The sequence below is a fragment of the Aurantimonas marianensis genome, from assembly GCF_024195285.1.
Lineage (GTDB): Bacteria > Pseudomonadota > Alphaproteobacteria > Rhizobiales > Rhizobiaceae > Aurantimonas > Aurantimonas marianensis.
The window spans coordinates 57,672-112,889 of the sequence record NZ_JALHBS010000007.1 but is presented as its reverse complement, the minus strand read 5'-3'; the positions used below and the strand labels follow the sequence as shown (position 1 = coordinate 112,889).

Genomic DNA, 55,218 nt, shown 5'->3' with positions numbered 1-55,218 from the left:
TCCACGCCCTCAACGCGGCCATCAGATCGTCACCGGGGGCGAGGCTTTGATGAAAACCTTCGGCCGCGGTCTCGATCGCCGCGAAATAGTTCGGCCGTGTTTCGAAGACCTCGCGCACCTCGTCGATCGGCAACCGCGCCCCGGAAAGCCGCGTCTCGCGGCCCTCGCGCGCCAACAGCTCGGACAGATCGGTGAGCCGTCCCTGCTGCTCGCGATAGGCCCGATGCAGCTTGACGATTCCGGCGGCGGCATTGGGCGCCGCATCGGCGATTTCGAGGAGTTCCTGTTCGCCCGGCAATTCCCCCGCCAGCAACGGATCCGAGAAGACCTCCTTCAGCTCGTTGACCGAACCTCGCGATTCACCGCTTTGAAGGTCGCTCAGATCGATGTCGTAGGATCCCGACAGGCGCAGGATCAGCTGCACTGTCAGCGGCCGCTGGTTGCGTTCGATGAGATTGAGATAGGAGGGCGAAATGCCGAGCCCTTCGGCCATCGCCGTCTGGGTCAAGCCGAGCCCGTTGCGAATGCGCCGGATGCGCGGCCCGGCGAAGATCTTGTTCTCGGCCATCAGCGCCAACCGCCGAGGGGGGTCGGCGAGGCGGCGAGGCACGCCGCAATGTCAGCCGAACGGCGCCAGGGTCCGGGCCACCGCTGACCGCTCAGTGGCCGGCGGGAAGGCTCCCGCCGTTCAAACGCCGTAGGCAGGCCGGACCGGGCCCTCGCATGTAGTAACGCTCGGGATGGTAGGACGGCCGCACCAGACCCCGCAGCACCTGCACGTAACGCGTCAACACAGAAATCCCGCTCATCTTTCGCTCCACCGGCAAGCCCGCTCTCTCCTTGGGCGTAAGGGCAGGTTTGCAGAGAAAGTTTGAGATACATCGAAGACCTTGGCTAAAATTGTCACGATCGCCGGATCGGTGGCATTTAAGCGCCAGCGTTGCACGCGAACCACAGCCGGATCACACCTGACGGCACAGGCATCGGCTCGATTCATCGATATTACAATTTTTACAACTTTACAAGTCTGCGCTGTGAAAGCCTCGACAAGTCGACCAGAATTGCGTCTCCTTCCGGAATAGATCGATGGACAGGGTCTTTGTGCGGTGCAATTTCAATTGTCAGGCGCTGTCAAGAATCTGTCACAGATTCCTCGCGACAGTGATCGACAACAGAGGAATACCGCGATGACTGATTTTTACAATCTGGTCCCCTCCGCACCGGAAGGCCGCTTCGACAACATCACGCGCGACTATAGCGTGGCGGACGTGCAGCGTCTGCGCGGGTCGGTGCAGATCAAGTACACGCTCGCCGAGAATGGCGCCAATCGGCTGTGGCAGCTGATCCATTCGGAGGATTTCGTCAATTCGCTCGGGGCGATGACCGGCAACCAGGCGATGCAGCAGGTGCGCGCCGGCCTCAAGGCGATCTATCTCTCGGGCTGGCAGGTCGCCGCCGATGCCAACACCGCCTCCTCGATGTATCCCGATCAGTCGCTCTATCCGGCCAACGCCGCGCCGGAGCTTTGCCGGCGCATCAACCGCACATTGCAGCGCGCCGACCAGATCGAGCATGCCGAGGGCGAGATGTCGGTCGACACCTGGTTCGCGCCGATCGTCGCCGATGCGGAGGCTGGCTTCGGCGGCCCTCTCAACGCGTTCGAGATCATGAAGGCCTTCATCGAGGCGGGCGCCGCCGGCGTCCACTACGAGGACCAGCTCGCATCCGAGAAAAAGTGCGGCCATCTCGGCGGCAAGGTGCTGATCCCGACCAAGGCGCATATCCGCACCCTCTCGGCCGCGCGCCTCGCCGCCGACGTCATGGGCGTGCCCTCGCTGGTCATCGCCCGCACCGACGCCGAGGCCGCCAAGCTTCTGACCTCCGACATCGACGAGCGCGACCGGATGTTCGTCGATTACGACGCCGGACGGACGGCCGAGGGCTTTTACCGGGTCAAGAACGGGCTCGAGCCCTGCATCGCCCGCGCCATCGCCTATGCGGACTATTCCGACCTGATCTGGTGCGAGACCTCCAAGCCCGATCTCGACCAGGCGCGGCGCTTCGCCGAAGCGGTGAAGAAGGAGCATCCGAACCAGATGCTCGCCTATAACTGCTCGCCCTCCTTCAACTGGAAGAAGCATCTCGACGACGCCACGATCGCCAGGTTTCAGCGCGAGCTCGGCGCGATGGGCTACAAGTTCCAGTTCATCACGCTGGCCGGCTTCCATCAGTTGAACCACGGCATGTTCGAGCTCGCCCGCGGCTACAAGGACCGGCAGATGGCGGCCTATTCACAGCTGCAGGAAGCCGAGTTCGCATCGGAAGCGGACGGCTATACCGCCACCAAGCACCAGCGCGAGGTCGGCACAGGCTATTTCGACGCCGTGTCGATGGCGATCAGCGGCGGCCTGTCCTCGACCACCGCCATGGGCGAATCCACCGAGAGCGACCAGTTCAAGCCGCAAGCGCCGGTCCGCGAAGCCGCGGAATAAACGCCAGGCGGGCCGGATCGCCGTCGGCGACCACCGGCCCGCTCCCCTCCCAAGTTTGGATCATCGAAGGCTGGTCCGCCTGATCGGCAACCAGCGAAATTTTGGAGAAGAACGATGAGCGCAGTCGCAAACGACCAGGAACGCCCGCGCACCCGCGTCAAGGAACGCGCCGAGGAGCAGTCGTCGGCCATGGACGACGCCCAGCAGACCGCGATCCGGATGCTGGCCAACGATCTGCACCGGCTCAATCAGTCGGTCATGAAGGCGGTGGAATCCGGTGTGTCGGTCGAGTTGGTCCGCTCCGCCCGCCATCATTCCGGCAACGGCAATTGGGGCGATCTCCTGATCCCCGTGGTGGTCAAGACCGAGGGCTGAGCTTTCCCCAAGAGCGATAGGACGGGCGCCCTCATGCGTGCCCGTCCTGCTCCGCGCGATCGTCCGATCGCCATCCCTTCCCCCGCCTGCGCCGCAAGGCTATGCTGAACATCCCAGCCGCATGGCGCCGAAGGACTGCATGGCCGACACCTCCAGCACAAAACCACCGCGTAGCGGCGTTCCCGCGCGAGTCGCCCGCCACAAGGCCAAAGCCAAGGCCGGCGGCAACGAACCCAGCCCGATCAAGGGCGCCAAGATGACGGTCAAGCGCGACCTCGGTCCGCTGCACCTGTCGGCCGACGAACACCCCGCTTTTCTGGACTCCAAGCGCGGGGTTGCGTCGATGTCCGAGGCCGGCGACTGGCTTCGCTCCCGCGGCATCGACGATCTGGAATGCATCACGCCGGATCTCGCGGGCGTCGCGCGCGGCAAGATGATGCCGGCGAAGAAGTTCGTCGCCAACACCTCGCTGGCCCTGCCCTCGGCCCTGTTCATGCACACCATCTCCGGTGAATATCCGGAAGAGAGTGGCGACTTTCGCTATTCGCCCAATGACGGCGACCTGAAGCTGGTGCCGGATCTCTCGACGCTGTCGCTGGTTCCCTGGGAGAGCGACCCGACCGCCCAGGTGATCTGCGATCTCGTCGACCAGAGCGGCGCGGCCGTCGCCTACACGCCGCGCAACGTCCTGAAACGCGTGATGGCGCTCTACGAGGCGCGCGGCTGGAAGCCGGTGGTAGCACCCGAAATCGAATTCTATCTGGTCTCCAAGAACGTCGATCCCGACTATCCGCTGGTGCCCCCGATCGGCCGATCCGGCCGGCAGATCCAGAGCGGACAGTCCTATTCCATCGCCGGCGTCAACGAATTCGACGAGCTCATCGACGACATCTACGACTTCTCCGACGCGCAAGGGCTGGAGATCGACACGCTGATCCACGAGGAGGGCGCCGCCCAGCTCGAGATCAATCTGCGCCATGGCGACCCGCTGGAACTTGCCGATCAGGTTTTCATGTTCAAGCGCACCATCCGCGAGGCGGCGCTTGGCCAGGACATCTACGCCACCTTCATGGCCAAGCCGATCCAGGGCCAGCCGGGTTCGGCCATGCACATCCACCAGTCGGTGATCGATCGCGCGAGCGGCCGCAATGCGTTCTCCAACGCGGACGGCTCGGCCTCGGAGCTGTTCTTTTCCTTTATCGGCGGCATGCAGCAATACGTGCCCTGCGCGCTGATCATGATGGCGCCCTATGTCAATTCCTACCGGCGCCTGACCTACGGCATGAGCGCGCCGACCAACAATGCCTGGGGCTACGACAACCGCACGACGGCCTTCCGCGTTCCGACCTCCGATCCGGCCGGGCGGCGGGTGGAGAACCGGCTGCCCTCCTCCGATGCCAATCCCTATCTCGCCATCGCGGCCTCGCTTGCCTGTGGCTATCTCGGCATGGTGAACGGCCTTCGGCCCGACGAGCCGACGGACCGCACGGTGAACGAGGGCGGCGGCATCTCGCTGCCGCGTGGCCTGCTCGAAGCCGTCGCCGCCTTCGAGGCGGAGGAGGCGTTCCACGAGGTGTTCAGCCGCGAATTCGTCGGCACCTATGCCGGCATCAAGCGCGGCGAGCACGAGACCTTCATGCAGGTCATCAGCCCCTGGGAACGCGAGTTCCTGCTGCTTCAAGTCTGACCGTGGGCGCCTACCAGTCCCCCATCGCGCCGGGCCGCTCCTGGTACGAGGACAGCGTCGAACGGCCGAGCTATCCGGCCTTGGGCGAAAGCCTGTCGGTCGACGTCGTGGTCGTCGGTGGCGGCTTCACGGGCCTGTCGGCGGCGGTGCATCTGGCGCGCGCCGGCGTCCGCGTCGCGCTCTTGGAGGCGCATCGCTTCGGCGACGGGGCATCGGGCCGCAATGGCGGCCAGCTGGGCACCGGCCAGCGGCTGGCGCCATCGGAAATCGAGGCCGCCTACGGCTTCGCGCGGTCGAAGGCATTGTTCGACCTTGCCGAGGCGGCGAAGGCGCATCTCACCGACTTCGTCGAGACCAACGGCATCGACGTCGACTATCGCCCCGGTCAGCTGTCGGTCGCCCACAAGCGCCGCTATCTCGACGACTATCGCAAAGAGGTCGACGATCTGGCGGCCCGCTACGACTACCCGCATATGCGCTACATGGAGGCCGGGGAGACCGCCGAGCGGCTGGGCTCGGCCCGCTATTTCGGCGGCATCCGCGACACCGGCACCGGCCACATCAACCCGATGAAACTGGTCGTCGGCAGCGCGCGCGTCGCCGCCGAGGCCGGAGCGCTGCTGTTCGAACAGACCGAGGTCGAGCGGCTGGAGCGCCGCGGCGGCAAAATCGTCGCCACGACGGCCGCCGGCACGGTCACCTCCGAGCGGGCGCTGATCGCCACCAACGCCTATGGCACCGGACTGCATCGCGCCATCGATGCCCATGTCATGCCGATCGGCTCGTTCATCGGAGCGACCGAACCGCTCGCCGACCCCGACGCCATTCTGCCGGGCGGCGAGGCCTGCAACGATTCACGCTTCGTCGTGCGCTATTTCCGCAAGAGCCGCGACGGCCGGCTGCTGTTCGGGGGGCGCGAAGCCTATACGTCGGCGACCGGCGACATCGCGCGGCACATCCTCAAGCAGATCGCCGAAGTCTATCCGCATCTGGCCGATGTCCGCCTCACCCATGCCTGGGGCGGCGCCGTCGGCATCACGATGGAGCGGCTGCCCTATGTGCGCACCCTGGAGCCGGCCATCACGACGATCGGCGGCTTTTCCGGCCACGGCGTGATGCTGGCGAATTTCGCCGGCCGGCTCTACGCCGATCGGGTCACGGGCCAGGAGGATCGGCTGGCCGCATTCGAGGCCCTGCGGATACCGGCGTTTCCGGGCGGCAGGCTCGCCCGCGCGCCGCTCCTGTTCCTGGCGATGACCTGGTTTTCCCTGCGCGACAGGATCTGACGCCCCGGGCGGCTTGGAAATCAGGGCTAGGGCGGCGGCACGGCTGGCGAATCCGGGATCGGTTCGTCGCCGCCGGCAGGACAGGTCTCCATCGACGAATGTCGGCGTCTCCGGCGTCCGTTTCTGCTACACTGTGAATCTGCCGAGCCGATGACGGCTTGCGCCTCAATCAGCAGGGAAAAGGTCGATGAAGGAAAGCAAGGGAAAGTCGAAAAAGGTGCAGGCGCCGAAGCCGAACGCCTCCCAGCCCAGTCAGAAGGGAAATGTCGCAACGCCGCCGAAACCGAAGAAGTAGCGGGCGGGGTCGGGCATCAGCCGCGAAAGCCGCCTCAAGCCCGTGCTGCCGCCGCAGCGCGGATGGAGGGGTGAACGCGGCACAATTTTCTCGGCGAGATCGCTGCCGCCCCCGCTTCATGGCTGGCGCCCGCTGGGGCCGGATCATCATCGCGTTTTCGTGAGGGGATGGCCTTTGGTCATTGATCCGCCGACCCGATACCTAGTTGCCTGTCGGTAGAGCCACTCGCGCGGGTGGCGGAAAGACAGCCCAGCGGAGATCTTCGATGCGAAAATTACTGGCGATCCTCATCCTGTCCGTCGCGACGCCGGCGACCGCCCAGACCGGCGGGGTCTCGGTGACGCCGCTGGGCAGCCATGACGGCGAGTTCTGCGCCCTCGATCGGGCGATGGTCTTCGAGGATCCCGACGGCACGCGCATCCTCTACGATGCCGGGCGGACCGTCGCGGGGGCCGAGGATCCTCGTCTTGGCAACATCGACGCGGTTCTGGTCAGCCATGTTCACGGCGACCATCTCGGCGACAAGCGGATCGAGGCGGTCAATTCCGGCGAGTGCGGGTCGCCCGAAATGCCGGTCGTTACGACGCCCAACTCCAACAGCGCCGAGATCGCGGCCGGCAAGAACGCCAAGATCGTCGTCGGCAGCGAGATGGCGCAGTTCTTTTCCAACAAGATCGGCAAGCTCGGCGGCGACGCGAGTTCGGTCCAGCTCGTGCGCTTCGGCGCATCGCGAAAAGTCGGCGGCGTCAGCATCACCACGGTGCCGGCCGTCCATTCGAACGGGCTTTCGGGCGACTTCATCGAGGGTCGGCTGGGCGAGGATCTGAAGGAAGCCGGGCTCAACGCCTATGTCGGCCCGCCGACCGGCTACGTCCTGACGTTCTCCAACGGCCTCAGCGTCTATCTGTCGGGCGACACCGGCGTGACCGCCGAACAGGAGACCGTCGTTCGCCGACAGTATGGCGCCAGGCTCGTGGTCATGAATATCGGCGATGTCTTCACGACCGGCCCGACGGAAGCCGCCTTCGTCATCGACGAACTGGTCAAGCCGGGCTCGGTGATTCCGTCCCACGCCAACGAGCCCGCGACCGAGAACGGCGAGGTCGTCGCCGGAAGCAAGACCGCCGCCTTCATTGAGGCGACGACAACCGCCGCGCATGTGCCGCTCAGCGGCAGGACCATGACTTTCGATGCCGAAGGGACGTGCACCGACGGCTGCTGAGGCTGCCGTCACATGGCGGCCCGGCGGTTCGCCGCCATGCGACCCCGCGCAGCGATCCGGCTTGCCTGACGCCCCGGCGCCATTAGTGTAGGCGCGCCTATGCTCGCCATGCTGGAGTTCGCCATGTGGTCCCGCCTTTCCGCCGCCGCCGTCGCGGTTCTGCTGCTGTCCGCCCCGGCCTTCGCCGACGTGAAGGAGAGAATCGCGGCCCTCGCGCCTTCGGGGCTGGTGCTCGTGCTGGATGCGGACGGCAACGAACTGGTCGCGCAAAATGCCGACGACCCCTTCGTTCCCGCTTCCGTCGCCAAACTCGTCACGGCATGGCTGGCGATGGAGGTCCTGGGCGGGGACTATCGCTTCAAGACCCGCTTCTATCTGGACGACGACCGGGTGCTGTATGTGCGCGGCGGCGGCGACCCGTTCCTGGTCTCCGAGGAACTGGCGCTGCTCGCGCCCGAACTTCTCGCCGAGGCCGGCACGGAGCCCTTTGCCCGGATGGTGATCGACTCCAGCTACTACCCCGCCGATCTTCGCATACCGGGCATCGAGGCCACCGACGAGGCCTATGACGCGCTGAACGCGGCGCTCGCGGTGAATTTCAACACGATCAATGCCGTGCGCAACGGCAAGACCGTCCGCTCCGCCGAGGAGCAGACCCCGATCACCCCGCTGGCGATCGCCCAGTTCCGGGCGCGCGGTCCGAACGGGCGCAGCCGGATCAGCCTGACCCAGGAGGACCCGGGCATAGGCGTCAGATATGCCGGCGAATTGATCGCCGCCTTCATCGAGAAGGCCGGCGGCGGCGTCGAGGGCGAGATTGCGATCGGCTCCGTTCCCGCCGGGCTGGAGCCGGTCTACGTGCACAACCAGTCGCGCGACTTGTCGGAAATTTTGCGGCAGATGCTCATCGGCTCGAACAACTATATCGCCAACCAGATCTTTCTGGAGATCGGCGCCGATCGCAGCGGCGGGCCTGTCAGCCTGGAAAAGTCGCTCGCGGTGACGCGGGAGATCTTCGCCAAACACGATCTCGCCGACGCGATCCAGCTGGTGGAAGGCTCCGGCATCAGCCGCGACAACCGCTTTACGGCGCGCGGCGTTGCCCGGGTTCTCGACGGCTTCGCGCCGCATGCCGAGCTGCTGCGCGGTACAAAAAAGGGCTCGCGCTACAAGACCGGCACCTTCTCAGGCGTCAGCACCTTGGCCGGCTACGCCAAGACCGACGACCATGGCGACGTCCGCTTCGTCATCTCGCTGAAGGGTGGCGGCAAGCTGCGCTTCCGGCTGCTCGAAACCATCGAACGGGGGTTGTAGGGGGAGGCTGTCGTGGAGGCGAAAACGCGTCGGCCGTGACCCGTGGCGGTCTTCGCCGGCGTCGCCAGGTGGCCAAGCCGGTGCTGGTCGCGGCCGGCACCGGCGCGCGGGTGGAGGGAGGGCAGCTTGGAAATAGTTGTTTCGGACCGATACCGTTGAAAAAGTCAGGAACCAGCACGAGCCGGCCCCACGAGAAAACCTTCAACCGAGTAGACCAGACTGCGTAGCGTCGACCGCGGCAAGAACGCGCCGCGCCAGTTCCTCATCCCGTGGCGGGTTATTGCAAAAGACAGGGACGCCCGGAAATTGGGCCGCCCATGCATCATGCTCCGCCGAGGCTGTATACAGGACGACCGGAATGCGCCTACGCCTGAGAACACTGAGGGCGACGTGCGGGAGCATTCCCTGCCCATCGAGACCGACCACGGCGCCATCGCGATCACAGACAAGCAACTCTCGCAAGCACGACGGCAGTGATGAGCATCTCCAAGCGACACCAATGTCGGAAATAACATCCTCCAGGTATGCCGCAACGACAGGATCGCTCTCGATCACCAAAATCTCGAACTCCGATCGCGTGGTCACTCGACCCGGATCCGGTGAGTTCGGCGCCAGGGCAGTATAGGGACGCCCCTCACCCGCCGAACTATTGTCCCAACTCGGCATTTCGAGTCATCGCTTCGGCGGACCGGCAGGTGACCTTCGGGTACACGTCTCCCTTCAAGAGGCGAGAGCGAGCCGCCGAAATCATGCCGTCACGCATGCATCCAGAGACGCCTGTGCTCGGCTCCGGGATCGTGTACCAGTGAACCGCGGTCGTCCGCTGGCACTCGCTGGCGGGTATGGAACTCAAGCAAATCGCGATTGCAGCAAAAAATTCCATTCATGCCTCCAAATCATTTCGCGTCAAAAAGAAAAATGGATATCGGCGAAGTGAAAAATCCGACCGATCGATGCGTAGCGCGGCGAAAATCGAAGCAAGCCGCGAATATATTCGGTATATTCGTGGTTCTCGAAGCAAAAAAGCGGCATCGAATTCCTGTTGACCGCGATATTTTGCTGTCAGATCCAGACGGATCCCGAGATTCCTGAACGGACAGTCTCGTTTATCGGGTTGACGGTGCACATCCCCTAATTGGGGTATGTTCCAACAGTATTATCGAGATAATTTTCGGTCTGCGATCGGTCGGTCGATCGCGCTAGGGCGCATGCAGCAAGGCGACAAGCTGGCTCTGGCGATGCGTGCCTGTCTTGGCGAAGATGGACTTCAAGTGGGTGCGAACCGTATGGACGGAATTGCCCCGCATCTCGGCAATCTCACCAAGCGACGCACCCAAGGCAAACGCCGCTGCAATTTCACCCTCTGCTTGGGTCAACCCGTAGCGGCGTTGTAAATCGAGAGGCGGTGCCCCCTTGGAAACGGCTTGAAGATTGATGCCGAAAACCCGCCGATTGACCGAATCTGTAAGCCCGTTCGCTGCGGAAGCAGGAAATTCCCACAAGATGTAATCATGGCCATCGTCGCCGGGGAGACGCATCGGCTCATCCCCTCTCGCGAAATCGCCCGCGAACATTGCATTCAACACCCTATCCGCGGCCGGATGGCGGGCGCGGATACGGCCCTGCGATACGTAGATGGCTGCTGCCGAATCAAGGGCTTGCCGGCCACTGCCGCTTGCCTCGATGACACGTCCGGCCTGATCGGTCATGATGAGTCCACCAGCGACGTTCTGCAATAATCGCTGCGCCTCAAGCATCTGTTCGGTCATCTCTCGCAAGTGTCGACGAATTGCGAGGGCCCGTTTCAGATGCGGTGCCAAAGCGTTGATGAGGCGCAGTTCCTTGGTCGAGAAAGCCCCCCCTCGCTGCCCCCTGTAGATCAGCAAATCAGTGAGCCGGCCGTCGTTTCTCTCCAAGACAAGTAGCTGACCTTCGGTAATTCCTTGCGGCTGCAGGATCGCCGCGACAGAAGGATCGCGATCCCACTCACCCGGCTCGAAGCCTGAACGCATGTCGAAAGCTCTGGACACGGGACCCGTCAGAAGAGACCGCACACCGGAATTCTCCTCCGCGGTCGCAAACCGCTCGAAATGCGTTTTGACCCGCTCCAGATCGAATCTGCTCGTTTTTAGGAAGTGATCGTCCTGGCGCGCAATCCCATTGTCGTCAATGACGACAGCAGCCTCTAAAAAGACTTCGCTCAACGCATCCGATACGTCTTGCCACCCATCCTCAGGCGCTACTGAAGCTTCATAGATGACGGAGGTGATACGCTCGAATTCATCGAGGAATTTCAAGGAACCCTCCAGACCTTACGCAACCCGGTGCAGGCGATGTGACGCTAGTCCATATTGACAACAAATGGCCTGACTGGGCGCTCCATCATGCGCGCTGCCTCTCCCAAGGGCAAGAATCGGGTCCGACAAGGAAACTTGGCTGACAGTGGCGATGTGCGAGATAGCGCCGTCGAACACGGCTCTTTCGGACCGGTGGTACGATTCGCAACAGAGCCAGATTGCGCCAACCGGAAACCGTCTTTGCGTTGAGATCCTCGTGGCGCCGAGGCGCGCGCCAGCGGTCTCGACTGTCATTTCGCCTACCGCCTCAGCACGAACACCGCCTGCTGGCCGAACAGGTTCCAGAACGCCCAGGGCATCTTCATCCCCATCTTCTGGCCGGTGGCGTCGATCGCCATGGCGACCGCGACCGTCGCGCCGATCTCGTCGGCCAGCGCGACGAAATCCCGGATGGTGCAGAAATGGATGTTCGGCGTGTCGTACCAGGAATGCGTCAGGTTCCGCGTCACCGGCATGCGGCCGTAGAGGCCCAGCGACAGGCGGATCGACCAATGGCCGAAATTCGGGAACGACACGATCGCCCGCTCGCCGATCCTGAGGAGTTCGGTCAGCACCGTCTTCGGATTGCGTGTCGCCTGGATGGTCTGCGACAGGATGACGAAGTCGAAGGCGTCGTCGGGATAATAGACGAGATCGCGGTCGGCATCGCCCTGGATGACCGACAGGCCGCGCCCGACGCACTCGTTGACGCCGGCCTGGCTGAGCTCGACGCCGCGTCCGTCGACCCGCCGGCGCCGTTCCAGCAGCGACAGGAGCGAGCCATCCCCGCAGCCGACGTCGAGCACGCGGCTTCCCGGCGTCACCAGCCCGGCGATCAGCTCCAGATCGATACGGGTCGAGGCATTCGCCGTGACGGTCTCGCTTGTCGGAACGGGCGTATCCAGAACCGCCATCGTCAAAGCCCCCTTGCCCGCGCGGCCGACGAGATGAAGCCGTCGATCGCGGCGAAGAATTCCGGCTCATGGAGGAGGAAGGCGTCGTGGCCCCGGTCGGTCTCGATCTCGACGAAGGAGACCGAAGCGGCGGCGGCGTTGAGCGCATGCACGACGGCGCGGTTCTCCCCGGTCGGAAACAGCCAGTCGGAGGAGAACGAGACGAGACAAAAGCGCGTGGTGGCGTCGCGGAACGCCTCGGCGAGGCTGCCGCCGTAATCCGCCGCGATGTCGAAATAGTCCATCGAGCGGGTCATGTAGAGATAGGAATTGGCGTCGAAGCGGTCGACGAAGGTCATCCCCTGGTGCCTGAGATAGCTCTCGATCTGGAAATCGGCGTCGAAGCCGAAGCCGAGCGTTTCGCGATCCTGCAGATTGCGCCCGAACTTGCGGTGCAACGCCGTCTCCGACAGATAGGTGACGTGTGCCGCCATCCGCGCGACCGCCAGTCCCTTGTGCGGCCGCTTGCCGACGGCGTAGTAGCGCCCGCCATGCCAGTCGGGATCGGCTATCACCGCCTGCCGCCCGACCGCGTGGAAGGCGATATTCTGGGACGAGTGGCGCGCGCCGGTGGCGATCGGCAGGGCGGCGAAGACCTTGTCGGGATAGCTCACCGTCCATTGCAGCACCTGCATGCCGCCCATCGAGCCGCCGATGACGGCGAACAGCGTGTCGATACCGAGTCGTTTCACCAGCATCGCCTGCGCCCGCACCATGTCGGGAATGGTGATCACCGGCAGGTCGAGCCCGTAGGGCTCCCCGGTCGCCGGATCGATCGAGGCGGGGCCGGTGGAGCCCATGCAGCCGCCGATGACATTCGAGCAGATGACGAAATATTTCGACGTGTCGATCGGCTTGCCTTCGCCGATGATCGAGTTCCACCAGCCCGGCTTGCCGGTCACCGGCGACTGGCTGGCGACGTAATGATCGCCGGTCAGAGCATGGCAGACGAGGATGGCGTTTGATTTGTCGGCGTTCAGGGTCCCGTATGTGTTGTAGGCGATCTGGAACGGCGAAAGGTCGCGGCCGGCGTCGAGACGCAGCGGCTCGTCCGCGCCGAAATAGGCGACGGGGCTCGACGGATGGTTCGCCTCGCGACTGCCGGCCGCGTATTCCAGATCTTCGGTCGAGACGTCGACGCTCATGTCCATCCCGCTTGATGATACGCGCCGGCCGGCGCAACGGGTGTCGCGGCGACCGGCGGTGTTCGGGTTCAGGGGGCACAGATACGCATTCACGCCCGCTGCGGCAATCGTCGCGCCGGCCGGCGATCCGGATGCGGCGCTTTGCCAAGCGCGCGCGGGGCCGGTAGAAGCGCTTGGCTAGGCAAAGAGGGAGCCCGAAACGCATGAGCGGAATCGTCACTGCCGATCCATCGCGGCTCGCCGAGCTCAGGGCGAAGATCGACGCCATCGACGAATCCGTGCATCGGCTCCTGATGCAGCGCGCCACCGTCATCGACGAATTGATCGAGGTGAAGGGCACCGCGAGAAACGGCGCCGCCTTCCGCCCCGGTCGTGAGGCCGACATGATGCGCCGGCTGGCCAGGCGCCATGAGGGCCACCTGCCGTTGACCGCGATGGAGCATCTGTGGCGCGAGATCATCTCCACCTTCACCGCTCTCCAGGCCCCGTTCGAGGTCGTCATCGCCGGTGACGGCGACCGTGTCGCCAGCGCCGACACGGCCCGGTTCTATTTCGGCTTTTCCGTTCCCCTGTCGATCGCCGCGTCGAGCCAGGCGGTGGTCGCCTCCATCGAGGCCGGTGGCGACAAGCTCGGCATCCTGCCGATCGGCGCGACCGGCCATCCCTGGTGGCAGGGGCTCGGCTCGGCCCAGATCGTCGCGCGGCTGCCCTTTTTCGACGAACCGGATCGGCCGGCGGCGACGCCCGCGCTGGTCATCGCGCCGCCGCTCGCCGATCCGGTGTCGCCGGAGATCGCCTGTTTTTCGGTGGATGGGCTGACCGCCCTGCCCCAGATCCCGGACGGCCTGACGGTGATCGCCGAGGCTCGCTACTGCACCGATCGCATCAGCGTCCTGGTCGCGACCGAAAAAGATGAGGCGTCGGTGGCCGCGGCGCTCGGTCCCGGCCTCGACATCCGGTCGATCGGGGGCTATGCGGCCCCGTTCCGGTCCCCATCCTGACGCCTGTCGCGCGACCGCGTCGCGATCGGTGCGCCAGCATCGGCGCCCCGCAGTCACCAACGAAAGTATACGGACGATGAGACCCGTTCCGAACAAGGGCGTCCTCGACATCGAGGCCTATGTGCCGGGAAAGAGCAAGGCGCCGGCCGGCGTGACGCTCTATAAGCTCTCCTCCAACGAGACACCGCTCGGTGCCGCGCCGGCGGCGCGCGAGGCGGCGATCGCGGCGCTGGCCCATCCCGAGCTCTATCCCGACGGTCAGGCAACCGAGCTGAAGCGCGCCATCGCCGAGGTGCATGGTCTCAACCCGCGCAACATTCTCTGCGGCAACGGCTCGGACGAGCTGCTCGGGCTCCTGTGCCAGTGCTATCTCGCGCCCGGCGACGAGGCGATTCACACCGAGCACGGCTTTCTGGTCTACCGCATCCAGATTCTGGCGCGCGGCGCGACGCCGGTCGCGGTAAAGGAGACGAACGCCACCGCCGACGTCGACGCGATCCTGGCCGCCGTCACCGAGAAGACCAGGCTGGTCTTCCTGGCCAACCCGAACAACCCGACCGGCACCTACCTGCCGTTCGACGAGGTGCGGCGGCTGCATGCCGGCCTGCCGGGCAATGTCGTCCTCGTCCTCGACGCGGCCTATGCCGAATATGTCCGGCGCAACGATTACGGCGCCGGCATCGAGCTGGTCTCCTCGGCCGAGAACGTCGTGATGACCCGCACCTTCTCCAAGATCTATGGCCTCGCCGCCTTGCGGATCGGCTGGCTGTACGGGCCGGAAGCGATCGTCGACGCGCTCGACCGGGTGCGCGGGCCGTTCAATTTGAACGCCGCGGCGATTGCCGCCGGCGCGGCCGCCATCCGCGACCGCGGCTTCGTCGAACAGGCGGCCGACCACAACGCCCGCTGGCTCGAATGGACCACCGACGCGCTAACCAGCCTCGGCCTGACGGTGACGCCGAGCGTCGGCAATTTCGTCCTCGTCCACTTTCCCGACACGCCGGGCCGCACCGCCGCCGAGGCCGATGATTTCCTCACCGCGCGCGGCTTCATCCTGCGCCGCGTCGGCGGATACGGTTTTCCCAACGCGCTGCGCATGACCATCGGCACCGAGGAAGCCAATCGCAGCGCCGTCGCGGCGCTCGGCGCGTTTCTCGGCAAGGGGGAAGCATGAGCGAGCCGCTGTTCGACCGCGTTGCGCTGATCGGCATCGGCCTGATCGGTTCCTCGCTCGCCCATAACATCCGCGCCCACGGTCTCGCCCGGCATATCGCCATCACCACGCGGCGGGCCGAGACGCTGAAACGGGCCGAGGAACTGAAACTCGGCGACAGCTACCATCTCGACGCGGCCGAGGCGGTGCGCGGCGCCGACCTCGTCATCCTGTGCGTTCCGGTCGGCTCCTGCGGCGCCGTGACCAAGGAGATCGCCGGGGCGCTCGAACCCGGCGCGATCGTCACCGACGTCGGTTCGGTCAAGGGCGCGGTGGTCCAGCAGATGCGCCCGCATCTGCCGGAGACGGTGCATTTCGTGCCGGCCCATCCGATCGCCGGCACCGAGCAGTCCGGCCCCGACGCGGGCTTCCGCGAACTCTTCGAGAACCGCTGGTGCATCCTGACGCCGCCCGACGGCACCGACGCCGAGGCGATCGATCGGCTGAAGCGCTTCTGGGAAGGCTGCGGCTCGACCGTCGAAATCATGACGCCGGACCACCACGACCTGGTGCTCGCCATCGTCAGCCATGTGCCGCATCTGATCGCCTACAACATCGTCGGCACCGCCGCCGATCTGGAGACGGTGACCCAGCAGGAAGTGGTGAAATTCTCCGCCTCCGGCTTTCGCGATTTCACCCGCATCGCCGCCTCCGACCCGACCATGTGGCGGGACGTGTTCCTAAGCAACCGCGAGGCCGTCCTGGAGATGCTGGCGCGGTTTTCCGAGGACCTCGCCTCGCTGCAGCGGGCGATCCGCTGGGGCGACGGCGACACGCTGTTCGAGCTGTTCACCCGCACCCGCGCCATCCGCCGCGGCATCATCGAGGCCGGCCAGGACACCGCCGAGCCGGACTTTGGCCGCGAGCATGGCAGGCACGAGCCGGAGCGGAAATAAAGCGCACGCGCCAGGCCGCGGCCGGGCGCGCCCCGCTTGGCGGCTTCCGGCTCAGCGGTAGACCATTTCGATGCTTTCGAAGGCGCCGCGACGGTGGTCCGCGCGAAACAGGGTATGATCTGTCTTGAGGCGATCGGCCGCCTCTTCCGTGAAGCGCACGATGTCCGCGATGAAGAGCTTGCGCGGATTGGCGGCGGCGACGATGGAGGGTTCCACATCGTAGTCGATCTGACCCAGATCGTCGGACAGCGCATGTGACTGCGCCAGCGCCGCGCCGCACACCCGGGCATATGCCTTCCAGGATTTATAGCTCAGTTCCTCGAGATCGATGTCGTCGCGAAAGGGCGCCCGCTCCCGGCTCATGAAGCTCTCGCCATCGATCTCCACGGCACCGTAGAAGATGTCGCCGTGGGCAAGCTGCACCGTCTGGCCATGCAGAATGCGGTCGGCGTTGTCGCCCGCGTTGAAATCCGACGGTGGCGTCAGCCCGTCCAGGGCCGAGCGACGGGCGCGCTTGAACTCGATGATCAGATCGTCGGTGGCGTCCTTCGACGGGCCTTCGATGAGGACGTAGTAGCGCGGAAGTCCGAGGGACGCCGTGCCCTGACCATGCCGGACACAGACATCCTTGACCTTCAGCTCGCCGGCGCGGTCGGTCGCGTCGATCCCTTTCAGCTTGGCCAGCTGGTTGACGGCTTTCTGAAACTTTGCGACCTCGCTCGAGAGCGGTTGCAATTCGCCATTGGCGCGGAAGCCGCGGCCGGAAGGCTTGAGATAATCGTCCCAGAGCCAGTCGCGCCGCTCTTCCCAGGCTTCTTCGAACAAGCGCCGGATCACCTCGGGCGAATTGTCCATCCGGTAGGCGTCGTTCTTTTCGGTCGCGCGCTCGGCATAACCCTGCATGGCCTCAAGGTAGCCCTTGACGAATTTGCCTACGACCTTGCGTTGTTTCTTGCGCTTCATTCCCGACACTTCCTGGGCAGCGATCCAGAAGCCCACGGCGCCGCGTTTGATGTCCCAGGTGAAGGGCGCGTAGATCGTCTCGTCGAAATCGTTCACGCCGAAGATCGGCGCGCCGTCCTTGTCGGGCATGACCCCAAAGTTTTCGGGATGCACGTCGCCCAGAGCCATGACGGTGGGCATCTGCGCGTCGTCTCCGACCATGTCGCGGTAGAACAGCAGCGCGGTGCCTCGAAAGAATTTGAACAAGTCATCGGCCAGTTCGTCGAACTTCGTCCTTGCGCCGGGAGAACGCTGCTCGATGCGCCCCGCGTGGTCCTCGCGCAGGGTCGAGCGGACGTGTTCGCGCCGACGTTGACCGGTGAGCAGGACCGGCAGCACGACCGGCTCCCCCGCGGCGATACGAGCGGAGAGCTCCCGGAAGCTCTCGACGTCTCCCGCGGCCTTCCATGAGGCCTTGACTTCGGTCTTGGTCGTTTCGGTTTCGGCCGCCTTGGTCTTGCGCGCTTTGGCCATGCGTCCTCTCCCTGTTCCTAGTTCACGAGGTGATCGGAGCGGATCGGGTCGATCCGTTTTTCCTGCACGGGATTTGATTACACTCGGATGAGCGGGACGCGAGCGCGAAACCGGTACCCGCTTCTCTTATCCCGGTGTAGAAAGCGCGCGACAGGCCCAGCCGTTCCCTCGCCGGTCTGGCGCGCCCCGCGCTGCGGGCATGAGACCGCCGAGGGGGCCGGCTTCTCGCGGCGTCCGCCGCCCTCACCGTATCGCCGGCACCTGTCCGAGCGGAATGACGCCGGCCGAAAGGTTGCCATCGCGCAGGGTCAGCGCGACGATGTCGCGGCCGTTCTCCTGACGAGCGACGAAGCCGATCGCCGAAGCCACAGATTGGGCGATAGGGGCGAACTGCGGCATCGCCTCGCCCACAAGGGCCGCGATGCGCTGCGGGTCGGCGACGGCGAGTTCGAAATCGCCCGAGACGAGGCCATCCGCCGCGACCGCGAAGTCGCCCGACAACTCGGCGCTTGCCTCGCCGAAATCAAGCTTCAGCGAGCGCAGAGCCCCCTCCCGCCCGGCAAGCGCCTCTCCAAGCGTATCGCCGTCGATGCGCCCGGCAAGCCAGTCGGCGGCGCCGGTGAGGGTCAGGTCGGCGGCGGCATCGAAGACCGGCAAGGACGGTGCATCGGGGGCGACGACACGCCCGTCCGCGCTGGAAACGGCGATGTCGAGATCGCCGTCGCGGCGGCGCGCATGCGCTTCGAACCGGCCGGCCTCGAACAGCGGCAGGCGGCCGGCGGCGGGCTGGGCCAGCGCGACGACCGGCTGGTCGGCCACCAGCGCGAAACGGTCCATCCCCTCGGTCCAGAAGCTGGCGCTCGCCTGGGTCAGTTGCCAGCGGATGTCGAGCGGCGCCATCTGTTGCGCGTCGACGAGCAGCGGGCTGTCGAGTTCCGCGACGACGCGATTCGGCCGGTAGATCTGCGCCGCGGTTCTGAGCGCCCCGGCCGTCGCCCGCAGGCCTTGCCCGCGCGCATCGCCCGGCATTTCCAGCGTCACGGCGTCGCAGCGCACGCCGAGCCGGAATGGATAGCCGAAGACGCTGCGCCCCGCGCAACCGATCTCCGCGCCTTGCACGCGCGCGCCGGCGATGACCCGCGTGACCTGTGTTTCGAGCTGATCGGCGAGATAATACCAGGCGCCACTGAGCCCGCCGGCGAGAAGCAGCGCCACCCCGATGACCCAGACAAAGGCGCGTCCCGCGCCCGAAGTCTTCCCGCTTGACGCCGCCATGCCATTACCCTTTGTGAGCTCCGGGTCGGGCAAAACCGACGCACGGGGCATTTTGAGGGCAATGGACGATTTTTGGGTGTTTGGCTACGGCTCGCTGATCTGGCGGCCGGGCTTCGACTTCGAGGAGCGGGTCAAGGCGCGGCTGGCCGGCTATCACCGATCGCTGTGCGTGCGCTCCTTCGTGCATCGCGGCACGCCCGAGCGGCCCGGCCTTGTCTTCGGCCTCGACCGGGGCGGCTCCTGCGTCGGCATGGCGTTTCGCGTCAGGGGAGCGGCGCGGGAGGCGGTGGTCGAGTATCTGCGGGCGCGCGAACTCGTCACCCATGTCTATCGCGAGCAGACCCTGCCGGTGCGCCTCACCGACGGGCGCAATACGCGTGCACTGACTTATGTGGTCGATCGCGGCCACAGCCAGTATGCCGGCCGCGTGACCGCCGAGCATGCCGCCACGCTGGTCCGCCGCTCGCATGGCCAGTCCGGTCCGAACGTCGATTACGTCACCAGCGCGCTCGACCACATTCGCGAGATGGGGCTGAGGGACCGCTGGCTGGAGGATGTCGTCGCGAGGCTATAGGCTCGGCGCGCGGTCGGCGTGCCCGGCAGGCCCCGCCGGAAGGTGGCCGTCCCTGGCATGGGCTTCGGCCAGCAGCTCGCGCGACCGTGTCTCGATCGCCTTGCGCAGCCGGTCGAGAAACTCGCCGCGCGGCAGGCCCGGCTCGATAGGCTCGAGAATATCCGCGCGGATCGTCCCCGGGCGGCGGATGAACCGGCGCCGCGGCCAGTAAAGGCCGGAATTCAGCGCCACCGGCACGACGGGCAGTTGCAACGCCTCGTAAAGGCGGAATACCCCTTGGCGGTAGTCGGCCTCCGCGCCCGGCGCGGTCCGCGTGCCTTCCGGAAAGATGACGATCTGGCGGCTCTCCGCCACGGCCTTCTCGGCGCCCTCGATCATCGAGGCCACAGCCCCGCCGCGGCGCGCCCGGTCGACCGGGATCATCGCCATGCGCCTGGCGTACCAGCCGAAGAACGGGATCGCCAGCAGCTCCTTCTTGAGGATGAAGGTCGGCCGGTCGAGATCGGGCAGAAGCGCGAAGACATCCCAGAACGACTGGTGCTTCGCCGCGATGATCGCGGGCGCGAACGGAATGTATCGCTTGCCGGAGATCGATGCGCGGATGCCTGCGACATGTTCGAGCAGCCAGAGGCTGGACCGCGCCCAGTTCTTGACGATTCGCCAGGCCTTGTCCTCCGAGATCACGAAGAAGACCGGCGAGAAGAGCAGTAGTTGGCCGATGAGGTTGAGATAGAACAGGACGTTGAAGATGAGCGAGCGCAGCGTGGTCATCAAATCGATCGCTCCGACGGCATTCGGTGAGGAAGCGCGACGGCAAGGACACCGCCGCGCGTCGCCGGACGCTTTACGCCGCCATCGTCGGAAAATCGAGAGCCGATGCGTCCGAAGACGACGGCTGGTTGCGGCAACGGCCCGTTCCCCGTCAGTTGTCGAGGCGCGCGACTTGAGGGGAGACGCTGTCATCCTGGCCGAGACCGAGCAGGAAGCTGAACCGGGCCGCCACCAGTTTGATATATTCGCTCACCAGGACGCGCGCGCCGAGACCGTTCGGCAACTGGTTGGTGGGCCAGAGATCGTCGCGCTGAACGGCGTAAGGGGTTATCGAGCGCAGCGTGTCGATGCGTTCGAATTCGCGCAGCGAGCGCGGCATGTGATAGTCGCTGGTCACCAGAATGAGGTCCTCGAACCCATGTTCGCGGGCCCATCGGCTGGCTATCTCGGCATTGCCCACGGTGTTCAGCGCGGCACGATCGATGTCGACGCAGCATTCGAACCAGGCCAGATCGGTGCTGGTCATGCGCGCCAGCGTGTCGGCGCTGGTGCCCGGATTGACGCCGCTGATGAGCAGACGCCGACCGCGCCCATCCTTCAGGAGATCGATGGCCTGATCGATGCGGAGCGCACCGCCGGTGAGCACGACAATGCCATCGGCCGAATCGACCAGGTCGGGGCGCGACAGCAGGCTGACCTCCTCGGTAAAGCGTAGAAAGCCGCCGGCGAGATAGCCGAATACCGCCAGGCCGAGCGCCGCGACGGCCAATGTCAGCCATCGCCGACCGAACCAGCCGCGCGTGCGCCGCTGCGTCCGTTCGTCGCCGGATTCCATCTCGGGGGACCAGGCCGCCATTGTCATCCTGTCACTCTCGTCCCCGAATACGGCATAGTACGGGCAAGCCCTTCGTCGTGGCGATCCGCGCAGCCTGTGGCAATATGGTTAACGCCGTCTTACCGCTCCACCGGCGACAGCATGTCGATCGCCGCCAGATGGCGCATTACCGTCATGCGAGACGTAAACGCGGTCAGCCCACCGACGGTTGCAATCAGCACGACGACCCCGAAATAGCCCGCCCAGCCGATCGAAAACGACCCGAACAGCGCGCTGATCTGGTCGGCTTCGGGGGTGGCGCGGTTGCTTGTGGTCCACAAGCCCATGGCCGCGAACAGGACCAGCGCGACGGCGCCGCCGGCCACCGCGCCGACGAGCCCCAGGCGCAGGAAATGCCGCTCGAACTCGCCGGCGATGAAGGACGAACGGGCTCCGACGAAATGCAGGACCTCGATGATCTGGCGATTGCCCGACATCGCGCCGCGTGTGGCGAAGACGACGGTGAGCACGGTGGCGATCAGCACCAGCGTCAGCACCGCGACACCGACGAAGACGGTCGCTCGCGCCATGGTGACGAGACGCGAAACCCAGGCCCGGTGATCGTCGAGTTCGGCTGCCGGAACCGCGGCCCGCAGCCGCGTCGCCAGCGCGAAGAAGTCCGGTGGCTTGCCCTCGTCGATGGTGATGACGACGAGGCGCGGCACCGGCAGATCCTTCAGATCGAGCCCCTCGCCCAGCCACGGCTCCAGCAGCCTGGCGGTGGCCGCGTCATCGAGGATAGTCGCGTCGGCGATGCCTGGCGTCGCCAGCGCCAGGTCGCGAATGACGCCAAGCGTCGCCGCCATGTCGAGACCCTCTTCCGGCTTCACCTGAACCGTGATCTCGCGGGAAATGTCGTTCTGCCATTGGGATGCGGTATCGGAGACGAGCGTGACGGCGCCGACCGTGAGGCTGGCGAGAAACGTCATGATGGCGATCACCGTCATCAGCGCGCGGCCGGCGACATTGGCCGGCGGCACGATCGGCGTCTGCTGATCGCGGTGCGCCCACCCGCCGAGGCGCGCGACGAATTCGCGAAAATCCACCCATCGTTCCGCCAGATCAGTCATAGATATCCAGACGCCCGTCGGCCAGAACCAGACGGCGGGCGGAGACCTGCTCCATCAGGTCGAGGTCGTGCGTGGCGATGACCACCGCCGTCCCGGTTCGGTTGAGTTCCAGAAAAAGCCGCAGCAGCCGGCGGGCGAGCGGCGGATCGACATTGCCGGTCGGCTCGTCGGCCAGCAGGATGTCGGGTTGGTCGATCAGCGCGCGGGCGATCGCGGCGCGCTGTTTCTCGCCGCCCGACAGGACCACCGGCGACGCGTTCAACCGCTCGCCGAGGCCGACCCATTTGATCAGGTCGACGACGTCCTGGCGGTAGGATGCCTCGTCCTTGCCGCGCACGCGCAGCGGCAACGCGACGTTCTCATAGGTGGTGAGGTGCTCCAGTAGCCGGAAATCCTGGAACACGACACCGATCCGCCGCCGGATCGACGGCAGGTCCTTGCGCGCCAGCGTCGAAGCGTCGCGGCCGAGAACCGTGATCAGGCCGCGGGTCGGCTTGAGCGCCAGAAACAGCATGCGCAACAGGCTGGTCTTGCCCGCCCCCGAGGGTCCGGTGAGGAACTGGAAGGATTGCCGCTTGACCTCGAAGGACAGGTCGCGAAGCACCTCCGGCCCCATATCGTATCGCAGCCCGACATTTTCGAACCGAATCACGTCGGAGCGCTCCCATCTCGTCGTTGTCGTCCGCCCAGCATGCGTGCGACTGTGTTGTTTGTTGGTCGCGCAAACGTCAACCCCGCGTCGCGAAAGGCGTGGCTTCACGGTTTGTTAAGCATGATTCCTTACCCGTTCATAAACACGGCTAGACAGAGGATGCGATGACCGAGTTTGGCGGCACATCCCGGATGAAGGCGGGCCGGGCGAAGACTGGCCGGGCGACGGCGGGACCACGAAGCGCGCTTTCCCTTCCGTCTTCCCACACCGGTCCGCTCATCGATGGAACGGCCGAGGTGACGACCCGCCGGACGCTGCGAAAATCCGCCGCCGAGCTCGAGGCCGCGCGGCGCGCGGTGATGCTGGAACCCGAGGACGCCGAGCCAGCGGCCGCGCGCGCGCATTTCGGACAGCGCGCCACGCGCTTATCCGAAAGCGAGACGGGGTTTTCCGGCCAGCGCAACGCCGCGCCCGACCTCTTCTCCCCGGCCTTCGCCCTGTCCCGTCACGCCGCGTCCAGAGCGCCTGACGCGACCGAACGATCGATCCTGACCCGCGCCGGCGCGGCCCGCTTGCGCAACGCCGTCCTGGTCGTCTGCGGCTTTCTGATCGGCCTTCTCGCCGTTCCAGCGCTGCTTTTGTCCACCCCGCGATCGCCGATCGCCGCGCCTTTGAGCAACTCCAGCCTTTCCGGTCTCCTCATCCGCGACGTCGAGGCGAACATCGCGCCGCGCGGCGACGGCGCGGTTCTCTCGGTTGTCGGCACCCTGGCCAACGACACGACGGCGTCGGCGTTGCTTCCCCCGCTGCGCATCGTCCTGACCGGGCCGGGGGGCGACCTTCTCACCAAGCCGCTCAGGGCCGGCGTCGAACGGCTGGCTCCCGGCCAGTCGGTGCGCTTCGTCTCGGCCGTCGCGGTGTCCGCCGGCATCGCGGGCGACGTCAGCGTCCGCTTCGACGACTCCGGAAAGCCCCGCCCATGATCACCGTCAGGGGCAAGCAGATCGCGACCCTGTTCGACCAGGATCTGATCGCCGCGGAAGTGGCGCGTGTAGCAAATGACATTGCCGCGACGCCGTCGACGGACCTTCTGGTCATTTCGGTGCTGAAGGGCTCGTTCGTCTTCGCCGCCGACCTGATCCGGGCGCTGCATCGCGCGGGCCTCGCGCCCGAAGTCGAGTTCATCACGCTGTCCAGCTACGGCGCGGGAACCGAAGGCGGCGAGGTGCGGGTGCTGCGCGATATCGAAAGCGCCGTCGCGGGCCGCACGGTCCTGCTCATCGACGACATCCTGGAATCGGGTCGGACCGTCAAGTTCGCCCGCGACCTGATGCGCTCGCGCGGCGCAAAGGAGGTCAAGATCGCCGTCCTTCTCGACAAGCGGATGCGGCGCAAGGCCGACATCGAGGCCGATTATGTCGGCTTCGACTGCCCCGATCATTTCGTCGTCGGCTACGGCATGGATGTCGGGCACGCCTTTCGGGAGTTGCCCTTCGTCGGCCGCGTCGTCGAATGAGCCTGACGGCGGCGCGAAAACCATTCGTCAGCGATTGCTCTGTACTGGTCAGCTTGACGTCAGCTTCGACGTCTAGTGGCATAAGGTGGTTTTGCGTATGATCAAAGCAGGAGGCTTTGAGTGGCACGAATTCTGATCGCGGAAGACGATCCGAGTGTTCGCTTGCTGGTGTCGCGCGCCCTGGGGCTCGAGGGTCACGAGGTGACCGTCGCCGAGGACGGCGAGCTGGCGCTCGATATCCTGGTCGAACGCGACGGGGATTTCGATTTCGTCCTGTCCGACATCCGCATGCCGGCGATGACCGGAATCGAGCTCGCGCACGAGATCGGGGCCTCCTGGCCCGACCTGCCTGTGCTCTTGATGACCGGCTATGCCGAGCAGATGGAAGCGGCGGAAGATCTGACCGCGATCATCGAGGGCGTCGTCGAAAAGCCGTTTTCCATCGCCGAGATCCGCCGCGAAGTCGGACGCATCCTGGCCGAGCGCGAGGTCGAGAAACAGGCGGACGACACCGGCGACGCGGGCGATTTGCCGATCCGCCGCTGCGCCTGAGAGCGTCGCGCCCGGCCTGAAAGGGCCTTGCCCCGGAGGCTGGGCCTTCCATGGTGCTGAGGCCGACAACGGCACATTCGCCGCCGACCACCACCGGTACGTCTCATTCGGGAAACGTCAACGCGAGAAGATCGCCGCGTAGAGCCTCCTCGTTTCGACCGCCGAGCAGGCGGTCGACATCGTCGTGGGTGGCACGCCAGATCGGCACCGCCTCGACGAGCAGATCGCGGCCAGCCTCGGTCAGCGTGAGGCGGCGGCTGCGCTTATCCTTCGTGTCGGGCAGGATCGTCAAAAGGCCCCGGCGCTCGAGTGGCTTCAGATTGGCCGTCAGCGTCGTGCGATCCATCGCCAGCAAGGCCGCGACGTCACCGATGCGCGGCGGCGCGGGCCGGTTGAGCGAGACCAGCAGCGAATATTGGCCATTGGTCAGACCCACCGGTTTCAACGCCTCGTCGAAGCGACGTCCCATCGCCCGCGCAGCCCGTTGCAGATGCAGACACAGGCAGCGGTCGCGAACCTCGTGGGTCGTGGCCAGGGGAAGATCGTCGCGCATGGCTCTCATATTATGTTGACATCAACGTTTTTGTCCACTTAGTATCGCGGACTACCACAGCAGGGAGCCCGGTTCGTCGATGCACGTCTATATCAATTTGCCGGTCGCCGACCTTGATCGATCGCGCCGGTTTTTCAGCGGCCTCGGTTTCGATTTCAACGATAAATTCAGCGACCACACCGGGCTCGCCATGCGGATCAGCGACACCTGCACCGCGATGCTGCTGACCCACGAAAAATTCGCCACCTTCACGCCGAGGCGGATCGCCGATTCGCGCGAGGTCAGCGAAGTGCTCACCGCGCTGCAACTCGCTAGCCGTGAGGCTGTCGATCGGATGACTGATCAGGCGCTGGCGAGCGGGGGCGAGCCGGTTGGCACCGCCCAGGACCACGGTTTCATGTACGGCCGCGCATTCTCCGATCCCGACGGCCATATCTGGGAGCCGATCTGGATGAACCCGGATGCGATGGGTGGCGGTGAATGATCGGGGAGCCGAAGGTTCGTCGCTGCTTCCGGTTCGAACGGTGAGTAGAGGAGAGACACCATGCCCTATATCGACGGAATGATCGCCGCGGTCCCGACCGCCAACAAGGAGACCTACCGCGAACACAGCACGATGGCGGCTGCGGTGTTCAAGGAACATGGTGCGTTGTCGCTGACCGAGTGCTGGGGCGACGACGTGCCGGAGGGCAAGCTGAACTCCATGCACACAGCGGTCATGCGCAAGCCTGATGAAACGATCGTGTTTTCCTGGATCGTCTGGCCATCGAAAGCGGTACGCGACGCGGGCATGCAGAAGGTCATGGAAGACCCGCGCATGAGTCCGGACACGAACCCGATGCCCTTCGACGGCAAGCGCATGATCTTCGGCGGTTTCGAGGTACTGGTCGAGGCGTAGCGCCCAGACAGGGCACGATGCAGGGATCCCCTACGGCGTCTGGAGCAGCCGCTCCAGATAGTCGCGTTCGAGCTGCGGTGACAGCGCGTCGCCGAGCCGGTTGCGGATGGCGTCGAGGATGCGTCGGGCGCGCTGGGTGTCGATCTCGTCCGGCACGCCGACATCCTGGCCGAAATCCGGTCCCTCGGTCTGGCGCTGGCGGCCGAGCGGATCGCGGCCGGAGCGCTGCTGCTGGCCGCCGAAGCCCTGGCCCATCTGCCCTTGCGCGCCTTGGCTGCCCTGCCCCTGCATGGCTTCCTGCATCTGCCGCATCATGTCCTGCCCGCCGCGGCGCAGCGCCTCCATGGCGCGGCCCTGCTGGCCGACCGCCTCGCCGTCCTCGCCCTTGCCGAGCGCGCCCTCGGCCTTGCCCATCGCCTCGCCCGCCTCGCCGAAGCCCTCGGACGGCTCCATGCCCATTCCCTCCAGCTGCTGCTGCAAGGCTTCCAGCTCCTGCTGGAGCTGGCCCTGCTGTTCCTGTAGCTGCTCCATCATCTCCCGCAGCTGTTCGGCGGTCAGCGGCTCGCCCTGCTGGCCGTCCTGCGGTTGGCCCTGCTGCGGCTCGCCGGGCTGGCGGTCCTGCTGCTGGCGCTGGAACTGCCTGCGGCCGAGATCGAAGGTCTGGTCCATCAGCTGCTGCTGGCGTTGCAGCATCTCGCCGAGCTTGTTCATCTGCTGCTGCATGGCGCTCTGTTCGCCCTGCTGCTGCTGGCCCGGCCGCATCGCCTGGAGGTTGTCCATCATCTGCTGGAGTTCGGAGAGGAGCTGCTGGGCGGCATCCTTGGAGCCCGATTTCGCCAGATCCTCGATCCGGTCCAGCATCCGCTCGAGATCCTGCGGTCGCAGCTCCTGCATGTCGCCCAACTGCAGCTGATCCTGGCTCATCGGCGGCTGGTTGCGCAGCGCTTCCGCCAAGGCCTGCATATATTCCCGCATCGCCTCGCGCAGTTCCTGCATCAGCCGGTCGATCTCGGCGTCCGACGCGCCCTCCTCCAGCGCTTCGGCAAGCTGCTCGCGCGCGTCCCGCAACCGCCGTTCGGCCAGCGACAGATTGCCGTCCTCGATGCCGAGCGCGATCTCCCACAGAAAGTCCACCGACGACAGCAATGCGTCGTCGTTATAGGCGGTGGCGATGCGGGTGCGCGCGGCGCGCAGCGCCAGATAGTCGGCCGGGTTCTCGATGAACTCCTCGCCGCGCAGCGTGACCGCGTCGAGCATCTCGACGACACGCGGCACCGTGTTGGCATCGAGCGCCAGCATGCGCCGCTGCTCGATGACGGCGCGGGCGAGCGGATTGGTGAACCGCCGCTCCGGCAAGGTCAGCGGTATCGTTTCGGAACGGCCGGACTGGCCGGCGTCGTCTGTGGCAACGAGCGTCATCGCCACCTTTGCCCCGGCATAGGGACTTTCCGTGAGATCGGCGCTGGTGCGGCCCTCGGCCGCGCCCTTGCTGCGGCGGGGCAGAGAAAGGTTGATTTCGGGCGCGGCGACCAGTGGCCGCGCATTGGCGGCGACGATCTCGTCGGTAACGACGATCTCCGCGCGTCCCTTGCGCACGCCGTAATCGTCGGTGACGGTATAGGCGAGCTGCAGCGCGCCGTTGCGGGCTTCGCTCGGCTCCTCCTTGAAGGCGATGCCGGGGTCGTCGTCCGGCGTTACCGAAAAATTCCAGCGGCCGAGCGTCGAAAAGGCGGTGGCGAGCGCCGCTTCGCCGCTCTCGGCGAGGGTAAAGGCATATTCGCGCGGGCCGGCCGCGACCTTCGCCGGTTTCGGTGCGGCGTCATCCTGATCCTGCGCCATCGCGGCCGTTTCGTCGGCGCCGACCGGTGCGACGGCGACCGGTGCCGCCCCCTCGCCCGTCGGCGTGAAGACGAGGTCGGCGGCGGCGCCGTCGGACAGCCGGACGGACAGGACGCTGCCTTCGGGAACGCCAATCGGCCCCTCGCCTACGCCCCCGGCATCGGTCAGGAAGATCGGCGCCCGGCCGGTATAGGTCGGCGGCGTCACCCAGGCGTCGACACGGGCGACGGCCACGGCTTGCGCGTCTGCCGGAGCAAATGCGTCGAGAACCCGGCCGCCGCCGGGTCCGAAGGAAAAGGCGAAGGCCGTGACAAGGAGCAGCGCGACAAGCGCGCGCAGGCCAAACGGGTCCAGCCGCTCGGTACGGGTGTTGGGAGAACCGCCGCTGAGATCGCGCAGCCGCTCGGCCATGCGCCGCTGGTGCTCGCGCCAAAGCGCCCGCGCGAAGGGATCGTCCGAGACGGCGTGATCGCCCTGGACGCGCAGCGGCTGGTGAGACAGGCGGCTGACGCTCTCGATCCGGGCGTCGATGTCGCCAGCCGTCGGCGGCCGCACCCCCCGATTGAACCAGAGCGCGGCGATCGCAAGGCCGGTGAGAGCCGCCAGCACCGCGACCCGGCCATAGAACGGCATCGCGGCGAACAGGCCGAACCAGGACAGGATCAGGAAGATTCCGGCGAGACTCGCAAAGGCCAGCACGAGCGGCCATACCCGCTCGACGAGGAGCGCCGTGGCGGCGAACGTCCGCGTCCACGCGATCCGTCCGGCCTTGGTCCAGTCGTCGTGCCGGTCGGTATCGGCCATGGGCCCGCTCTCGCTGTTTCTCCGTGCGTGGAACCTTACCCGATTTTACGGCGAAGGCGAGGCGGGTGACGCAGCTGTGAAGGCGCGCCAAGCGCGATCAGACGCCGCCCTCCGGTTCCAGCCAGGGCGGCAGCCGATCGAGACCGATCAGATCATCGATCGTCTGGCGCGGGCGGACGACATGAAAGGCGTCGTCCCGGACCATCACCTCGGCGACAAGCGGGCGGGAATTGTAGGTGTTGGATTGCACTGCCCCATAGGCCCCGGCGGACGAGACATAGACGAGATCGCCGGCTTCGACGCTCGGCAGGTCGCGATCCTTGGCGAGGAAATCGCCGCTCTCGCAGACCGGCCCGACCACATCGGCGATGATTCGCGGCGCATCCGGCGTCTCGATCACCGTATGGATGTCGTGCCAGGCGTCGTACAGCGTCGGGCGAATCAGATCGTTCATCGCCGCGTCGACAATGACGAAGATCTTGCCTTCCGCCTTCTTCACATAGAGAACCTTCGCAACCAGAATGCCCGCATTGGCGGCGATCAGCCGGCCGGGCTCGAACACCACCTGGCAGTCGAGGTCGCGCACGTGCCGCTTGACGATCTCGGCATAGGCCGGCGGTTCCGGCGGCGGCGCGTTGTCGCGGCGGTAGGGCACGCCGGGGCCGCCGCCGAGGTCGATGTGGTCGATCCTGTGGCCCTTCGCACGCAGCTTGCGCACCAGATCGGCAAGCCGGTCGAACGCTTGATCGAACGGCTCCAGCTCGACGATCTGGCTTCCGATATGCATGTCGATGCCGGAAACGTGAATGCCCGGCAGCGAGCGGGCGCGGTCGTAGACCGCTTCCGCCCGTTCGAAGGCGATGCCGAACTTGTCGGACTTCTTGCCGGTGGAAATCTTCGCGTGGGTGCGCGCGTCGACGTCCGGATTGATGCGAAAAGAGACATTCGCGCTGGCACCGGCCCGTGCGGCGCGGGCCGAGATCGCGTCCAGTTCGGGCTCGGATTCGACGTTGAAGCAGAAGATCCGCGAGGCCAGCGCCAGATCGATCTCCTCGATGGTCTTGCCGACCCCGGAGAACATGATCTTTTCCGGCGGAATCCCGGCCTTGAGCGCGCGCAGCAACTCGCCGCCCGAAACCACGTCCGCCCCCGCCCCGAGCCGGGCCAGCGTCGCCAGCACCGCCTGGTTGGAGTTCGCCTTCATGGCATAGCAGACCAGCGCGTCGATATCGGCGAAGGCACGGGCGAAGACCTCGTAGTGCCGGGTCAATGTCGCGGTCGAATAGCAATAGAACGGCGTGCCGATGTCGCGCGCGATCGCCGCCACACTGACGCCCTCGGCGTGGAGGGCGCCGTCCCGGATTTCGAAATGGTTCATGGCAAGGCTTGTCGGAGCGGAATGACCGGCTCGGTTTCGGATCTAGTGGATTGAATTTGACATTTGATATCCACGTGCGGCGGACTCGAAATCAAATGTCGAATTTGCAGAATCCAGGAGGGTCATAAAGTCGCTAGTGATCCTTCGATTTCGCCATATGCTTGCCAGGACGCTCCAAGCGGGATGCAAAAGTCGAAATCGGACCATTAGTTCAGCAGCGGATCGAGGAAGAACCGCTTGCCGGAAACGCCTTCGTTACGCGCGGCCTCGGCGGCGCTGACCATATTGTCGTTCTGCACGCTCGAGATCCGCGCGGCGCGAATGGCCGTGCCGGTCTCGCCGCTGCCCAGAACGTTTGTCGTGCCGCCTCTGGTCTGTTCCGTCACCACGGAAGGCACCTCGTTGGTATCCGGCGCCACCGGCAGGTTCTTCACGCCGCAACCGCCGAGAACCGACAGCACGGCCACAATCAGCGCCGGCTTGGCCGCAAGGCTCGATCGCTCCGTCATCCCGTCACCCCTCAGCCCGTCGCCTATCGTCGATCCCCGTCAACGCGGTGATAGCGGTTCGCGACGAAGAAATCACCACCCGCCGAAACTATTCGCCCTTGCCGCCGAGTCGATCGCGCCAATAGGCGATCTGGGCGCGGACATTGGCAGGCGCGGTGCCGCCGAAGCTCGTCCGGCTGTTCACCGAGGCATCGACGCCGAGCACGGAATAGACCGCGTCGGTGATCCGCGCCTCGAGCGTTTGCAGAAGATCCAGGGGCAGATCCTCGAGCCCGACGCCCCGCTCTTCGGCGAGCGCTACCGCCCGTCCGGTCACATGATGCGCCTCGCGGAACGGCAGGCCGAGTTCGCGCACCAGCCAGTCGGCGAGATCGGTGGCGGTGGAAAAGCCGTGCCCGGCCGCGCGTCGCATCGCTTGTTCGTCGATCGCCATGTCACGGACCATGCCGGTGGCGGCGGCGAGCGCGAGAGCAAGCGAATCGATGGCATCGAAGACCTGTTCCTTGTCTTCCTGCATGTCCTTGGAGTAGCTGAGCGGCAGCCCCTTCATCACGGTCAGCAGCGAGATCAGCGCCCCATTGATGCGGCCGGGCTTGGCCCGGACCAGCTCGGCGGCATCCGGGTTCTTCTTCTGCGGCATGATCGAGGAACCGGTCGAGAAAGCATCCGACAGCCGCACGAAGCCGAATTGCGGTGTCGACCAGATGACGATCTCCTCGGCCAGACGCGACAGATGCGTGCCGCAGATCGCCGCGACCGAGAGAAATTCCAGCGCGAAATCGCGGTCGGACACCGAATCGAGCGAGTTGCGCGTCGGCTCGCGAAAGCCCAGCGCGGCCGCCGTCTGGTGCCGGTCGATGGCAAAGCCGGTGCCGGCGAGCGCCGCTGCGCCGAGCGGACATTCGTCGAGACGGGTGATCGCGTCGCGGCAGCGCGACAGGTCGCGGGCCGCCATCTCGACATAGGCGAGGCAATGGTGGCCGAAGGTGACCGGCTGTGCCACCTGAAGGTGCGTAAAGCCGGGCATGACCGTGTCGGCATGCGCCTCTGCCTTGTCGAGCAGCGCGTCGATGAAGGCTTCCAGCGCTTCGGCAAGCGCGCCGAACGCCGCCTTTACATGCAGGCGGAAATCAACCGCGACCTGATCGTTGCGCGAACGGGCGGTGTGCAGCCGGCCGGCCGCGGGACCGATCAGTTCGGCCAGCCGCGCCTCGACATTCATGTGGATGTCCTCGCGCTCTCGCGAGAAAGTGAAGCACCCGTCGGCGATCTCGGCCCGGATGTCCTCCAGACCCGCTATGATCTGGCTGGCGTCCTCGGCCGAAATGATGCCTTGATCCGCCAGCATGGCGGCATGGGCTTTTGAACCGGCGATATCCTCGTCATAAAGCCGTCGATCGAAATCGATCGAGGCGTTGATCTCCTCCATGATGGCGTCGGGTCCGGAGGCAAAGCGACCGCCCCACATCGCGTTGCTGGACGTGGGGGCCTTGCTCGAAATGGGGACGTTGCTGGTCTTCTGGCGCATGAATACTCGAAAGGGCTTTTGACAATATGTCCGAGGAAACACGACAGGCTTCAAACGGGCGGCGGCTCGGTCTCATCGCCGCAATCGCGCTGGTCATGGGCGTCGCGGCGGGCGGTGCCGTCCTATACGTGAGCGAGACGGGGTCTGGCAACGAAGTCGCCGCCGCGTCCTGTGCGGCCGACGAGACGGTCTATGCCGCGATCGACGGCGCGGCGCGCGGCGAGGTCGCCGCCGTGCAGGCCCTCGACACGCCCTTCGACATCTCGGCGATGGCGTTTACGGACGGCGACGGCCAGCCGGTAAGCTTGGGGAATTTTTCCGGCAAGACGCTGCTGGTCAATCTGTGGGCGACCTGGTGCGTGCCCTGCCGCGAGGAGATGCCGGCGCTCGACGCGCTGGAGCAGCAGGAGGGCGGCGAGGATTTCGCCGTGATCCCGATCAACATCGACACCGGCGACATCGACAAGCCGAAGAAGTTCTACGCCGAGACCAAGCTGACCGCCCTGCCGCTCTATCGCGACGAAACGATGGGGGTCTTTGACGATCTGAAGGGCCGGGGGCTGGCTTACGGTCTGCCCGTCTCGGTGCTGGTCGGCCCCGATGGCTGCGCCCGCGCCGCGATCAATGGCCCGGCCGAATGGGCGAGCCCCGACGCCCTCCGCCTGATCGAGGCGGTCAAGGAGAGCGGGCGGGCAGCCTGAGGCGGCGACTATGACGCTTGCCGGAAATTTCGCCTTCCCTTACGCTGGTTCTGCAGCGGGCTAAAAGACGATGACGACATTAATCATCACATCGAAAGGCCGAATAACGCTTCCTGAGGATGTCCTGAAACATCTGGGAATCGCTCGGGGCGGGGATATCGAGGCTGAACTTCATCCCGGCGGTCGGATAATCCTGCGTGCTGAACGACCCCGCAGCGCCGGAGAGGCAGAGAATTCATCTGAAAGCGCTGGACAGCTGGCCGGAAGCCTGGATAAAAAATCGGAATTTCCAGTCTAAACCCATCGCAGGAAATTGACCAAAACTGAACGGAAATAAATATAAAATTCGATCGGCCAAAAAGCTCTTTGTTTTTTTTAAACAAAACATGAAAATTAATGATGGACACCCTCTCCCATTACACTTCGGAAACCGGATTAATCGGAATTTTACGTGAAAATTCTCTACGGTCTACCGAATATCTTAGCCTAAATGATACAAGCGAATTTGGATATGCCGCTAATAATATATTGTTGGACGCGATAGAATGGGTCTTTGCGCACATTGGCCCGCAGAGTTTCCGTGAAAATTCTTACACCGCTATTAAGAATGGCTTCTTATCCGAGTATATTTCGTATTTAAAGAAACACTCCGCCGAAACCAGAGGCTATGGGTCCCTGTATATAACCTCTTTCGCCAAAGGCCGGAACGAGGAGGAAAATGATCACGGAATATTATCGCTCTGGGATCGATATACAAAAAATAAAGGCTTCTGCCTTCAATTTTCGCATGATGACGTCGCGCGCCTTATACATTCGGAAGATAGCTTTTATTCATTTGAGAAAATTGGAATAGCTGATATAAGCTATGGAGTCGATAAAAACTCTCAAGATTATAAAGGAATGGTAGAGCAGTCCTTTATTAACTTGCTTAGATTTATATACATCAGAACAAATGATGAAAGATTTTTATTAAGAGATCAAGAAATATCCTATGATGCAACGTTTTTATCAAAATTCCTCGTATACTGCTCGACCCATAAGGACCCTTCTTTTATAGATGAAAGAGAGGCCCGGATATTTAATTTCCCCTTGGGGTTCGCAATACCAAAATTTTGCAGGACAACGTTAGCGAAGCCGATCTCAAATCAAGACGGAAAGAAATATGTTACCCTCGGGGATACAATTCGCCCCGGAATCACTCCCAACAGGGTAATTATTGGTCCACTTTGTGAAACGTCTATTGACGAATTCAGATTTCGCTTTCCTTTTATAAAGCACGTTCTGAAAAGCCAAATACCTATCAGGTAACACTACATGATACCGGTATAAGCGATCCAAGCGGCGCCCCTACCGCGTCGGGACCGGGTGCTCGCCGCGATAGTCGTAGAAGCCGCGGCCGGTCTTGCGGCCGAGCCAGCCGGCTTCGACATATTTCACCAGCAGCGGGCATGGGCGATATTTGGAATCGGCCAGCCCGTCATAAAGCACCTGCATGATCGACAGGCAGGTGTCGAGGCCGATGAAATCGGCGAGCTGCAGCGGTCCCATCGGGTGGTTGGCGCCGAGCCGCATCGCCGTGTCGATGGATTCCACCGAGCCGACGCCCTCATAGAGCGTGTAGATCGCCTCGTTGATCATCGGCAGAAGGATGCGGTTGACGATGAAGGCCGGAAAATCCTCCGAAACGGTGATCGTCTTGTCGAGCGCGGTGACGAACTGCTTGGCGCTCTCGAAAGTAGCATCATCCGTGGCGATGCCGCGCACCAGTTCCACCAGCTTCATCACCGGCACAGGATTCATGAAGTGGATGCCCATGAATCGCTCGGGCCGGTCGGTCGCCGAGGCGAGCCGGGTGATCGAGATCGACGAGGTGTTGCTGGCCAGAATCGCCGTCTTGGACAGATGCGGGCAGATGTCGCGATAGATCTTGCGCTTGACCGTCTCGTCCTCGGTCGCCGCCTCGATGACGAGATCGAGGCCGGCAAGGGCGGCGGGGTCCGTCGCCGTGCGGATCCGGCCAAGCGCCTCGGCCCGCTCGGCCTCGGTGATTTTCTGCGAGGCCAATTGCCGGTCGAGCGCGGCGGCCATGCGCTCCAGACCAGCCGCTGTCCGCTCCTTGGAAACGTCGTGGAGCGTGACGTCGTAGCCCGCGAGCGCGGCGACATGGGCGATGCCGGCGCCCATCTGGCCCGCGCCGACCACCCCGACCTTGCTGATCCTGTCCGCCATCTCGCCTTCAACCGCCTCCCGGAATTTGTTGCACCGCAACCGTAGCGGGCCTCCGCCCCGCCGTCAAAGGCGGCGCGGCGCTGCTCAGAGCTTGTCTTTCAGCTCCGGCAGGATCTGGAAGAGGTCGCCGACAAGACCGTAATCGGCGACCTGGAAGATCGGCGCCTCCTCGTCCTTGTTGATCGCCACGATCACCTTGGAATCCTTCATACCGGCCAGATGCTGAATCGCGCCGGAAATGCCGGCAGCAATGTAGAGGTCGGGCGCCACCACCTTGCCGGTCTGGCCGACCTGCCAGTCGTTCGGGGCATAGCCGGCATCGACCGCCGCGCGGCTGGCGCCGATCGCCGCGCCGAGCTTGTCGGCGACGGGCAGGATGAATTCGTCGAACTTTTCCTTCGAGCCGAGCGCCCGGCCGCCGGAGAGAATGATCTTCGCCGACGTCAGTTCGGGCCGGTCGCTTTCGGCCAGACGTTCGCCCACAAAGGCCGAGAGCCCCGGATCGGCGACGGCATCCACGGCCTCCACCGGGGCCGAACCGCCCTCGCCAGCGGCCTGAAAGCCGGCGGTGCGCACAGTGATCACCTTCTTGGCATCGCTGGATTTCACCGTCTGGATGGCGTTGCCGGCATAGATCGGCCGCTGGAACGTGTCGGGGCCGTCGACGGCGACGATGTCGGAAATCTGCATGACGTCGAGCAGCGCGGCGACACGCGGCATGACGTTCTTGCCCGAGGTGGTCGCCGGCGCGACGATCGCGTCATAGCCGTCCGCGAGCTTGACGACGCGGTCGGCGAGCGGCTCGGCGAGGCCGTGCGCATAGGATTCGGCGTCCGCATGCAGCACCTTGGCGACGCCGGAAAGCTTCGCCGCGGCGTCGGCGACGGCTCCCGAGCCGGAGCCGGCGACGAGGACGTGCACGTCGCCGGCCATCTGGGATGCCGCCGAGAGCGCCTTGGCGGTCTGGTCGGAAAGGGCGGCATTGTCGTGTTCGGCGATGAGAAGCGTTGTCATGTGGTTGGTCTCCCGGTCGAGGGCAGGTCCGTCTCAGGTCCGGACGGAGCAGCGAATGCAATGGGCAGGTCCGGCAAAAAATTCCCGACGAAACCTGTTAAAGGACGCCGGCCTCGTTCCTCAGCTTGTCGATCAGTTCGTCGACGCTGCCGACCTTGACGCCCGCCCCGCGCTGCTGCGGTTCTACCGTCTTCAGCACCTCGAGCCGGGGGGCGACGTCGACGCCGTAATCGTCAGGCGACTTTTCCTCGAGCGGCTTCTTCTTCGCCTTCATGATGTTGGGAAGCGAGGCGTAGCGCGGCTCGTTGAGGCGCAGGTCCGTGGTGACGATCGCCGGCATCGTGATGTCGACCGTCTGAAGGCCCCCATCGACCTCGCGCGTCACCTTGGCCCGGCCGTCGGCGAATTCCACCTTGTTGGCGAAGGTGCCCTGGCTCCAGCCGAGCAGCGCGGCGAGCATCTGGCCGGTCTGGTTGCAATCGTCGTCGATCGCCTGCTTGCCGAGGATCACCAGATCGGGCTGTTCGGCTTCCACCACCCCTTTCAGGATCTTGGCGACGGCGAGCGGCTCGGTCGGCTGGTCGGTCTTGACCAGAATGCCCCGGTCGGCGCCCATTGCCAGCGCGGTACGGATGGTCTCCTGCGCCTGCTGCGGGCCGACGGACACGGCGACGATCTCGGTGGCCGTGCCGGCTTCCTTGAGGCGGATCGCCTCTTCCACCGCGATCTCGTCGAACGGGTTCATGCTCATCTTGACGTTGGCGAGATCGACGCCCGATCCATCCGGCTTCACCCGGATCTTCACGTTGTAATCGACCACACGCTTGACTGCGACGAGGACCTTCATCGGCGGGCTTCTCCCTTGGTCGGCCCGGAGGTCTCCGGACACTCGCTCCATCGAACCTCGGCCACGCTCCGCCGTTTGCGGGCGTCTGACCTGTCGGGGCAGGCACGGCCGATGTCGGCAAAGCGATAAATGACGTTTACGTAAGTGTCAAAAAACCTTGCGCTCCTGGCCGCTTAGTGACGCCCCGGCCGCGATCTTTCAAGCCCCGCGATCGCCTTTCCGCTCCAGTTCGACCGCCCGCGGCATTTCGATCCGCCGGTCGAACAGCGTCACGCCTTTCTGCCGCAGCACCAGGGTCAGCGCGAGACCGGTGAGGATGCCGCCGGCATGGGCGGCATAGGAGACGTCCTCGGCGCCCATGAGGAACAGCAAGAACTGCAGACCGATCCAACTTATAAGCAGCAGCCAGGCCGGCAGGTACAAGGGGATGCGGCCGAGGGCGAGTACCCAGATCCAGACGCGCGGATGCAGCATCAGATAGGCCGCGGCAACCCCGGAGACGGCCCCCGACGCGCCCACCAATGTAGCCTCGGACTCCGGCATGGCGAGGGAATGCGCGAAGGCTCCCGCCGCCGCGCAGGCGAGGTAGAAGCCAAGAAAGCGGAAATGCCCGAAAGCGTCCTCGACATTGTCGCCGAACACCCAGAGAAACAGCATGTTGCCGAGAAGATGCCAGAAATTCAGATGCAGGAAGGCGTAGGTGACGAAATTCAGCGCGCCCGGCACCGCCACATATTGCGGCGGCAGATCGGCATAGCCGTTCACCACCGCCGGGATGAAGCCGTAGGTGATCTCGAAGGCGGAGAGATAGGCGCCCGTCTCGCCGGTCCCGGCGAAGACCAGATAGATGACGACGTTCACGGCGATCAGCCCGACCGTCACATATTGGAAACGGATGCGCCGCAGCCGGTTGGCGTCGTAGATGGGAACGAACACGGGCGATCCTCGCAAATGATCCCGGAATGCAGGCGGCCCCTCCCCCTCGTCCCGCCTCAGCGGCTCTGGCCGGGCACCCAGAGAACGTCGGCCTTGCCGTCATCATTGGCAATGCGGGCGGCGACGAAAAGATGATCCGACAGCCGGTTGATATATTGCAGCGCCGCCGCCGAGACGCTCTCGCCCTCCTTGCGGGAAAGCTCCACCATCAGCCGCTCGGCCCGCCGCGCGACGGTGCGCGCGTGATGCAGATGCGTCGCGGCCGGCGCGCCGGCCGGCAGCACGAAGGAGCGCAGCGGCTCCAGCCGGGCGTTCATGGCGTCGATCTCCCGCTCCAGCCGCTCCACCTGCGACGGAACGATCGCCAGCCGCTCATAGGGCAGCGGCTCGGCCGTCTCCGGCGTCGCCAGATCGGCGCCGAGGTCGAACAGCTCGTTCTGGATGCGCGCCAGCATGGCGTCCAGCACTTCGTCGGCGTGAAGCCGCACGATGCCGACAATGGCGTTCAACTCGTCGACCGTGCCGTAGCTCGCGACCCTGAGATCGGATTTCGGCCGCCGCTCGCCGGTGCCGAGCCCGGTGTCGCCGGCATCGCCGGTCTTGGTGTAGATCTTGTTCAGCTTGACCATGATGTCTCCGTTCGCCGGGCATCATAGGTCATCATGCGACGGCTGACAGGGGGCGCGCGGAGGCTCCGCGATCGCCAAACCTCCGGCGGTGGCGCGTTGCCGCAGGAGCGATTTTTCCGGAACCGGATGCCGCCTCGTTCGTATTGCCTACCAGTCGCCCCCTCACCGATCGAGATGTCATCGATGGATTTTCCGCATCCCCCCTCCACCGCCGCGATCGCCGGTCACCCGATCCACGCGACGCTGGTGCCGTTTCCGATCGTCTGCTTCACCCTCGCCCTGTTCACCGACATCGCCTATTGGCAGACGTCGAACCTCATGTGGCACCATTTCTCCGCCTGGCTGCTGTTTGCCGGCCTGGTGTTCGGCGTGCTCGCCGGCCTGGCGGGAGCCGTGGACTTCCTGTTCAGCCGCGACGTCCGCGCCCAGCGGCCGGCCTGGCCGCACGCCATCGGCAATGTGATCGTCCTCGGCCTCGCCTTCTGGAACACCCTCGTCCATGCCGGCGACGGCTGGACCGCCATCGTGCCCTACGGGCTGATCCTGTCGGCCGTCACTGTGCTTCTGCTGATCGTCACGGCCTGGCTCGGTCGCTCACTAGTGTTTCGTTACGGCGTCGGAGTCAGCAATGACCAGTACAACAATGACCAGTACTAAAGCCCCCGTTCGCGCCGCGCTTCTCGCCGGCGCCAGCCTCGTTCTCCTGTCGCTGGCCGGCTGCGGCGACGACGGCTCGAATTTCGACGTCTCGTCGCAGATCGGCCCCGATCCGGTGCTGCCGGAGCCAAGCACGCCACTGCTCCCCGACATCAAGATCGCCGAGGTCGTCGGCTGGCAGGAGGGCCAGACGCCGACCGTTCCCGAAGGCCTGACCGTCACCGCCTATGCCACGGAGCTCGTCAATCCGCGCACCGTCCACACCCTGCCGAACGGCGACGTTCTGGTCGTGCAGTCGCGTGGCCCCTCCGGCAAGCCCAAGCCCCGGCCGAAGGATTACATTCAGGGCTGGGTCATGGCGATGGCCAAGGGCGGCGGTGGCGGGCCACAGAAGGACAGCAACCTCATCACGCTGCTGCGCGACACCGACCGGGACGGCCAGGTGGACGAACGCAGCGACCTGCTGACCGGGCTCAACTCGCCCTTCGGCGTCGCCTTCGCCGACAACAAGCTCTATGTCGCCGCGGCCGACGCGATCCTCGTCTATCCCTACGAGCTCGGCCAGCCGGAGATCACCGCCGCGCCCGAGGTGCTGACGCCGCTGCCCGGCGGCCCGATCAACCACCACTGGACCAAGGATCTGGCGCTCAGCCCGGACGGGCGCTTCCTCTTCGCCTCGGTCGGTTCCAACTCCAACGCCGCCGAACGCGGCATCGAGGCGGAAAAGGGCCGCGCCGCGATCTGGCGGGTCGATCGCGAGACCGGCGCCGCGAAGGTCTACGCCTCTGGCTTGCGCAACCCCAACGGCCTGACCATCCATCCCGAGACCGGCACGCTCTGGACCGTCGTCAACGAGCGCGACGAGCTCGGGCCGAATCTGGTGCCCGACTACATGACCTCGGTCGAGGAAGGGGCCTTCTACGGCTGGCCGTGGAGCTATTTCGGCGACCACGTCGACGAGCGGGTGCATCCGCCGCGCCCCGACATGGTCGAAAAGGCGATCGCGCCGGATTACGCGCTGTCGAGCCACGTCGCCGCGCTGGGCCTGACCTTCACCAACGGCTCGGCGATGCCGCAGCCCTATGCCAACGGCGCCTTCATCGGCGAGCATGGCAGCTGGAACCGCGATACCTTCAACGGCTACGAGGTCGTCTATGTGCCGTTCGAGAACGGCCAGCCGGCGGGGATGGCCGAAGGCGTCGTCACCGGCTTCCTCGACGGCGACAAGGCGCGCGGCCGGCCGGTCGGCGTCGGCATCGACGGCACCGGGGCGCTTCTGATCGCCGACGATGCCGGCAACACGGTGTGGCGCGTCGCGCCGGCCGACGGCACCATCCTGCCCGAGCCGGTCGCGACCGACGCGATGCCCGCCGCTAACCAGGCAGCGCCGGCAGCCCCGGCAGCCCCGGCAGCGGCCGAAGCACCGGCGGCGAGCGAAACTCCGGCACCGGCCGACGCCCCGCCACCGCAGCCCGCCGCACCGGTCACGGCCCCTGCGACCGCACCCGCCCCGGCTGCCGCGTCGCCCACACCGCCGGCCGAGACTTCAGCGCCGGATACGGCGGCGACGCAACCCGCGCCGCCGGTCGATGCTCCTCCTCCGGAAGCTGCTGCCCCGGCCGCTTCGCCGGCTCCCCCGCCGGCCGACACAGCGCCGCCCGCACCGGCCGCGCCGGCCACGGCCCCATTGCCGGCCGAGGGTGCCGCAACCGCACCCGCCCCGGCTGGCGAGCCCAATCCGGAGCCGGCCCAGACCGAGATCGCTCCGGCGGTCCTGCCCGAGGGAATGGTCGAGGACGCGCCGCCGCAGGGGCAGTAGCCGCCGCTTGCCGGACCGGGCGACACGGGGCGGCCGGCGGACGGCCACGCCCGTTTCGCGCGTTCGGGCAGGAGCGAAGGCGCTGTCGATCCGGTTCGGACCGGCGATCAGGGGATGGATGGCGCGATCCGTTGCGGGGCCTATGCCTCGGAGCGGTCGGTGTCATCGCGGTCGCGCGGATAGCGCCGCGTCAGCGGAAATTCCGGCAGCCAGGATTCGCGGCGGATGGTCCAGAGCTCGTAGGTCGGCGTCAGCTGGTCGGGGGCGTCCAGCGCTCCGAGCTTGCCCTCGATCTCGTCGCCGCTGCGGCCGAACACCGGCGAGCCGCAGCGCGGACAGAAGCACCGCCCGGCATAGTCGCGTGTTTCGCCATCGATCGTCACCGCATCCTGAGGGAAGATCGCCGAGGCGTGGAACAGCGCCCCATGATGCTTGCGGCAGTCGAGACAGTGACACAGGCCGACCCGATAGGGGCGTCCCGCCGCCACGATGCGGACGTCGCCGCACAGGCAACCGCCGGTGAATCGCTCCATGCTGAGGCTCCTCAACATCCAGAGGTCGGACACTTGCCGACGCGCCGCGTTCGGCGCGTCGACGGTGCTACGCGACCCGCAAATCCGCCGCCGGTGCCGAGCCCGGCATCACCGGTATTGTTCAGCTTGACCATGAGGCTTCCAGTTTGGCCGGGAGAATAGGTCATGTCGCGGCGGGTGATAGTGGCGTTTGGACGAGAGATTTGTTGTCGCTGGTGAATCCCTCTACGTCAGAAGTTGCGTTATTCCGACAACCCGCCCTTGCCTCTGGAGGTTCTCCACAGGTAATGGTTGCCGACACCTTGCGAAGAACAAATCAAGATCACATAGTTTGGGTTATTCACTCGACTGAGGAGGTTGCAATGGCAAATCCCGCTAACCCAGGGCGCCCGGACAATCCCGGTCGGCCGGACAATCCGGGTAACCCAAATCCAGGTCGGCCGGACACCCCTCCCGACCACGCACCTGGTCGGCCCGATCATGTGCCGGGACCGCCTGACGGCCCAAAAATCCCCCCTAAGCCGGTAGGCTAACTGTGGTTCCATACTCGGGCACGGAGCCCAAGGATCTTCCGATCTGGAACGATCATTGGCCGGGAAGACTCAAGGCGGAACTGGATCATCTCTCTTATAACTCCGCTGGACCTGTTCACCTCGATGAGGCCAAGCTAGCCAAGGGGGTCCTGCGGATAGTATTCGCCTGGTCTCTGTCGACGGGCGAAAAATTGGAGTTGGAGGCAACCTATCCAGACTCCTTCCCACGCTTTCGCCCGCATGTGAGCCTACGAGGCGATCCAGCGACATTCCCGGATCGCCATGTTGGACCCAATGGGGAGGTCTGCCTTCTCGGGCGGGACAGCCGTTTCTGGCAGTCTCGAATGACGCTGGCTGATCTTCTGCACAGCAATCTGGAGAAGGCTCTTAAAGGCACCGGAGATGAAGACCCGCAGGGCGAACCGATGGAGGTCTGGTGGAACGACGCTCAAAGGAATGAGACCGGTAACTTCCTCCTAGTTGACAGTACATGGGATCTTACGGGCTTCGAAAAAGGCGTAGCCGAGGTCGCCTTCCGATGTGAACGGATCAATGAAGAACTCTGCTTTCGTGGTGTCATCGAGAAGATTTGGGCGGGCTCTCGCGAGGAGGTTCTTTACGAGCGAACGTTTCAAGCGCCTCCTATACCCGGCGCATTGAGGACGATAGCCACATGGCGCCGCAACGATACCCTCCCGCTACCGAACCAAGGGCAGCTTGCGGGCCAGTTGCCGGGGCTTGATTACAAGGGCCGACATGAGCAGACGTCTTTCGGCTCGCTCAGAGTCTCTTTGACCGTTAAAAGAACCGAACTACGACATGAAGCGCCCGGGGATGGCTTCGTTTGCCTGCTCACGCTTAGTCGCGGTTCTAAGAATAAACGTCGCGAGCAGCATTTCGTAATCCCAGTCTTCCGAGCAGGCGAGGAGGATCTGGGTTACCGAGTGCCGGCGACCAAGGTATTGCGGCGATCGCATATTGCTTTGATAGGTTTGGGAGCACTCGGATCTCCCCTGGCTCTGGAGCTCGCCAGGAATGGAGTGGAGCATCTGAGGATTTTAGATCACGACATAGTCGAGCCCGGCAACACGGTGAGATGGGCTCTCGGGGCTTCCGCCTGGGGGAAGCGAAAAACGACAGCACTGGAGCAGTTCATTCAAGCGGAATACCCTAGAACGACAGTTACCTCATCGGATGTCTTCATTGGCGTCGGCAGCGGAAGACGGAGAGGCTGAGGCGCTCGACCGACTTGTCGTCGGCACCGAGCTCATCATCGACGCGAGTGCATCGACTGGGGTCACCCGTCATCTTTCAGACCTGTGTCGCCAACACGGCAAAACGATGATCTCGGTCGCCGCGACGGTCAGCGTGAAGGGAGGCACCGTGAGTGTTTACCGCCCTACCTCAGGTTGTCCAATTTGTCGTGAGTATGCTTACGATGATGGGGACTTCCCTATGCCTCCAGGCGCCGAGGATTATGCCGAGTTGACTCAGCCACCGGGATGCGCGGAAAACACCTTCGCTGGTGCATCTTTCGATCTCCAAGAGTTGGTTTTGCAAGCCGTCAGGGTAGCCGTTGAGGTGCTAGGGGAAGCAGCACCAGATCAAACTCAGATCCACACCTTATCGCTGCATGATGGCGCGCACAGAATACCGCCTGTCTGGGCTCTATACGATCTTCCCGCTTCGCCCAAATGCGCCTCCCACAGATAGTCTGGCTACCCCAAGGTATCGCGGCCGCCATCCTGGCGGAAGCTGACCGGTGGTTTGACCTCGAGACAGGGGGCTCCCTGATGGGGTACCGGGCTAACGAGCGCGAGATCGTCGTTACTGCTCATATCGATGCCGGTCCGCGGGCTACTCGGGAGAAGTATCGCTTCGAACCGGATCAGGCATGGCAACAGGAACGCATTGACGAACACTATGCAGCATCGGGCCGACTAGATGTCTATTTAGGCGACTGGCACACCCATCCGAGGGCTATAAGCGCCCAGCTTAGCTATACCGACCGGGCCTGTGTCCGGAGGATCATTTCAACTCGAGAGGCGAGACAGAGCTGTCCAATAATGATGCTTCTGATCGGAGAGGCTGGCTCTTGGGAGATGTGCCCAAAGGTCTGCATTATCCAACGGCTTTGGGGAGTATTACCTTGGCTGGAAGAGAACGCAGCGAAAATTAGGCTCTATTAGCTTCGGCTTTTCGCGTCAGCGATTGTTGAAATGGAGAAAATTGGTAGCGCTGGAGGCGACGCTCCAACCAGTTTACGTCAGTTTCGGTTGGCGCCGCTCTTGCTGGCGCACTCCGTGATGGGCGGGTTTCATCAGTCGAATGGCTCAACGGAGAACCAAGGGGACTTTACGGCGAGCCTTCTATCAAGATGCCCAACCATTGACGGCACGAGATATTCGGCCTGATCAATACCAACAATAACTACCGATGGACCTCCATCCTTCTGGATTCGAGTCACGGGATGCGCTTTTCCGGTCCCGTCTGCGGCTGTTCCAGAATTAGCGTGGAACCCGTGCTCGTCACGGGCCCACACCAAATACTGACCGAACCGAGGTTGTCCACCAAACGGCACTGCCATTAGGCGGCGAGGCCTACGCTATAGCGCTCGGCGCCGTCATTTCTGGGGCGGAAGTCGCCTGAACGTTTCTCCCAAAGGTCGAAAAAATGGGATGGCGCCTCGCCGATGCGGTCAATGCCGCCCGGTTCGGTTTCCTCAAGCCGTACTGCAACTTCTAAACGACCATAGAGATCGTTTAAGGTCGGTGCTTGAACGCAAATGTCGTGTTCGAGCCCCTGAGCTATCCATGCGCCGCTTTCCTCGTAGAAGATCACACGGATTTTATCACTCATTATCGCGTCTCCTGCCGGACGGGTTAAGTCCAATTGGACCATATAAGGGAAACTCCTACCAGCGCAATAACACCTATGGTGAACAAACTGGTGCGACCCTTACGCCGCTCGCTCCCAGTGCCCGCACCATCACCGGCTGACCAGCGACAGAAGCGAATTGCGTACCAGGGCAAAGGCGTGAGCACTTGTATCGCGGCGGCGGCGATCCTCGCACCGCGCGGCTTTTGCGGCTTAGGCTGCCGGGTAGTTCGGTCATCCACCATGCTCCGGTCTTGGTTGCGCAATAGGTCAATTGACCGTCACGTAACAATAAGCCGCCGCTTCTCTCGGAAGAAAGAAAACTAGGGAAGCCCGTCGCCAAAGGCGGTTCCTATAAATTTTATCCCCGCCCTTTCCGCCTCCCACATACTCCGCTCACCGCCGGCCCACGGAACGGGCGCGAATGATGACCGGGATCGTTCGTTGGGCCAAGGGGAGAAATCCCTGGCGGTGCGGTGTCCGCGACGGGGCTTCTTCCGGAGAAGTGCCCGGCCCGGACGACCCTTTGCTCCGCCGGACCGTCCCCCACTAACGAGGGGTCTGCGGATCGGTCCGCTTGAGGCCCCGCAAGGGCCGAAGAGCCGGCAGCGCATGGGAGCCCACTCTACGCAAGGGCGCCCGTGTCGAAGGGTTGGTCAAACGCCGCGCGGGATGCCGGAGGCGGACCGCATGACATAAAACAGTCGGAGGGTTCGCCTCCGGCGTCCCGCCGCTCGTCTCGTCAGGGACGAGACGGCACAGGGGCCCGTCAGTGAGCGGCGAAGCCGCGACACTTAAGGACGGGACAGAGAACCGGGGCCCACCAGCGAGCCGCAAGGCGAAGCTTAAGGGTGGGACAGAGAATCACCCCGCCCTTAAGCTCCTCGCTAAGCTCGTCGCTGGCGGGGACCCCGAGGACGGAGAATGGAAGAAGGAAGGAGGAGACGCCAGCGTTGGAGATTGAGCGACCGGCCGCAGAAGCGGTGCGGGCGGTGACGCGCGCCTTCTGCCTCGTGGACGGAAAAGGGCAATCCTCTGCACCTTCGTCATCCTCGCGCTTGCGCGGGGATCCATGCCTCCGCGTGCGTGGCGACCGCTCCGGTGACGGAAGAGACGCGCGTTCCCGGGACCGACCTGGCGGCGGCAACGACTTGGCATGGATCCCCGGCCTGCGGCCGAGGATGACGAAGCGGGTCACTTGCGCGCCCTCTTCCCACTGGTGGGGGCGAGGGAGAAAGCCCCCTACCGCGCCAGCAGCAGCACGCCGACGAGGATCAGGACGGCGATGCCCTGCAGGATGATGCGGGCGCGCATCAAATTCTGCGAGGTGCTGCTGGAGCCGCCCCGCATCAGATTGAGGAGCCCGGCGCCGAGCACGCCGGCGGTGGCGACCATGAAGAACAGGGCGAAATAGGTGAGCGTATCGGACATGCCGGCCTTTGCGGGAGTTCTGTTCGGGAAGCCGCAATATAGGCAATGCGCGCGGGCGCGCGAGTCTCGGGTCACGCAAACGGGATCGTGGTCGCGCGACCGCTTCAAAGGCTCGGGACGGCCTTGGGCTTGCGCCGGCGGGTCGCGGCGGCAACGCCGACCCCGGCAATGACGAGGCCGACGAGCTGGATCGGCGACAGCGTCTCGCCGAACAACAGCCACGCCGTGACCGCGGTGACGCCCGGCACCAGATACATCAGCGAGGCGACGGACGACACCGCGCCCTCGCGGATGAGATACAGCATCAGGAAGACGGCGCCGATCGACAGGACGAAGACCAGCCAGGTGAGCGCGAAGACCAGTTCGCCGGTCCAGTCGAGCACCATCGTCTCGGTGGCCAGCGCGAGAATCAGCGTCGGCACGAGGGCACCGAGATATTGCAGCGCCGTGCCGGTGCGAAGATCGACGCCGCCGACGAAGCGCTTTTGCCAGACCGAGCCGGCCGAGATCGCGAAGGCCGACAGGACCACCGGGCCGAGCGTGACGAGGCCGTATTCGCCGGAGCCGTCGAGCTTCGGCAGGATGACCAGCGCGACGCCGACGAGGCCGAGGGCGAGGCCGAGAAGGTGGCGTGGTTGCACCCGCTCGCCGAGGAAGCTGGCGGCGAGGATGGTGGTCAGCACCGGCTGCAGCCCGACGATCAGTGCCGCGATGCCGGCGTTGAGGCCGTGCCGCACGGCGAAGAAGACGCCGCCGAGATAGACGCCGTGGATCAGGCTGCCGGCGATCATCGCGTGCGCCGCCGGCCGCCGGCCCGGCCAGGGCGCCCGCATCGTGATGACCACCGCGCCGAGGATCGCGAGCGCCAGCGCGTAGCGCAGCGACAGGAAGGTGAACGGTTCGGCATGGGGCATCGCGTAGCGCGCGCCGATGAAGCCGGTCGACCAGAGCAGCACGAAGATCGCCGGAAAGAAGGGCAGCAACCTTTGCACTGGGGACGGCCTTTCGGGATGGGCGATCAGCTGGTGGATCGATCGATGGCCGAGCACCAGCGCGCCATTCGATAGCAGGGCGGCGCGCCGGCCGAAAGCGGGAAACCGTCAGGCTGTCTGACGAAATCGCGCGACCGGCGTTTGCCTTGGCGCCCGGCGCGGTCTATCGCCGGGGCTCAAGCGAATGCCGGCCCCGTCTCATGCAAGACATCCTCAACGTCATCGTCCCGATCTTCAGCCTGATCGCCATCGGCTTTCTGGCGGCGAAGGCGAAGCTGTTGCCGGCCGCGACCGGCGAGGCGCTGGCCCGCTTCGTCTTCGTCGTCGCGGTGCCGGTCCTGTTGTTCCGCACCCTCGCCAATTCGGCCTTCGGCGACGCCAACCCGCTGTTTCTGTGGCTGACCTATTTCAGCGCCATCGCCATCGTCTGGACGATCGGCAGCGTCGTGGTCCGGCGCCTTGCCGGCGCCGACCGGCGCACCGGCGTCATCGCCGGCATCTCGGCGAGCTTCGCCAACACCGTGTTCGTCGCCATTCCGACCGTGCAGCGCGCCTATGGCGATGCCGGACTCGAGCCGTTGCTCCTGATTCTCGCCATCCATCTGCCGGTGATGATGATTGTCGCGACGCTGATCGTCGAGCGCGCGGCCGTCCTCGATGCGCGCGACGCCGGCACCGCGCCGCCACGGGTGTCGACGGCCGCGACGCTGAAGCGGGTCCTGACGAACCTTGCGACCAACGCGATCATCCTCGGCATCCTGTCGGGTCTCGTCTGGCGCGCCACCGGCCTGCCGCTCGAACCCCATGTCGACGAGGTCACCAAACTGCTCGGCGGCACGGCCGGCCCGCTGGCCCTGTTTTCGCTCGGCATGTCGCTGACCCGCTACGGGTTGCGCGGCGACATGGCGGCGTCGGCGATCGTCGCGGCGCTGTCGCTGGTGATCATGCCGGCGATCGTCTTCGTCCTCGGCGGCTGGCTCGCCTTGCCGCCGCTGTGGCTGAACGGGGCGGTGCTGACCGCCGCCGCACCGGCCGGCGTCAACGCCTATCTCTTCGCCGCCTATTTCCAGTCCGGCGAGAAGCTGGCGGCGACGACGATCCTCGTTTCGACGGTGCTGTCGGTGATCTCCCTCAGCGTGTGGCTGATCGTGCTCGGCTGAAGCATTCCGCCGGCGGCCGGCCGGGAAAGCCGACCATGCGGCGGATGTCTTCCACCCCGAGCCCTGCCTCGCGCAACGCCTTCAGCGAGGTGTCGCGGGCGCTCTTCGACAGCTTGCGGCCGTCGGCGCCGAGAATCAGATCATGATGGTGGTAGCGCGGCGCCGGCAGGCCGAGCAGCGCCTGCAAAAGCCGATGCACGCTGGTCGCGTGGAACAGATCCTGACCCCGGACGACGTCGGTGATGCCCTGCAGCGCGTCGTCGACGACGACGGCCAGATGATAGCTGGTCGGCATCTCCATGCGGCCGAGCACCACGTCGCCCCACTCGAGCGGCCGCGCGGCGATCTCGCCGCTGACACCCTCGTGCGAACGCCCGGTCTCGGTAAAGGTCAGCGCCGGCACCCGTTCGACCGCCGCCTCCATGTCGAGCCGCCAGGCGAACCGTTCGCCGTCGCTCATCTTCCGCTCGCGCTCGCGCGTCGACAGCTTGCGGTCGAGACCGGGATAGAGCGGCGCCCCATCGGGATCATGCGGCCAGGGCTCGCCGGTTTCCTCGATGTGGCGCTCGGCATGGACGCGGATGTCGCCGCGCGACATGAAAGCCGGATAGATCAGTTCCTCGTCGGCCAAGGCTTCTAGCGCTGCGGCGTAGTCGGGAAAATGCTCCGACTGCCGGCGCGGCGCCGCGTCCCAGTCGACCCCGAGAAAGAACAGATCGTCCTCGAGCTGCTGCTCGTAGGCCTTGGTGCAGCGGGCCCGATCGATATCCTCGATGCGCAGGAGGAATGTCGCGCCGGCCTCGCGCGCCATCTTGTGGTTGAGCAGCGCCGAATAGGCATGGCCGAGATGCAGTTCCCCATTCGGACTGGGCGCGAACCGGAACACGGCTGATGTCAAATCCATCGCATTGATTCCCCTCGTTTCCCGTCCGCCCTAGAATCGGAATGCGCAGGGAACGTGACAGAGTCGCGGCAATTGAGGAACCGGACGCCATGATCAGCACACAAGCCGACATTGCGGCGGCGCTGGATGCCCTTCGACTGGCGGACGGCCGCCTGCATCGGGTGATCGACGCGGCGGGCGAGGTACCGCTGCGCCGTAGTGCTGGCGGGCTCCAAGGCCTTGCCGGCATTATCGTCGCGCAGCAGGTCTCCAAGGCGAGCGCCGACGCGATCTTCTCCCGGTTCACACGGGAGGTCGAGACCGACGACGCCGCAGCGATCCTCGCTGCGCCCGACGAGGCCTTCCGCCGAGCCGGACTGTCGCGCCCCAAGCAACGCACGATGCTGGCGGTTGCCCAAGCTGTGCAAGACGGCGAACTCGACTTCACGCGTGTCGAGGCGGCGTCCGCCGACGACGCGATCGCCGAACTCGTCGCGGTGCGCGGCATCGGGATATGGACCGCTGAATGCTATCTCTTGTTCTGCGCCGGTCATCCCGACATCTTTCCCGCCGGGGATCTCGCCTTGCAAGCGGCGCTGGGCCACGCCTTCGACCACGAGGCGCGGCCGGCGGCGGCGGCCGTCGCCTTGATCGCCGAGCGCTGGTCGCCGCACCGTTCGGTCGCTGCGCGCCTGTTCTGGTCCTATTACGCGGCCGTGACGCGCCGCGACGCGGCCCCGGCGCCCATGTCCGAATGACCCCGCGACATTTATCCACAGATCTTCTCCGCAGGTCGACCGCACTGCGGGAAACGGGGGAACCCGTCCGCGAAACTCGCTCGCGACCAGGCTTCACAAAGGCGACACGATAGAGCACGATAGTCGCGCCAATTCAGGTCCGGCCGCAGGGAGTTAAGGAGAACGACCGGTGACGATCGCCGTGAATCAGGACTTATCCCCAGCGCTCGTTCTGAACGCCGACTTTCGGCCGCTCAGCTATTACCCTCTGTCGCTCTGGTCCTGGCAGGACGCCGTCAAGGCGGTGTTCCTCGACCGGGTGACGATTTTGGCGGAATACGACCGGGCGGTGCGAAGTCCGACCTATTCGATGCGGCTCCCCTCGGTCGTTTGCCTCAAATCCTACGTCAAGCCGGCGCGCCATCCCGCCTTCACCCGCTTCAACGTCTTCCTGCGTGATCGCTTCCAGTGCCAGTATTGCGGCTCGCCGCACGAGCTGACCTTCGATCACGTCATCCCCCGCTCGCGGGGTGGACTGACCACCTGGGAGAATGTCGTCGCCGCCTGTTCGCCCTGCAACCTCAAGAAGGGCGGGCTGATGCCGAGGGCAGCCCGCATGTTCCCGCATCAAAAGCCCTATCAGCCGAGCGTCCACGACTTGCACAACAACGGCCGGCTATTCCCGCCGAATTTCCTGCACGAGAGCTGGCTGGATTATCTCTACTGGGATTCCGAGCTCGATCCCGAATAGGCGCCTCGATCGGCAGCGCCATTTTCGACCGGCCCGATTGAAGCCTTTCATCCCGTTCGTCCGAAGCTGCACCGACGACGCAATGATGCGCGCTGCCCGCCAAGGTCCTCGATGCCAGGATGCCCGGCGGAGCGCCTCGCCTGGACCGGGACGATCGATGGAAGAACCGCCAGACAAAGCCCGCGCGAAGCCAAATGGCACTGGCCTCGACTTCTACGCGGCATTGCCGACGTCGGCGGACTTCCGCCGTCTTGGCGACCCGGCCGTCTATGTGCCGCTACCGGACGATTGGGTGGTCGGGGTGGCCGACATCGTGCGTTCCACCGCCGCCATCGAGGCAGGCGCCTACAAGCAGATCAACACGGTCGCCGCGGCGGTGATCGCCGCCATCGCGAACGGCCTTGCCGGGAAGGACTTTCCCTTCGTCTTCGGCGGCGACGGCGCCGGATTCGCCCTGCCCGCTGCCCAGGCTGAGCTCGCCCGAACCGCGATGGCCGCCGTCGCCGGCTGGGCAGGCGAGGCTTTCGATCTGACGCTGCGTATCGCCATGGTCCCGGTCGGGACCATTCGCGAAAGCGGCCACGACGTGCGTGTCGCCCGCTTCTCTCCATCACCCGACGTTGCCTACGCCATGTTCGACGGCGGCGGTCTCGCCTGGGCGGAACAGCGGATGAAGGCGGGGGAATATCGGCTGGAACCGGCAAAGGGCGATGCGGCCCGGCCCGACCTGACCGGCCTGACCTGCCGATTCGCCGAGATACCGGCTAGCCGTGGGCTGATCCTGTCTATCATCCTGGTCCCGGCTCCGCCGGCTTCGCCAGAGCGCTTCGCCGCTCTGGCCCGGGCGATTCTCGCCCTGGGCGCCGATGGCCTTGAGGTCGGCAGCCCGGTTCCGCCCCAAGGGCCCGATCTGCGCTGGCCATCCGCCGGCTTCCGGATCGAGGCGAAAGTCTGGGCCGCCAAGACCGGACGGGCCTTGTGGTCCTCGCGATTGTCCGTGCTGCTGCGGTCCTTCCTCGCCCATCTGACATTCAAGACGGGCATCCGGGTCGGCCGCTTCGATCCCAGGCGCTATCGCGCCGAACTCGTTCGCAACACCGATTTCCGCAAATTCGACGACGGCCTCAGGATGACGCTCGACTGCACGCCGGCCGTCGCCGACCGGATCGAGCAGCGGCTGCGCCTGGCGGCGGCCGAGGGGATCGCGCGCATTGGCACCCACCGCCAGGAGGCGGCGCTGATGACCTGCTTCGTGCCCTCGGCGAGCCGCAGCGACCATGTGCATTTCATCGACGGAGCGGCCGGCGGCTATGCCGCGGCAGCGGCAATGCTGCCTGGACGCGACAGCGAAGGATCGGCCTGATCAGCCGAACACGGCCAGGACCAGCGGCAGGCTTGCCACAGCGAGCAGCGTCTGCAGCGTAACGAGCCCGGCCATCAGCGTCGCGTCGCCCTTGAGCTGGGCCGTCAGTACATAGGCGGTCGGGGCGGTCGGCAGCGCGAAGAAGACGACGAGCAGCGAGGCGTCGAGCGGCGGCAGGCCGAACAGCCATGCGACCAGCGCGGCCACGAGCGGCATGGCGAAGAGCCGACTGATGCTATTGACGAACAGCGTCGCGGTTTCGGCGCGCGCGGCCGAAAGCTTCAGCGCGGCGCCGACGCACAGAAGGCCGAGCGGCAGGCTCGCCGCCGCCAACAGGCCGAGCAGCCGGTCGGTGCCGAAGGGCAGTCCGACGCCGGCCAGGGCGAAGACCGCTCCCGCCGCGCAAGCGAGAATCAGCGGATTGCGCGCCAGGGGTTTCAGGAGTTGGCGCGCGTTCGTCTCCCGCTCGGCGGTGAGGGCGATGACCGCGAGGGCATTCACCGCCGGTATCAGCACGGCGAGGATGATCGCCGCGCGGGCCAGCCCTTCTGGGCCGTAGAGGCTGGCGACAAGGGCAAGCCCCAGATAGGTGTTGAAGCGGATCGTGCCCTGGACCAGCGGACCGTAACGCGCGGCCGGCCAACCTCGCCAGCGGCGCAGCACCGCGAGCACGACGGCAGCCACAGCGAGCACGGCCAGAACTGCCGCGGCGAGGCCAAGCAGCGCCGGGTCCGCCAGCGGCGCCTTGGCGAGACTGGCGAACAGCAGCGCGGGAAACAGCACGAAATAGTTGAGCTTTTCAGCCGCCGGCCAGAAGCCCTCGCCCGGAAAGCCCGACCGCCGGAACACAAGGCCCGCGAGGATCAGGGCGAACAGCGGCCAAAGGGTCAGTGAAATCGCCGGCATCGCCTCGTATCATCCCTTTTCGGGGAGATCGCCTTGCTTGCCCTCAGGCGAACCGGTCGGCCTTGGCGACGGCGCTGCGCAGGGCCACGGCCGCGAAGAGAGCGGACGCGACAGCGTTCCAGCCGGCGAAGGACAGGCCCAGGAAGCGGCCGGCCGCCTCGTCGCAGGAGGGCGGTCGGATGGCGTCGATGGTGGCGAGGAGATCGCCGCCCATCAGGTCGCTGCCGCCGACCTGCCCACAATCGGCCGGTCCCGGCCAGAATCCCCACTCGACGCCAGAATGGAAGACGCCGAGATAGAGGGAATAGAGCATGATCAGACCGATCGCGAGAAGCAGCGCGCGGGTGAGAACCGCCGGCGCCCGCCCCGCCGCCGCGACGAAGGCGATGAGAGCGATGGGGATCGACAAGTAATAGGGAATGCGCTGTTCCAGGCAGAGCGCGCAAGGGATGTAGCCGCCGACATGCTCGAACAGCAGCGCCGTGCCCACGGTAATCGCGGTTCCAGCCAGCAGGAAGCCGGAGGCCAGCGTCTGGCGAAAGCCGGTCGGGCGCCTGAAGCGTTCGGTCAATCCCATCGAAATCATCCGTTACATCAAATATCGCAGCGCGACGAAGCCGCCGATCAGCAGAACCATGAAGAGGGTGAAGAGCATGCCGAGATTGTTCTCGATGAAACCCTTGATCGGCGCCCCGTAGCGGTTGAGCAGCCAAGCCACGAGGAAGAACCGAGCGCCCCGGCCGACGATCGAGACGACAGTGAAGGTCACGAGATTGAGCCCGGTGACGCCGGAGAAGATCGTCAGAACCTTGTAGGGAAACGGCGTCATCGCCGCGAACAGCACGGCCCAGCCGCCCCAGGCATTGTAGCGGGCCGTCAGTTCGGCGAAGGCGTCCGCCTTGCCGTAGAGCTCCAGGATCGGCCGGCCGACGAGATCGAAGAACAAGGCGCCGATGGCATAGCCGAGAAACGCGCCAAGCACCGAAGCGATCGTGCAGACCAGGGCGATTCGGAACCACTTCGCCCGCTCCGCGATCACCATCGGGATCAACAGCACATCCGGCGGGATCGGGAAAATCGAGCTTTCGATGAAGGAGATGGCGGCCAGCGCCCGCTCCGCGTGGCGGGTCGCGGCCAGGGACATGACCCAATCATAGAGACGGCGGAGCATGGCGGGTTCCAGACCTGGGATGCGAGACGAGGCCCGCGCGCAAGGCTGGCGCATAGGACGAACGCGGCGCAAACGCAATTGCCGCCGCCGCATTGCGCGGAAGAGGGAACACCGGCATTGACCGGGAAATGGTTGCGGCTATAGTCCCGCGTCGAATGGCCGAGGCTGTTCGCCCCTGTGGCGGAATTGGTAGACGCGCGCGACTCAAAATCGCGTTCCGCAAGGAGTGCTGGTTCGATCCCGGCCAGGGGCACCAATGTTCCGGCGCTGTTCTGGAACGACATGACCGCATCATCATCCTATGCCGATCTTTACGCGGGCTTTCGCTGGAATTTGCCGCGCCGCTTCAACATCGCGGCGGCCTGCGCCGATGTCTGGGCAGCGCGTGAGCCGAACCGGATCTGCCTGATCGAGGATCGGGGCGCGGACCCGGCGCGCACGCTGACCTATGGCGAACTGTCGCGCCGTTCCGCCAGGCTGGCGGCGGGTTTCGCGGCGCGTGGCGTCGGGCGCGGCGACCGGGTCGCGATCGTGCTGCCGCAGAGCTTCGAGGCGGCGATCGCGC

Annotated in this window: 55 protein-coding genes, 1 tRNA gene and 1 pseudogene (2 of these 57 running past the window's edge); 28 read left to right on the top strand and 29 right to left on the bottom strand. The window is 65.2% G+C overall.

From position 1 onward, the window contains the following. Window positions 1–568, bottom strand: the beginning of a protein-coding gene (locus tag MJ956_RS01345) for a helix-turn-helix domain-containing protein (protein ID WP_253962681.1). The gene continues 854 nt to the left of window position 1, outside the view; the window shows 568 of its 1,422 coding nt (coding positions 1–568); the start codon lies at window positions 566–568; its stop codon lies off the left edge, out of view. Between the two features lie 91 nt (window positions 569–659). Continuing rightward, the gene (locus tag MJ956_RS01340; protein ID WP_253962680.1) at window positions 660–809 is read right to left on the bottom strand and encodes a hypothetical protein; all 150 of its coding nucleotides are present in this window, start codon (window positions 807–809) and stop codon (window positions 660–662) included. 378 nt (window positions 810–1,187) lie between these two features. Here MJ956_RS01340 and aceA point away from each other — a divergent pair, with 378 nt between their 5' ends. The 6 genes from aceA to MJ956_RS01310 all read left to right on the top strand — a co-directional run bounded on the left by aceA (window position 1,188) and on the right by MJ956_RS01310 (window position 8,671). Next, window positions 1,188–2,492 (top strand): isocitrate lyase, encoded by a 1,305-nt coding sequence (gene aceA / locus MJ956_RS01335; RefSeq protein ID WP_253962679.1) that lies wholly within the window; start codon window positions 1,188–1,190, stop codon window positions 2,490–2,492. 114 nt (window positions 2,493–2,606) lie between these two features. Next, window positions 2,607–2,867: an SMc00767 family acetate metabolism repressor gene (locus tag MJ956_RS01330; protein ID WP_253962678.1), complete on the top strand. Its 261-nt coding sequence runs from the start codon at window positions 2,607–2,609 to the stop codon at window positions 2,865–2,867. Between the two features lie 256 nt (window positions 2,868–3,123). After that, entirely contained in the window at window positions 3,124–4,554 is a 1,431-nt protein-coding gene (locus MJ956_RS01325) for a glutamine synthetase family protein (RefSeq protein WP_253962706.1), read from the top strand. Between the two features lie 2 nt (window positions 4,555–4,556). Beyond that, the gene (locus tag MJ956_RS01320) at window positions 4,557–5,840 is read left to right on the top strand and encodes an NAD(P)/FAD-dependent oxidoreductase (RefSeq protein WP_253962677.1); all 1,284 of its coding nucleotides are present in this window, start codon (window positions 4,557–4,559) and stop codon (window positions 5,838–5,840) included. A 560-nt stretch (window positions 5,841–6,400) separates the two neighbouring features. Then, window positions 6,401–7,357, top strand: coding sequence for an MBL fold metallo-hydrolase (locus MJ956_RS01315; RefSeq protein WP_253962676.1), 957 nt, complete (start codon window positions 6,401–6,403; stop codon window positions 7,355–7,357). 99 nt (window positions 7,358–7,456) lie between these two features. Beyond that, the gene (locus MJ956_RS01310) at window positions 7,457–8,671 is read left to right on the top strand and encodes a D-alanyl-D-alanine carboxypeptidase/D-alanyl-D-alanine-endopeptidase (protein WP_253962675.1); all 1,215 of its coding nucleotides are present in this window, start codon (window positions 7,457–7,459) and stop codon (window positions 8,669–8,671) included. 1,199 nt (window positions 8,672–9,870) lie between these two features. Here the strand turns inward: MJ956_RS01310 and MJ956_RS01305 are convergent. The 3 genes from MJ956_RS01305 to metX all read right to left on the bottom strand — a co-directional run bounded on the left by MJ956_RS01305 (window position 9,871) and on the right by metX (window position 13,105). Next, a complete protein-coding gene (locus tag MJ956_RS01305; protein WP_253962674.1) occupies window positions 9,871–10,968 on the bottom strand; it encodes a helix-turn-helix transcriptional regulator in 1,098 nt (365 codons plus the stop codon). Between the two features lie 299 nt (window positions 10,969–11,267). Then, entirely contained in the window at window positions 11,268–11,921 is a 654-nt protein-coding gene (gene metW / locus MJ956_RS01300; RefSeq protein ID WP_253962673.1) for a methionine biosynthesis protein MetW, read from the bottom strand. 2 nt (window positions 11,922–11,923) lie between these two features. After that, a complete protein-coding gene (metX, locus tag MJ956_RS01295; RefSeq protein ID WP_253962672.1) occupies window positions 11,924–13,105 on the bottom strand; it encodes a homoserine O-acetyltransferase MetX in 1,182 nt (393 codons plus the stop codon). Window positions 13,106–13,308: 203 nt separating this feature from the next. Here metX and pheA point away from each other — a divergent pair, with 203 nt between their 5' ends. From pheA to MJ956_RS01280, 3 genes are all read left to right on the top strand, one after another. Then, window positions 13,309–14,106: a chorismate mutase gene (gene pheA, locus MJ956_RS01290; RefSeq protein WP_253962671.1), complete on the top strand. Its 798-nt coding sequence runs from the start codon at window positions 13,309–13,311 to the stop codon at window positions 14,104–14,106. Between the two features lie 76 nt (window positions 14,107–14,182). After that, the gene (gene hisC / locus MJ956_RS01285; protein ID WP_253962670.1) at window positions 14,183–15,280 is read left to right on the top strand and encodes a histidinol-phosphate transaminase; all 1,098 of its coding nucleotides are present in this window, start codon (window positions 14,183–14,185) and stop codon (window positions 15,278–15,280) included. Continuing rightward, window positions 15,277–16,215 carry a prephenate/arogenate dehydrogenase family protein gene (locus MJ956_RS01280; protein ID WP_253962669.1) on the top strand — a complete coding sequence of 313 codons (939 nt, stop codon included), beginning with the start codon at window positions 15,277–15,279 and terminating at the stop codon, window positions 16,213–16,215. Before hisC ends, MJ956_RS01280 begins: the two co-directional genes overlap by 4 nt. A 51-nt stretch (window positions 16,216–16,266) precedes the next feature. Here MJ956_RS01280 and MJ956_RS01275 read toward each other — a convergent pair whose 3' ends face one another. Both MJ956_RS01275 and MJ956_RS01270 read right to left on the bottom strand, forming a co-directional pair. Continuing rightward, window positions 16,267–17,691 (bottom strand): DUF2252 domain-containing protein, encoded by a 1,425-nt coding sequence (locus tag MJ956_RS01275; RefSeq protein ID WP_253962668.1) that lies wholly within the window; start codon window positions 17,689–17,691, stop codon window positions 16,267–16,269. Between the two features lie 243 nt (window positions 17,692–17,934). Next, window positions 17,935–18,966: a DUF2125 domain-containing protein gene (locus MJ956_RS01270; RefSeq protein ID WP_253962667.1), complete on the bottom strand. Its 1,032-nt coding sequence runs from the start codon at window positions 18,964–18,966 to the stop codon at window positions 17,935–17,937. A gap of 61 nt (window positions 18,967–19,027) precedes the next feature. Between MJ956_RS01270 and MJ956_RS01265 the strand changes: the two genes are divergently transcribed. After that, on the top strand, window positions 19,028–19,540 hold the full coding sequence (locus MJ956_RS01265) for a gamma-glutamylcyclotransferase (RefSeq protein ID WP_256477682.1): 513 nt from the start codon (window positions 19,028–19,030) through the stop codon (window positions 19,538–19,540). Here the strand turns inward: MJ956_RS01265 and MJ956_RS01260 are convergent. From MJ956_RS01260 to ftsE, 4 genes are all read right to left on the bottom strand, one after another. Next, window positions 19,535–20,314, bottom strand: a complete 780-nt coding sequence (locus tag MJ956_RS01260) for a lysophospholipid acyltransferase family protein (protein ID WP_423724774.1) — start codon at window positions 20,312–20,314, stop codon at window positions 19,535–19,537. The two genes, MJ956_RS01265 and MJ956_RS01260, sit on opposite strands and share 6 nt — an antisense overlap. A gap of 148 nt (window positions 20,315–20,462) precedes the next feature. Next, entirely contained in the window at window positions 20,463–21,080 is a 618-nt protein-coding gene (locus MJ956_RS01255) for a YdcF family protein (RefSeq protein ID WP_253962665.1), read from the bottom strand. 185 nt (window positions 21,081–21,265) lie between these two features. Next, the gene (locus tag MJ956_RS01250; protein WP_423724773.1) at window positions 21,266–22,255 is read right to left on the bottom strand and encodes a cell division protein FtsX; all 990 of its coding nucleotides are present in this window, start codon (window positions 22,253–22,255) and stop codon (window positions 21,266–21,268) included. Continuing rightward, window positions 22,248–22,907, bottom strand: coding sequence for a cell division ATP-binding protein FtsE (gene ftsE, locus MJ956_RS01245; protein WP_253962664.1), 660 nt, complete (start codon window positions 22,905–22,907; stop codon window positions 22,248–22,250). Before ftsE ends, MJ956_RS01250 begins: the two co-directional genes overlap by 8 nt. Window positions 22,908–23,071: 164 nt before the next feature. Between ftsE and MJ956_RS01240 the strand changes: the two genes are divergently transcribed. The 3 genes from MJ956_RS01240 to MJ956_RS01230 all read left to right on the top strand — a co-directional run bounded on the left by MJ956_RS01240 (window position 23,072) and on the right by MJ956_RS01230 (window position 24,975). Further along, on the top strand, window positions 23,072–23,890 hold the full coding sequence (locus MJ956_RS01240; RefSeq protein WP_253962663.1) for a hypothetical protein: 819 nt from the start codon (window positions 23,072–23,074) through the stop codon (window positions 23,888–23,890). Further along, a complete protein-coding gene (gene hpt / locus MJ956_RS01235; protein ID WP_253962662.1) occupies window positions 23,887–24,423 on the top strand; it encodes a hypoxanthine phosphoribosyltransferase in 537 nt (178 codons plus the stop codon). The genes MJ956_RS01240 and hpt overlap by 4 nt, the downstream gene beginning before the upstream one ends. 120 nt (window positions 24,424–24,543) lie before the next feature. Next, the gene (locus MJ956_RS01230; protein ID WP_253962661.1) at window positions 24,544–24,975 is read left to right on the top strand and encodes a response regulator; all 432 of its coding nucleotides are present in this window, start codon (window positions 24,544–24,546) and stop codon (window positions 24,973–24,975) included. A gap of 103 nt (window positions 24,976–25,078) precedes the next feature. On the opposite strand, the gene MJ956_RS01225 is transcribed toward MJ956_RS01230, so the two are convergent. Then, window positions 25,079–25,528, bottom strand: a complete 450-nt coding sequence (locus MJ956_RS01225) for a MarR family winged helix-turn-helix transcriptional regulator (protein ID WP_253962660.1) — start codon at window positions 25,526–25,528, stop codon at window positions 25,079–25,081. A 79-nt stretch (window positions 25,529–25,607) separates the two neighbouring features. On the opposite strand from MJ956_RS01225, the gene MJ956_RS01220 reads away from it, so the two are divergent. Together MJ956_RS01220 and MJ956_RS01215 are read left to right on the top strand one after the other, a co-directional pair. Beyond that, window positions 25,608–26,012: a VOC family protein gene (locus MJ956_RS01220; RefSeq protein ID WP_253962659.1), complete on the top strand. Its 405-nt coding sequence runs from the start codon at window positions 25,608–25,610 to the stop codon at window positions 26,010–26,012. A gap of 60 nt (window positions 26,013–26,072) precedes the next feature. After that, window positions 26,073–26,426, top strand: coding sequence for a DUF1428 domain-containing protein (locus tag MJ956_RS01215; protein ID WP_253962658.1), 354 nt, complete (start codon window positions 26,073–26,075; stop codon window positions 26,424–26,426). Window positions 26,427–26,456: 30 nt separating this feature from the next. Here the strand turns inward: MJ956_RS01215 and MJ956_RS01210 are convergent, their stop codons facing one another. The 4 genes from MJ956_RS01210 to argH form a co-directional block, all read right to left on the bottom strand. Then, a complete protein-coding gene (locus MJ956_RS01210; RefSeq protein WP_253962657.1) occupies window positions 26,457–29,069 on the bottom strand; it encodes a TIGR02302 family protein in 2,613 nt (870 codons plus the stop codon). 97 nt (window positions 29,070–29,166) lie between these two features. Next, entirely contained in the window at window positions 29,167–30,447 is a 1,281-nt protein-coding gene (gene lysA, locus MJ956_RS01205; protein WP_253962656.1) for a diaminopimelate decarboxylase, read from the bottom strand. A gap of 206 nt (window positions 30,448–30,653) precedes the next feature. Continuing rightward, window positions 30,654–30,956, bottom strand: coding sequence for a hypothetical protein (locus tag MJ956_RS01200; protein WP_253962655.1), 303 nt, complete (start codon window positions 30,954–30,956; stop codon window positions 30,654–30,656). An 88-nt stretch (window positions 30,957–31,044) separates the two neighbouring features. Continuing rightward, window positions 31,045–32,484 (bottom strand): argininosuccinate lyase, encoded by a 1,440-nt coding sequence (gene argH, locus MJ956_RS01195; protein ID WP_253962654.1) that lies wholly within the window; start codon window positions 32,482–32,484, stop codon window positions 31,045–31,047. A 26-nt stretch (window positions 32,485–32,510) separates the two neighbouring features. Here argH and tlpA point away from each other — a divergent pair, with 26 nt between their 5' ends. From tlpA to MJ956_RS01185, 3 genes are all read left to right on the top strand, one after another. Beyond that, complete coding sequence (gene tlpA / locus MJ956_RS01190) at window positions 32,511–33,185, top strand: thiol:disulfide interchange protein TlpA (protein ID WP_253962653.1); 675 nt, start codon at window positions 32,511–32,513, stop codon at window positions 33,183–33,185. Between the two features lie 70 nt (window positions 33,186–33,255). After that, window positions 33,256–33,483 carry an AbrB/MazE/SpoVT family DNA-binding domain-containing protein gene (locus tag MJ956_RS18965; RefSeq protein WP_423724772.1) on the top strand — a complete coding sequence of 76 codons (228 nt, stop codon included), beginning with the start codon at window positions 33,256–33,258 and terminating at the stop codon, window positions 33,481–33,483. Window positions 33,484–33,584: 101 nt separating this feature from the next. Beyond that, window positions 33,585–34,493 (top strand): DUF2971 domain-containing protein, encoded by a 909-nt coding sequence (locus MJ956_RS01185; RefSeq protein ID WP_253962652.1) that lies wholly within the window; start codon window positions 33,585–33,587, stop codon window positions 34,491–34,493. A gap of 39 nt (window positions 34,494–34,532) precedes the next feature. Here the strand turns inward: MJ956_RS01185 and MJ956_RS01180 are convergent, their stop codons facing one another. The 5 genes from MJ956_RS01180 to MJ956_RS01160 form a co-directional block, all read right to left on the bottom strand. Continuing rightward, complete coding sequence (locus MJ956_RS01180; protein WP_253962651.1) at window positions 34,533–35,414, bottom strand: 3-hydroxybutyryl-CoA dehydrogenase; 882 nt, start codon at window positions 35,412–35,414, stop codon at window positions 34,533–34,535. A gap of 84 nt (window positions 35,415–35,498) precedes the next feature. Beyond that, on the bottom strand, window positions 35,499–36,428 hold the full coding sequence (locus tag MJ956_RS01175) for an electron transfer flavoprotein subunit alpha/FixB family protein (protein WP_253962650.1): 930 nt from the start codon (window positions 36,426–36,428) through the stop codon (window positions 35,499–35,501). Between the two features lie 97 nt (window positions 36,429–36,525). Next, window positions 36,526–37,275, bottom strand: coding sequence for an electron transfer flavoprotein subunit beta/FixA family protein (locus MJ956_RS01170; protein ID WP_253962649.1), 750 nt, complete (start codon window positions 37,273–37,275; stop codon window positions 36,526–36,528). A gap of 198 nt (window positions 37,276–37,473) precedes the next feature. Further along, window positions 37,474–38,211 carry a rhomboid family intramembrane serine protease gene (locus MJ956_RS01165; RefSeq protein ID WP_253962648.1) on the bottom strand — a complete coding sequence of 246 codons (738 nt, stop codon included), beginning with the start codon at window positions 38,209–38,211 and terminating at the stop codon, window positions 37,474–37,476. A 56-nt stretch (window positions 38,212–38,267) separates the two neighbouring features. Further along, entirely contained in the window at window positions 38,268–38,840 is a 573-nt protein-coding gene (locus MJ956_RS01160) for a cob(I)yrinic acid a,c-diamide adenosyltransferase (protein ID WP_253962647.1), read from the bottom strand. 183 nt (window positions 38,841–39,023) lie between these two features. Between MJ956_RS01160 and MJ956_RS01155 the strand changes: the two genes are divergently transcribed. Both MJ956_RS01155 and MJ956_RS01150 read left to right on the top strand, forming a co-directional pair. Beyond that, window positions 39,024–39,497, top strand: coding sequence for a DUF2231 domain-containing protein (locus MJ956_RS01155; RefSeq protein WP_423724771.1), 474 nt, complete (start codon window positions 39,024–39,026; stop codon window positions 39,495–39,497). Beyond that, window positions 39,484–41,031, top strand: a pseudogene (locus MJ956_RS01150) (PQQ-dependent sugar dehydrogenase); the annotation flags it as partial. The gene MJ956_RS01155 and the pseudogene MJ956_RS01150, both read left to right, overlap by 14 nt. Window positions 41,032–41,456: 425 nt before the next feature. On the opposite strand, the gene MJ956_RS01145 reads toward MJ956_RS01150, so the two are convergent. Further along, window positions 41,457–41,849: a GFA family protein gene (locus MJ956_RS01145; RefSeq protein WP_253962644.1), complete on the bottom strand. Its 393-nt coding sequence runs from the start codon at window positions 41,847–41,849 to the stop codon at window positions 41,457–41,459. Window positions 41,850–42,726: 877 nt separating this feature from the next. On the opposite strand from MJ956_RS01145, the gene MJ956_RS01140 reads away from it, so the two are divergent. Both MJ956_RS01140 and MJ956_RS18960 read left to right on the top strand, forming a co-directional pair. Further along, complete coding sequence (locus MJ956_RS01140; RefSeq protein WP_253962643.1) at window positions 42,727–43,617, top strand: ThiF family adenylyltransferase; 891 nt, start codon at window positions 42,727–42,729, stop codon at window positions 43,615–43,617. Between the two features lie 459 nt (window positions 43,618–44,076). Then, on the top strand, window positions 44,077–44,571 hold the full coding sequence (locus MJ956_RS18960; protein WP_423724770.1) for a Mov34/MPN/PAD-1 family protein: 495 nt from the start codon (window positions 44,077–44,079) through the stop codon (window positions 44,569–44,571). 397 nt (window positions 44,572–44,968) lie between these two features. On the opposite strand, the gene MJ956_RS01135 is transcribed toward MJ956_RS18960, so the two are convergent. The 3 genes from MJ956_RS01135 to MJ956_RS01125 form a co-directional block, all read right to left on the bottom strand. Continuing rightward, window positions 44,969–45,241 carry a hypothetical protein gene (locus MJ956_RS01135; RefSeq protein ID WP_253962642.1) on the bottom strand — a complete coding sequence of 91 codons (273 nt, stop codon included), beginning with the start codon at window positions 45,239–45,241 and terminating at the stop codon, window positions 44,969–44,971. Between the two features lie 1,260 nt (window positions 45,242–46,501). Then, a complete protein-coding gene (locus MJ956_RS01130; RefSeq protein ID WP_253962641.1) occupies window positions 46,502–46,690 on the bottom strand; it encodes a twin transmembrane helix small protein in 189 nt (62 codons plus the stop codon). A gap of 104 nt (window positions 46,691–46,794) precedes the next feature. Beyond that, window positions 46,795–47,682, bottom strand: a complete 888-nt coding sequence (locus MJ956_RS01125; RefSeq protein ID WP_479768632.1) for a DMT family transporter — start codon at window positions 47,680–47,682, stop codon at window positions 46,795–46,797. A gap of 200 nt (window positions 47,683–47,882) precedes the next feature. Between MJ956_RS01125 and MJ956_RS01120 the strand changes: the two genes are divergently transcribed. After that, window positions 47,883–48,842 (top strand): AEC family transporter, encoded by a 960-nt coding sequence (locus MJ956_RS01120; protein ID WP_253962639.1) that lies wholly within the window; start codon window positions 47,883–47,885, stop codon window positions 48,840–48,842. Here the strand turns inward: MJ956_RS01120 and gluQRS are convergent. Next, window positions 48,814–49,746: a tRNA glutamyl-Q(34) synthetase GluQRS gene (gene gluQRS / locus MJ956_RS01115; protein WP_253962638.1), complete on the bottom strand. Its 933-nt coding sequence runs from the start codon at window positions 49,744–49,746 to the stop codon at window positions 48,814–48,816. The genes MJ956_RS01120 and gluQRS overlap by 29 nt on opposite strands. 89 nt (window positions 49,747–49,835) lie before the next feature. Between gluQRS and MJ956_RS01110 the strand changes: the two genes are divergently transcribed. The 3 genes from MJ956_RS01110 (at window position 49,836) to MJ956_RS01100 (ending at window position 52,576) form a co-directional block, all read left to right on the top strand. Continuing rightward, window positions 49,836–50,483, top strand: a complete 648-nt coding sequence (locus MJ956_RS01110; RefSeq protein WP_253962637.1) for a DNA-3-methyladenine glycosylase family protein — start codon at window positions 49,836–49,838, stop codon at window positions 50,481–50,483. Window positions 50,484–50,652: 169 nt separating this feature from the next. Continuing rightward, on the top strand, window positions 50,653–51,213 hold the full coding sequence (locus MJ956_RS01105) for an HNH endonuclease (RefSeq protein WP_253962636.1): 561 nt from the start codon (window positions 50,653–50,655) through the stop codon (window positions 51,211–51,213). Window positions 51,214–51,370: 157 nt separating this feature from the next. After that, a complete protein-coding gene (locus tag MJ956_RS01100; RefSeq protein WP_253962635.1) occupies window positions 51,371–52,576 on the top strand; it encodes a DUF3095 domain-containing protein in 1,206 nt (401 codons plus the stop codon). Here MJ956_RS01100 and MJ956_RS01095 read toward each other — a convergent pair whose 3' ends face one another. From MJ956_RS01095 to MJ956_RS01085, 3 genes are read right to left on the bottom strand one after another with little or no spacing between them, the layout of a single operon-like run. Then, the gene (locus tag MJ956_RS01095) at window positions 52,577–53,482 is read right to left on the bottom strand and encodes an AEC family transporter (RefSeq protein ID WP_253962634.1); all 906 of its coding nucleotides are present in this window, start codon (window positions 53,480–53,482) and stop codon (window positions 52,577–52,579) included. 43 nt (window positions 53,483–53,525) lie between these two features. Beyond that, window positions 53,526–54,059 (bottom strand): disulfide bond formation protein B, encoded by a 534-nt coding sequence (locus MJ956_RS01090; protein WP_253962633.1) that lies wholly within the window; start codon window positions 54,057–54,059, stop codon window positions 53,526–53,528. Window positions 54,060–54,071: 12 nt separating this feature from the next. Beyond that, window positions 54,072–54,653, bottom strand: a complete 582-nt coding sequence (locus MJ956_RS01085; RefSeq protein ID WP_253962632.1) for a YqaA family protein — start codon at window positions 54,651–54,653, stop codon at window positions 54,072–54,074. Window positions 54,654–54,824: 171 nt separating this feature from the next. On the opposite strand from MJ956_RS01085, the gene MJ956_RS01080 reads away from it, so the two are divergent. After that, a tRNA-Leu gene (locus MJ956_RS01080) sits at window positions 54,825–54,909 on the top strand. Window positions 54,910–54,935: 26 nt separating this feature from the next. Beyond that, on the top strand, window positions 54,936–55,218 hold the 5' end (the start) of the coding sequence (locus tag MJ956_RS01075; RefSeq protein ID WP_253962631.1) for an AMP-binding protein. It continues 1,382 nt past the right edge of the window; the window shows 283 of its 1,665 coding nt (coding positions 1–283); it begins with the start codon at window positions 54,936–54,938; the stop codon falls past the right edge of the window.

What these genes read in the sequence shown, in the direction of transcription:
- MJ956_RS01340 (WP_253962680.1), bottom strand. Translation starts at nt 809, where the DNA reads ATGAGCGGGATTTCTGTGTTGACGCGTTACGTGCAGGTGCTGCGGGGT.
- aceA (WP_253962679.1), top strand. Translation starts at nt 1,188, where the DNA reads ATGACTGATTTTTACAATCTGGTCCCCTCCGCACCGGAAGGCCGCTTC.
- MJ956_RS01330 (WP_253962678.1), top strand. Translation starts at nt 2,607, where the DNA reads ATGAGCGCAGTCGCAAACGACCAGGAACGCCCGCGCACCCGCGTCAAG.
- MJ956_RS01325 (WP_253962706.1), top strand. Translation starts at nt 3,124, where the DNA reads ATGACGGTCAAGCGCGACCTCGGTCCGCTGCACCTGTCGGCCGACGAA.
- MJ956_RS01315 (WP_253962676.1), top strand. Translation starts at nt 6,401, where the DNA reads ATGCGAAAATTACTGGCGATCCTCATCCTGTCCGTCGCGACGCCGGCG.
- MJ956_RS01310 (WP_253962675.1), top strand. Translation starts at nt 7,457, where the DNA reads ATGCTCGCCATGCTGGAGTTCGCCATGTGGTCCCGCCTTTCCGCCGCC.
- metW (WP_253962673.1), bottom strand. Translation starts at nt 11,921, where the DNA reads ATGGCGGTTCTGGATACGCCCGTTCCGACAAGCGAGACCGTCACGGCG.
- metX (WP_253962672.1), bottom strand. Translation starts at nt 13,105, where the DNA reads ATGAGCGTCGACGTCTCGACCGAAGATCTGGAATACGCGGCCGGCAGT.
- pheA (WP_253962671.1), top strand. Translation starts at nt 13,309, where the DNA reads ATGAGCGGAATCGTCACTGCCGATCCATCGCGGCTCGCCGAGCTCAGG.
- hisC (WP_253962670.1), top strand. Translation starts at nt 14,183, where the DNA reads ATGAGACCCGTTCCGAACAAGGGCGTCCTCGACATCGAGGCCTATGTG.
- MJ956_RS01280 (WP_253962669.1), top strand. Translation starts at nt 15,277, where the DNA reads ATGAGCGAGCCGCTGTTCGACCGCGTTGCGCTGATCGGCATCGGCCTG.
- MJ956_RS01275 (WP_253962668.1), bottom strand. Translation starts at nt 17,691, where the DNA reads ATGGCCAAAGCGCGCAAGACCAAGGCGGCCGAAACCGAAACGACCAAG.
- MJ956_RS01270 (WP_253962667.1), bottom strand. Translation starts at nt 18,966, where the DNA reads ATGGCGGCGTCAAGCGGGAAGACTTCGGGCGCGGGACGCGCCTTTGTC.
- MJ956_RS01265 (WP_256477682.1), top strand. Translation starts at nt 19,028, where the DNA reads ATGGACGATTTTTGGGTGTTTGGCTACGGCTCGCTGATCTGGCGGCCG.
- MJ956_RS01250 (WP_423724773.1), bottom strand. Translation starts at nt 22,255, where the DNA reads ATGACTGATCTGGCGGAACGATGGGTGGATTTTCGCGAATTCGTCGCG.
- MJ956_RS01240 (WP_253962663.1), top strand. Translation starts at nt 23,072, where the DNA reads ATGACCGAGTTTGGCGGCACATCCCGGATGAAGGCGGGCCGGGCGAAG.
- hpt (WP_253962662.1), top strand. Translation starts at nt 23,887, where the DNA reads ATGATCACCGTCAGGGGCAAGCAGATCGCGACCCTGTTCGACCAGGAT.
- MJ956_RS01225 (WP_253962660.1), bottom strand. Translation starts at nt 25,528, where the DNA reads ATGCGCGACGATCTTCCCCTGGCCACGACCCACGAGGTTCGCGACCGC.
- MJ956_RS01220 (WP_253962659.1), top strand. Translation starts at nt 25,608, where the DNA reads ATGCACGTCTATATCAATTTGCCGGTCGCCGACCTTGATCGATCGCGC.
- MJ956_RS01215 (WP_253962658.1), top strand. Translation starts at nt 26,073, where the DNA reads ATGCCCTATATCGACGGAATGATCGCCGCGGTCCCGACCGCCAACAAG.
- MJ956_RS01210 (WP_253962657.1), bottom strand. Translation starts at nt 29,069, where the DNA reads ATGGCCGATACCGACCGGCACGACGACTGGACCAAGGCCGGACGGATC.
- lysA (WP_253962656.1), bottom strand. Translation starts at nt 30,447, where the DNA reads ATGAACCATTTCGAAATCCGGGACGGCGCCCTCCACGCCGAGGGCGTC.
- MJ956_RS01200 (WP_253962655.1), bottom strand. Translation starts at nt 30,956, where the DNA reads ATGACGGAGCGATCGAGCCTTGCGGCCAAGCCGGCGCTGATTGTGGCC.
- argH (WP_253962654.1), bottom strand. Translation starts at nt 32,484, where the DNA reads ATGCGCCAGAAGACCAGCAACGTCCCCATTTCGAGCAAGGCCCCCACG.
- tlpA (WP_253962653.1), top strand. Translation starts at nt 32,511, where the DNA reads ATGTCCGAGGAAACACGACAGGCTTCAAACGGGCGGCGGCTCGGTCTC.
- MJ956_RS18965 (WP_423724772.1), top strand. Translation starts at nt 33,256, where the DNA reads ATGACGACATTAATCATCACATCGAAAGGCCGAATAACGCTTCCTGAG.
- MJ956_RS01185 (WP_253962652.1), top strand. Translation starts at nt 33,585, where the DNA reads ATGGACACCCTCTCCCATTACACTTCGGAAACCGGATTAATCGGAATT.
- MJ956_RS01180 (WP_253962651.1), bottom strand. Translation starts at nt 35,414, where the DNA reads ATGGCGGACAGGATCAGCAAGGTCGGGGTGGTCGGCGCGGGCCAGATG.
- MJ956_RS01175 (WP_253962650.1), bottom strand. Translation starts at nt 36,428, where the DNA reads ATGACAACGCTTCTCATCGCCGAACACGACAATGCCGCCCTTTCCGAC.
- MJ956_RS01170 (WP_253962649.1), bottom strand. Translation starts at nt 37,275, where the DNA reads ATGAAGGTCCTCGTCGCAGTCAAGCGTGTGGTCGATTACAACGTGAAG.
- MJ956_RS01160 (WP_253962647.1), bottom strand. Translation starts at nt 38,840, where the DNA reads ATGGTCAAGCTGAACAAGATCTACACCAAGACCGGCGATGCCGGCGAC.
- MJ956_RS01155 (WP_423724771.1), top strand. Translation starts at nt 39,024, where the DNA reads ATGGATTTTCCGCATCCCCCCTCCACCGCCGCGATCGCCGGTCACCCG.
- MJ956_RS01145 (WP_253962644.1), bottom strand. Translation starts at nt 41,849, where the DNA reads ATGGAGCGATTCACCGGCGGTTGCCTGTGCGGCGACGTCCGCATCGTG.
- MJ956_RS01140 (WP_253962643.1), top strand. Translation starts at nt 42,727, where the DNA reads ATGACGCTGGCTGATCTTCTGCACAGCAATCTGGAGAAGGCTCTTAAA.
- MJ956_RS18960 (WP_423724770.1), top strand. Translation starts at nt 44,077, where the DNA reads ATGCGCCTCCCACAGATAGTCTGGCTACCCCAAGGTATCGCGGCCGCC.
- MJ956_RS01135 (WP_253962642.1), bottom strand. Translation starts at nt 45,241, where the DNA reads ATGAGTGATAAAATCCGTGTGATCTTCTACGAGGAAAGCGGCGCATGG.
- MJ956_RS01130 (WP_253962641.1), bottom strand. Translation starts at nt 46,690, where the DNA reads ATGTCCGATACGCTCACCTATTTCGCCCTGTTCTTCATGGTCGCCACC.
- MJ956_RS01120 (WP_253962639.1), top strand. Translation starts at nt 47,883, where the DNA reads ATGCAAGACATCCTCAACGTCATCGTCCCGATCTTCAGCCTGATCGCC.
- gluQRS (WP_253962638.1), bottom strand. Translation starts at nt 49,746, where the DNA reads ATGGATTTGACATCAGCCGTGTTCCGGTTCGCGCCCAGTCCGAATGGG.
- MJ956_RS01110 (WP_253962637.1), top strand. Translation starts at nt 49,836, where the DNA reads ATGATCAGCACACAAGCCGACATTGCGGCGGCGCTGGATGCCCTTCGA.
- MJ956_RS01100 (WP_253962635.1), top strand. Translation starts at nt 51,371, where the DNA reads ATGGAAGAACCGCCAGACAAAGCCCGCGCGAAGCCAAATGGCACTGGC.
- MJ956_RS01095 (WP_253962634.1), bottom strand. Translation starts at nt 53,482, where the DNA reads ATGCCGGCGATTTCACTGACCCTTTGGCCGCTGTTCGCCCTGATCCTC.
- MJ956_RS01090 (WP_253962633.1), bottom strand. Translation starts at nt 54,059, where the DNA reads ATGGGATTGACCGAACGCTTCAGGCGCCCGACCGGCTTTCGCCAGACG.
- MJ956_RS01085 (WP_253962632.1), bottom strand. Translation starts at nt 54,653, where the DNA reads ATGCTCCGCCGTCTCTATGATTGGGTCATGTCCCTGGCCGCGACCCGC.